Source organism: Flavimobilis sp. BM9 (genome assembly GCF_058313055.1).
In genome coordinates this window covers 797125-854012 of the sequence record NZ_JBZEMO010000001.1, presented here as the reverse complement: position 1 = coordinate 854012, position 56888 = coordinate 797125, and the positions used below count along the sequence as shown (strand labels likewise).

Sequence of the window (56888 nt, the reverse complement as noted above, 5' to 3'; positions counted from 1 at the left end):
GCCGTCGACCTGACAGACGGCCGCGCGCGCGGGCCCCCCGTCAGCATTCCCGGCGGCGAGGTTGCGCGCCTTGACGCTCGTGACGTTCGTCGTGATGCGCAGCACCCCGGCGCCGTCGTCCCACGTGAAGCCGACGGGGACGACGTGCGGGAAACCGTCCGCGCGGAGGGTCGACAAGGTCGCGAGGTGCCGCTCCGTGACGAAGACGTGCTGCTCGGGGGTCAGGTGGATCACGTGTCGCTCCGGTCTCGGGAAGGGAAGCAGGCGCAGGTCAGCTGGCGAGGCAGGTCGGGCCCAGGAGTGCCTTGAGGTCGCCGAACAGCGCGGGCGACCGCTCGACGCGCAGCCTGTCCTCGACCTTCATGAGCGTCGCGCGGCCGGGCTCGGTGAGCTTGAGGTGCACCTCGGTCGCACCGGGGTGCGTGCGCAGGATGTCGCGCAGCCGCTCGACGACGGGCTGCGTGCACCGCGACACCGGCACCGTCACGAGCACGGGCGAGTCCGGGCCTGCGCTCGTGTCCGGGAGAGAGAGCTCCATCGCCTGCAGCGACATCGTCTCGTCGCGCCGCCGGACACGTCCCTTGAGCGTGACGATCTGGTCCTCCGCGAGGATCGTCGAGTACGCGAGGTACGTCTCGCCGAAGAACATGACCTCGATCGACCCTTCGAGGTCTTCGATCGTCACGGCGGCCCACGGGTTGCCGTTCTTCGACATCTTGCGCTGGAGCGACGTGATCAGGCCGGCGATCGTCACGACCGAACCGTCAGAACGCCCCTCGTCGGTGATGAGCGCGGCGATCGACGTCTCCGCGGCCCGGGACAGCACGTGCTCGAGGCCCGAGAGGGGGTGGTCGGAGACGTAGAGGCCGAGCATCTCGCGCTCGAACGTCAGCAGCTGCTTCTTGTCCCAGTCCGGCAGGTCCGGGACGTCGACGCTGAACCCGATCGACTCGTCCTCGTCGGTCGCACCGAAGTCCGCGAAGAGGTCGAACTGCCCCTCGGCCTCCTTGCGCTTGACCCCGATCACCGAGTCCACCGCCTGCTCGTGGACCATGACGAGCGAGCGCCGCGTGTGCCCGAGCGAGTCGAACGCGCCGCCCTTGATGAGCGACTCGATCGTGCGCTTGTTGCAGACGACGGCCGGCACCTTGTCGAGGAAGTCGGTGAACGACGTGAAGTCGCCCTTCTCCTCGCGCACCGCGACGATCGACTCGACGACGTTCGCGCCGACGTTGCGGATGGCGGTCAGGCCGAAGCGGATGTCGGCGCCGACGGCGGTGAAGTTCGCCGAGGACGAGTTGACGTCCGGCGGGAGCACGGTGATGCCCATGTGGCGGCACTCGTTGAGGTAGAGCGCCGACTTGTCCTTGTCGTCCTTGACGCTCGTCAGGAGCGCGGCCATGTACTCGACCGGGTAGTTCGCCTTGAGATAAGCCGTCCAGTACGAGACGACGCCGTACGCGGCGGAGTGCGCCTTGTTGAACGCATAGTCGGAGAACGGCAGCAGGATGTTCCAGAGCGTCTGGACCGCGTCCATCGAGAAGCCGCGCGACATCATGCCCGCGGAGAAGCCCTCGAACTGCTTGTCCAGCTCGGACTTCTTCTTCTTGCCCATTGCGCGGCGGAGGATGTCTGCCTGTCCGAGCGTGTACCCGGCCAGCTTCTGCGCGATCGCCATGACCTGCTCCTGGTACACGATCAGGCCGTACGTGTTGCCCAGGACGTCCTCGAGCGCCTCTGCGAGCTCCGGGTGGATCGGGGTGACCTCCTGGAGCCCGTTCTTGCGCAGCGCGTAGTTCGTGTGCGAGTTCGCGCCCATCGGGCCCGGTCGGTAGAGCGCACCGACGGCGGAGATGTCCTCGAAGTTGTCCGGACGCATGAGCTTGAGCAGCGAGCGCATGCCCCCGCCGTCGAGCTGGAACACGCCGAGCGTGTCGCCGCGCGCGAGCAGCTCGTACGCCTTCGGGTCGTCGAGCGTGAGGTCCTCGAGGACGACCGGCTCCTTGCCGTTCGCGACGATGTTGTCGAGCGCGTCGTCGAGGATCGTGAGGTTGCGCAGCCCCAGGAAGTCCATCTTGATGAGGCCGAGCTCTTCGCACTTCGGGTAGTCGAACTGCGTGATGACCGCGCCGTCCTGGGGGCGGCGCATGATCGGGATGATGTCGATCAGCGGGTCGCTCGACATGATGACGCCGGCGGCGTGCACGCCCCACTGCCGCTTCAGGCCCTCGATGCCCTTCGCGAGCTCGACGACGCGCTGCGCGTCCGGGTCGGCGGCGTGGACCTGCCGGAACTCCTCCGCCTCGGCGTACCGCTTGTCGTTCGGGTCGAAGATGCCGGACAGCGAGATGTCCTTGCCCATGATCGCGGGCGGCATCGCCTTGGTGAGCTTCTCACCCATCGCGAACGGGAAGTCGAGGAGGCGTGTCGAGTCCTTGAGCGCCTGCTTCGCCTTGATCGTGCCGTACGTGACGATCTGCGCGACGCGGTCCTCGCCGTACTTCTCCGTGACGTACCTGATGACCTCCCCGCGCCGACGCTCGTCGAAGTCGACGTCGAAGTCGGGCATCGAGACGCGGTCCGGGTTGAGGAAGCGCTCGAAGATCAGGCCGTGCTGGAGCGGGTCGAGGTCCGTGATGCGCATCGCGTACGCGGCCATGGAGCCCGCACCCGAACCACGGCCAGGCCCGACCCGGATCCCGTTGTCCTTCGACCAGTTGATGAAGTCCGCGACGACGAGGAAGTAGCCGGGGAAGCCCATCTGCGTGATGACCTGGCACTCGTAGTCCGCCTGCTTGCGGACCTCGGGGGTGATCCCGTCGGGGTACCGCACGGCGAGCCCCCGCTCGACCTCCTTGATGAACCAGGACGTCTCGTCCTCGCCGGGCGGGCACGGGTAGTTCGGCATGTAGTTGGCGCTCGTGTTGAACGAGACCTCGCACTGCTCCGCGAGCAGCACGGTGTTGTCGCACGCCTCGGGCAGCTCGGCCCACGTCCGTCGCATCTCCTCGGCCGACTTGACGTAGTAGCCGTCACCGTCGAACTTGAAGCGGCCCGGGTCGGCCAGCTTGGAGCCTGAGTTGATGCACAGCAGGGCGTCGTGGGAGTGCGAGTCCTCACGCTTGACGTAGTGCAGGTCGTTCGTCGCGAGGAGAGGTGCGCCGATCGTCTTCGCGAGGCGCAGGAGGTCCTTCTGGACGCGGGTCTCGATGTCGATCCCGTGGTCCATGAGCTCGACGTAGAAGAACTCCTTGCCGTAGATCTCCTGGAGCTCGCCGGCGACGCGCACCGCGTCGTCCCACTGCCCGAGGCGCAGCCTGGTCTGGATCTCGCCGGAGGGGCACCCGGTCGACGCGATCATGCCGCCCGAGTACCGCTCGATGAGGTCGCGGTCCATGCGCGGCCACTTGCCCATCTGTCCCTCGAGGGACGCGTACGAGCTCGCGCGGAAGAGGTTGTGCAGGCCCTCGTTGTTGCGGGCCCACATCGTCATGTGCGTGTAGGCGCCGCGAGCCGAGACGTCGTCCGCCTCCTGGCCGGCCTCGCCGAAGCGCACGCGCGTCTGGTCGAAGCGGCTCGTGCCCGGCGTGACATACGCCTCGACGCCGATGATCGGCTTCACACCGGCCGCCGTGGCCTGCTTCCAGAAGTCGTACGCGCCGAACAGGTACCCGTGGTCGGTCGTCGCGATCGCCGTCTGCCCGAGCCTGTTGACCTCGGTGAACAGGTCCCCGAGGCGCGCTGCGCCATCGAGCATCGAGTACTCCGTGTGGGCATGGAGGTGGACGAAGTCCGATCCGGCTGAGGGCATGCCCCGATCCTATGACGGACGTCGGACGCTCCGACGCCCCGGCGGGAGTGGCCCTCGTCGCGCCCGGCGACGGTGCACGTCAGGCGCGCCGGAGCTCGATCCAGGCGTCCTTGTGCTCGATCCCTGCGTCGAGGTAGAAGTCGCCCACGACGGTGTATCCGAGGCGCTCGTAGAAGCCGAAGGCCTGCCGCTGGGCGCTCAGCTCGCAACGGACGACGCCGTCGACCGCGCACGTCTCGAGCGCCAGCCCGTGGAGCGCCTCCATGAGCGCGACGCCGACGTGCGTGCCACGCGCGACCGCACGCACGGCTACACGCCCGACGTGCACGACACCCGGGTGCTCCGCAGCGGTCAGCAACCGGGCCGTGCCGACGGCACGGCCCGCCGCGTCTCGGGCGAGCACGTGCGTCGTGGTCTCAGCGACGTCGAGCGCGTCCAGCTCCTCGTCCGCCGGGACCTTCTGCTCCTCCACGAACACCTCGAAGCGGACCGCGTAGCACTCCTCGAGCTGGGCCTGCGTCGTGACGACCTCGATCATCACGCCGTCGTGCGCACCTTCAGCGGAAACCATCCGACACCACCTCGAGGGCGTGCGCGAGGTCGGCCGGGTACTCGGACGTGCACAGCACCGGCTGCCCCGTCACCGGGTGGTCGAACCCGAGGCGCATCGCGTGGAGCCACTGCCGCGTCAGTCCGGTGCGCTCGGCGAGGCGCGGGTCCGCGCCGTACATGAGGTCGCCGACGCACGGGTGCCGCAGCGCCGAGAAGTGGACCCGGATCTGGTGCGTCCGCCCGGTCTCGAGGTGCACCTCGACGAGGCTCGCCGCGGGGAACATCTCCAGGACCTCGTAGTGCGTCACCGAGTGCTTGCCGTCGGCGACGACCGCGAACTTCCAGTCGGACGACGGGTGCCGCCCGATCGGGGCGTCGATCGTGCCCGTCGTCGGCTCGGGGTGGCCCTGGACCAGCGCGTGATAGACCTTCTCGACCGTGCGCTCCTTGAAGGCGCGCTTGAGAGCCGTGTAGGCGAGCTCGCTCTTCGCGACGACCATGAGCCCGCTCGTGCCCGCATCGAGGCGGTGCACGATCCCCTGGCGCTCAGCCGCGCCTGACGTCGAGATCCGGTAGCCGGCCGCAGCGAGGGCGCCGACGACGGTCGGCCCCGTCCAGCCCGGCGACGGGTGCGCTGCGACTCCTACCGGCTTGTCGACGACGACGACGTCGTCGTCCTCGTAGCGCACGATCATCCCCGGGACGGGCTCCGGCTCCGGCTCGACCGCCGCAGCCGGGTCGGGCAGCTCTACCTCGAGCCAGGACCCCGCGACGAGGCGGTCCGACTTGCCGACAGTCCGGCCGTCGACGCTCACGGCGCCGTCGCCCGCGAGCTCTGCGGCACGGGTGCGGGACAAGCCGAGCAGACGCGCGAGTGCGGCGTCCACGCGCTCGCCCTCGAGGCCGTCGGGAACGGGGAGGGAGCGCGAGGTCATCGCTGCTCCGGCTCGCCGCTCGCGGTGTCGGCCTCGTGCGCCACAGGGGCGACCGTCGCGCCGGCCTCCTCCTGCGCCTCGGCCGCGCTCTCGCCGGAGTCATCCGGGCCACCGGTCATCGGGGTGCCCCGGAACGACAGCACGATGAGCAGGCCGGCAGCGGCGACGATGGCGATGTCGGCGACGTTCCCGACGAAGAAGCCCGCGTAGTTGATGAAGTCCACGACGTGCCCCTCGGGGAACCCGGGGGCGCGGAAGAGCCGGTCGATCAGGTTGCCGACGGCTCCGCCGAGGACGAGCGCGAGCGCGACGGCCCATGCCCGCGACGTGATGCGCCGGGCGCGTGTCGCGATCACGACGACGACCGCGACCGTGAGCAGCGTGAGGACCCAGGTGATGCCGGTCCCCATCGAGAGCGCCGCCCCCGGGTTGAGGAGGAGCTTCCACCCGAGAAGCTCGCCGAGGAACCACGTCGTGGAGGCGCCGAGCTCGAGGCTGCTCAGCGCGAGCTGCTTGGTGAGCTGGTCGACGACAGCGACCCCAGCCGCGAGGCCGAACATGAGCACCGCGAGCCGCTTGCTGCGAGGGGCGGCCGGCGCGACGACGTCTGCAGGGGCAGGAGCGGGCGCGTCACCGTCGTGGACGTCGTCCTGGCGGGCGCCGTGCGACGTGACGTCGCCCGCTTCCTCGGTCAGCGTCGTTCCTCGCGCTGCTTGCAGGTCACGCACAGCGTGGCGCGTGGGAACGCCTGCAGACGGGCCTTGCCCACGGGGCCGCCGCACGACTCGCACGTCCCGTACGTCCCCGCGGCGATCCGCTGGATCGCGTGCGTGTTCTGCGCGAGGAGGTCACGCGTGTTGTTGACGAACGTGAGCTCCTGCTCGCGCTCGAGCGCGCTCGACCCCGAGTCGGCCTGGTCGTCGCCAGCGCCGTCCCCCGAGTTGCGCAGCAGCTCCGAGAGCTCCGCGTCCGCGTTCGCCAGCTCGACCTCGAGGCGCTCGACCTCGGCGACGAGCTCTGTCGCGACCGCCTTGGCCTCCTTGAGCGTCCACGGCTCTTCGCCGTCGCGGACCTGGAAGGTCTTGACGTCCTTGGCGAGGCGCGGGAACCGCTCCGTGAGACTAGGGGTTCGTTCTTCGTCCTGGATCGACATCAGGTCGCCTCTCTGTTCAGAACTGCCGAGGATAGACGGCAACGACCGGCCCAGACAACACGCGCGGTGGCGGTGCCTGTGGCCGGCCGTGGCCGGTGGTTCAGTCGGGACGGCGTCCCGTCGGCTCAGAGGCCGGGGTTGACCTTGTTCGACGGCGGGATCGAGGAACCCCGCGTGTTGAGGTCGCCGAGCAGCGTCTCGAGGTAGCTCTGGAGGCGGGTGCGGTAGTCACGCTCGAACTGGCGCAGCTCGTCGATCTTGCGCTCCAGGAGCGAGCGCTCCTGCTCGAGCTGCCCGAGCGTACGCGCCGAGGTCTCCTGCGCCTCGCGGACGATGCGCTCGCCCTCGGTGCGTGCCTCGTTGACGAGGCGCTCGCCCTCCTCCTGGCCGGAGCGGACGTAGTCGTCGTGCAGCTTCTGCGCGAGCTGCAGCATCCCGGTGGCCGACTCGGGCTCGCTCGCCCGCGACACCTGGGGCGCCGCGGCAGGCGCAGGGACGGGGGCCGGCGTGGGCTCCGGGACGGGCACGACCTCGCGGACGGGCTCGGGAGCGGAGGCGGGCGACGGGGCGGAGGCTGCCTGCACCGCTGCCGCGTTCTCGCGGGTCAGCTCGGCGACGCGACGCTCGGCCGCGGCAAGCTTGGACTTGAGGTCGTCGTTCTCGCCCTGGAGGGCTCGCAACGTGTTGAGCACCTCGTCGAGGAAGTCGTCGACCTCGACGACGTCGTAGCCCTCGCGGAACTTCGTCGCCGTGAACTTCTTGTTGAGGATGTCCTCTGCGGTCAGCAGTGCCATCGTGTCACCTCGTTGAGTTACTCGGGTTATGGAGCCGGGACGTCGATGACGACCACGGACTCACGCTAGCGGATATTGGGCGCGCTGCGCGCCCAGGTTCGTATTCGGTCCAGGCAGTCAGCTCGCGAGGCTCCCGAAGATGTTCACCAGGACGGAGGTGGTGAGCATCAGCACCAGGAAAGCCAGGTCGAGCTGGACGCGCCCGAGGCGCAACGGCGGGATCAGACGCCGCAGGAGGCGCAGCGGCGGGTCGGTCACGAGGTAGACACCTTCGATCACGACGAGGCCGACCCCGTGCGGACGCCAGTCACGCGCGACCACGCGCACGAGGTCGACGACGATGCGCCCCAGGAGCACGATGAAGTACACGAAGCACAGCGTGGCCAGGACGCCGAACAGCTGCTGCACGCGCGTCTGCTCAGCTCTGGTTGAAGAAGCCCGCGTGGGAACGGGTGTCGCCCGCTGCCACCTGCTCCTCGCCCGTGATCTCGACGTTCTCCGGCGAGAGCAGGAACACCTTGTTCGTGACCCGCTCGATCGCGCCGCGGAGGCCGAAGATCAGCCCGGCCGAGAAGTCGACGAGACGCTTCGCGTCGGCGTCGTCCATGTCGGTGAGGTTGATGATGACAGGGGTGCCCGAGCGGAAGGCCTCACCGATCACGCGCGCATCGTTGTACGAGCGCGGGTGCACGGTCGTGATGCGGCGCAGGTCGGCGGCAGCGGGCGCTTGGGGGCGCTGCGCGGCGGCGCGGTTGATCGGCGTCACCTGGGCAGGGAAGTCGTGGGACATCGCGGGAGCCTCCTCGTGCTCGACGTACTCCTCGGCGTACTCGTCCTCGTATGCGTCGGCATACTCCTGGTCCCCACGGTCGTCCGCGAGGCCCAGATACAGCATCGTCTTGCGAAGCGCTCCGGCCATGACCTATCTCCGTCCATCGTCACACTGGTGGAATCACGCTAACCGTCGGTGTTCGCCCCGCTCGGCACCGACACGCCCGGCGCGCGAGGTTCCGCTCAGGGGCGTGCCGGGTCGATCCGGACGACGCCGGCGAAGCGTCCCGTGGTCGGGTCGCCCGTCCGTCCGGCGCGACGGTAGGAGAAGAGGTCGGCGTCCTCGATCGTGCAGCGGTCCGCACGGGCGACGTAGGCGACGCCCGCGTCGCGCAGCTGCTGCTCGACACCGGCGGCGAGGTCGAGAGCAGGCGTCCCCCACGACGTCGTCGACCAGGTGGCGGGGACACGTGCGGCGACGGCCGCGCGCATGTCCTCGGGAACCTCGTAGCAGGCCCCGCACGCGCACGGCCCGACGGCGGTGCGCACCCGCGCACGGTCGGCGCCTCGCGCGACCATCGTGCCGAGCGCGCGGAGCACGACCTCACGCTCGACGCCGCGACGTCCGGCGTGGGCGACGGCCACGACGCCGGCGTCCGGGTCGGCGAGGAGGACGGGCACGCAGTCGGCGACGAGGACGCCGAGCGCGACGTCGGTCGCTCGGGTCACGAGGGCGTCGGCCTCCCCGACGGTTCCCGACAGGCCGCCGAGCCCGTCGACACCCGAGACCTCGAGGACGTCCGCCCCGTGCACCTGCGTGGCGAAGGCGACGGGCGCACCCACCGCCACGCCCAGGCGTCGCCGGTTCTCGGCGACGGCCGCTGGCGCGTCACCGCACGCAGTCCCCAGGTTGAGGCTCGCCCACGGCGGGGCGGAGACGCCGCCGTGGACGGTCGTGAAGACGGCACAGACCCCGGGACCGAGGTCGACCTCGATCGTCCGGGGCCCGTGCTGCGGGTCGGTCACCGAGCTACTTGAGGAAGTCCGGGATGTCGAGGTCGTCCGCGCGACGGCGCGGGGGCTCCTCGTCGAAGATCCTCGGAACCTCGAGCTGGCCCGTCGCGGGAGTCGGCTGCACCGGCTGGTAGACGTTCGGCTCGGCCGTCTCCTGCGCGGACGACGCGTACGGGTCGCTCGCCGGGACGACGGGCTGGTAGCGCTCGCTCTCCTCGACGGGGACCATCGGGCGCGCCTGGGAGTGCATGCCGGTCGTGGTGGCCGGCTCCTGGCGACGGGTCGCCGGGCGCTCGATCGCGGGAGCGGCGCTCTCGACCTGGCCGAGCCCGCGGCCGTCCTTGCGGACCTGCGGCGCACCGCCGTCGAAACCGGCGGCGATGACGGTCACGCGGACCTCGTCGCCGAGCGCGTCGTCGATGACCGCACCGAAGATGATGTTCGCCTCGGGGTGCGCGGCCTCGTGGACGAGACGTGCAGCCTCGTTGATCTCGAAGAGGCCGAGGTCCGAGCCGCCCTGGATCGAGAGCAGCACGCCGTGGGCGCCGTCGATGCTCGCCTCGAGCAGCGGCGAGGAGATCGCGAGCTCGGCGGCCTGGACCGCACGGTCGTCGCCGCGGGCCGAGCCGATGCCCATGAGTGCCGAGCCGGCGCCCTGCATGACCGACTTCACGTCGGCGAAGTCGAGGTTGATCAGGCCGGGCGTGGTGATGAGGTCGGTGATGCCCTGGACACCCGAGAGGAGCACCTGGTCGGCCTGGTGGAACGCGTCGAGCGCCGAGACGTTGCGGTCGGACATCGACAGCAGGCGGTCGTTCGGGATGACGATGAGGGTGTCGACCTCGTTGCGCAGCGCGTCGATGCCGGCGTCGGCCTGGTTGGAGCGGCGGCGGCCCTCGAAGGTGAACGGTCGCGTGACGACGCCGACCGTGAGTGCGCCGAGAGAGCGCGCGATGCGTGCGACGACGGGCGCGCCACCGGTTCCGGTGCCACCCCCCTCGCCCGCGGTGACGAAGACCATGTCGGCGCCCCGCAGGACGTCCTCGATCTCCTCGGTGTGGTCCTCGGCGGCCTTCTTGCCGACCTCCGGGTCGGCGCCAGCGCCGAGCCCGCGCGTGAGCTCACGACCGACGTCGAGCTTGACGTCGGCGTCAGACATCAGGAGCGCCTGGGCATCGGTGTTGATCGCGATGAACTCGACTCCCTTGAGCCCCACCTCGATCATGCGGTTGACGGCGTTCACGCCACCGCCGCCGATGCCCACCACCTTGATGACGGCCAGGTAGTTCTGCGGTGTTGCCACGGGGGTACCTCTCGATCGGTGCTGGCAACCTTCACCCTCAGGTAGAGGGTTAGAGTTATGTCACGTTCTGCTAGTTGGACGCTATGCGCCGCGACGACCCGGAGCAACGACCGAGGGCGCGTGTCGCCCCACGATGTCCCGCCGCCCCGACGAGCCTTGCCGATCAGCGCGTGATGGGTGCGTTCGGTGCTGAGACGTCGAACACCTTCGAGCCCTTCGACGCCTTCGCGCTGCGCAGCACCTCGAGCACGCGCACCTTGAGCGCGGCCTCGGCAGAGCTCCCCCACACGACCGTCGCACCACCGCGCAGCTCCATCTGGACGTCGTCCGGGCTCGTCGCCGAGATCGTCCGCACGTCCTGCGCGATCTTCGCCGGCAGGGCGTTGAGCAGGATGAGCGCGCTCGCGAGGGTCCGGCGACTGTCCTGGTCGAGCGGGAACGTGATCTCCGGAAGACCGTCCGGAACCTTGGTGGACCGACCGACCTGCACGCCCTCGTCGTCGAGCAGCACGAAGCCACCGCCCTCGGGCACCGCCGCGACCGGCTCGCGCGACACGAGATCGACCGTCAACCCTCGAGGCCAGTCCCGCACGATCGTCGCGTCCCGCACGCCCGGAACCTCGAGGATCCGCGCACGCAGCCGCACGGTGTCCAGGCGCGTCAACGGCGTGCCCGCCTGCACGGCGACCACCTTCTCGACAGCACCCGGCGCGATCACCGTCCCGAGACCGTCCACGACCACCTGGTCCTCGTCGAGCGCGAACGCGGGCGAGAAGAACACGCCCCACACGCCCGCACCCACGACGAGCAGGCCCGCGACGACCCACAGCGCGCGTCGCAGCAGCACGTGCCGACGCGCAGCCGCCTTCTCGGCGAGCCGCGCCGCGAACCCCGTCGACACGGTCGGGACGCGCGTCGACGGGCCAGGGAGCGGCACGACAGGGACAGACCCGGTCGGCACGCTCCTCGTCGCCGGACGGCGCGCCCCCTCCGCCACCCGCACAGGGTCCGACGGTGCGGCCGGCGCAGGAGCAGGCGCGGCGGGCGCAGGGCCAGGCGCAGGCGGAGAAGCAGGCGCAGGGGCGGGCGCTCCGGCCGACGGCTCCTTGCGAGGACGCGGCGTCGGTGGTGCAGCCCGACGCTGCGCCGGACGCTCGCCAGGCCGAGGCGCGCCCGGCCGCGGACGTGCCGGGGGTTTCACTCCGACGCCCTCAGCTCGTCGAGGACGACCGGCGCCAGCTCGGTCACGTCGCCCGCGCCGATCGTCAGCACGAGGTCCCCCGGCCGAGCGAGCCGAGCGACCACCCGCGCAGCCTCGACCTTGTCCGGGACGTACCGGGCGCCACGCGTGCTGCGCGACGTGATGAGCTCACCCGTCACAGCCGGGTCGTCGTCCTCCCGCGCGGCATACACACCCGTCACGACCGCCACGTCAGCAAGGTCGAGCGCGGCCGCGAACTCGGCGGCGAACGCCTTGGTCCGGGAGAACAGGTGCGGCTGGAACAGGGCGAGGACGCGCCCCTCCCCTGCCGCAGGCCGCGCACCCGTCACGAGCGCGGCGACCTCGGTCGGGTGGTGGGCGTAGTCGTCGACGACGCGCACCCCGCCCGCCGTGCCACGGTCCTCGAACCGGCGCCCCGTACCGACGAACGCGCCGACGGCCGCCACGGCGGTGTCGAGCGGGACGCCCAGCAGCAGCGCAGCCGCGACCGCACCAGCGGCGTCGAGCATGTTGTGCTCACCCGGGACGCGCAGCGCGACAGGAGCGCTGCCCACCGATCCCCCGACGCCAGCGACGACCAGCGTCGCCGTCGAACCGTCACCCGACGGCGCATAGTGCTCGACCCGGACGTCCGCGTCCGCGGCCGTGCCGTACGTCACGACCTGCCCGCCCGCCGCACGGTGGACGTCGACGAGACGCCGCGCGCCGTCGTCGTCGAGGCACGCCACGAGATGCCCGCCAGGGCGCACCCGGGCCGCGAACTCGACGAACGCCCGCTCGAACGCCTCCGTCGTGCCGTAGTTGTCGAGGTGGTCCGGCTCGACGTTCGTGACCACAGCGATCGTCGGACGGTAGTTGAGGAACGAGCCGTCAGACTCGTCCGCCTCCGCGACGAGCACGTCACCCGAACCGAGGTGACCGCCCGCCAGCGCGCCGTCGGCCGTGCGCACCGACCCTCCGATCGCGAAGGACGGCGCGAGGCCCGCACCCTCGAGGAGCACAGCGATCATCGCGGACGTCGTCGTCTTGCCGTGCGCGCCCGCGACCGCGACCGCGCGACTGCCCTCCATGAGGGCCGCGAGCGCCTGCGAGCGGTGCAGCACGCGCAGCCCCGCTGCGCGTGCCGCCGCGAGCTCCGGGTTCGACTCGCGCACCGCGCTCGACACGACGAGCGTGCTCGCGCCCGCGACGTGCGCGGCGTCGTGACCGACCCACACGCGCACGCCGTCGGCCTCGAGCGCGTCCAGGACCGCTCCGCCCCGCGCGTCCGAGCCCTGCACGTCGACCCCGCGCGAGCGCAGCAGGCGCGCGACGACCGACATGCCGGCACCACCGACACCCACGAGGTGCACGGTCCCGAGATCTGCGACGGCCGGGATCTCATCCACGAACCGCGACATCGGAGACTCACTCATCGCGCTCCCCCGCCGCCCGCTCGACCATGTCTGCGACGTCCGACGCCGCACCCACGCGGCCCACCCGCGCCGCGGCCTCCGCCATCTGCGTGACCCGGTCCTCGTCCACGAGCAGCGTGAGCAGCTGCGTGCGCACCCACTCGGGCGTCACCTCGGCGTCGTCCACGAGCAGACCGCCGCCCGCGTGCACCGCCGGCAGCGCGTTGAGCCGCTGCTCCCCGTTGCCGATCGGCAGCGGCACGTACACCGCCGGGAGCCCGAGCGCCGTGAGCTCGGCGACCGTGCCCGCACCCGAACGGCACAGGACGACGTCGCACGCCGCGAGCGCGAGGTGCATGTCTTCGAGGTACTCGCGCACGTGGTAGCGGTTCGCGAGCTCGGGACGCTGGGCGAGCGCGCTCTCGAGCGCGCCGGACTTGCCGTTCCCCGTCAGGTGGAGCACCTGGGCGTCGGACGCGGCGACGTCGTCGAGCGCCCCCGTCATGGCGTCGTTGAGGCTCTGCGCACCGAGCGAGCCGCCCGTCACGAGGAGCGTCCTGCGCCCCGGGTCGAGCCCGAGCGTGGCCGCAGCCTCACGGCGCACCCGCGCAGCGTCCACCTCGCGGTCGCGGACGAGGTCCGCGATCTCGTGCCGCAGGGGCAGTCCCGTGATGATGCCGCCGCGCAGCGGCGTGCCCGGGAACGTCACCGCGACAGACCGGGCCCACCGGGCACCGAGCTTGTTCGCGAGCCCCGGACGGGCGTTCTGCTCGTGGATGACCACAGGGACACCCAACCGGCGGGCCGCGAGGTACGCGGGCGTCGACACGTATCCACCGAACCCGACGACGACCTGCGCCTCGTTCTCCGTGATCGCGCGCGAGGCCGCGGCGACCGCCGCTCGCAGGCGCCGCGGCACCGAGAAGAGGTCCGCGCCCGGACGGCGCGGCAGCGGGACCCGCGGCACGACCGCCATCGGGTAGCCGCGGGCCGGCACGAGCTGCGACTCGAGGCCCTCCTGCGTCCCGAGGACGGTCAGCCGAGCTGCCGGGTGCCGCGCTCGCAGCTCGTCCGCGACCGCGAGCATCGGGTTGACGTGCCCCGCGGTCCCACCTCCAGCAAGCAACACCGACTCAACCACGTCTCACGCGTCCTTCCGACGACGACGAACTGACCCGCCGACGACCGCGAGCGACCGTCGTACGGTCCCGGACCGAGCAGCGAGCGCCTCGCGCGCCCCCGGCTCGTCCCGGGCAAAGCTGATCACGACCCCGAGTGCCGCCATCGTCATGATGAGCGCGGAGCCGCCCGCCGACACGAGCGGGAGGGGAACTCCGATGACGGGCAGCGCACCGATCACGACGCCGATGTTGACGAGCGCCTGCCCGACGATCCAGCAGCAGATCGCGCCCGTCGTCACCTTGACGGCCGGGTCCGGGTGCCGCACCACGACACGCGACATCGCATAGCCGAGCGCACCGAACAGCACGAGCATGAGCACCGTGCCCTGCAGGCCCAGCTCCTCGCCGATCACGGCGAAGATGAAGTCGTTGTGCGCCTCAGGCAGGTACAGCCACTTCTCGCTGCCCGCCCCGAGGCCGACACCGGACAGGCCGCCCGATGCGAGCGCCCACTTGCCGTGGATGAACTGGTAGCACGTCGCCACGTCCGGGTTGCACGACGCGTTGAGCCACGAGTCGATGCGCCCGAGCCGGTTGCTGTTGCCCTGGAACGCCACGAGCGCCCAGACGGAGACCGCCATGACCGCGCCTCCCGCGAGGAACATGCGCCCCGGGACCCCCGCGACCCAGAGGGCGCCGGCCACGACCATGAGCAGGATGATCGCCGTACCGAGGTCGTGCCCGGCGAGGACCAGCCCGACGACGATGCCGACGACCGGCACCGCCGGCATGAGCACATGACCCCACTGGTGGAGCAGCCGCGCCTTGCGAGCGAGCACGGTACCGAGCCAGATCGCGAGCGCCAGCTTCGCGATCTCGGCGGGCTGCACGGTGAACCCGCCGAGGTAGATCCAGCCCGTGTTCCCGCCCTTCGACCGGGCGAGCGGCGTGAAGATCAGCAGCTGCATCCCGATCGCGGCGAACAGGAAGGGCCACGAGACCCGCTTGTAGAAGGCGGGCCGCATGAGGCTCGCCGCAACGAGGGCGATCGTCCCGAACACCGCGTACTGCGCCTGCCCCAGGAAGATCTCGTACGCCGAGTCGCCACGCTGGAGGGACTTGACGGACGACGCCGAGAGGACCATCCCGAGGCCGATCAGCACGAGCAGGGACGTGAGACCGACGAGGAGGTAGTAGCTCGCGACGGGGCTGTCCAAGAATCCGAGAAGGCGCCGGCGGGGCGCACGCGCCTGCCCGGCCGGGTTGCCGTCGTCGGTCGAGGAGCCAGCGCGGTCGGTCGCCATCCGCGTCGTCACCTCCTCACTCACCGTCATGGCTGTGCTCGCGCGCGGCCGCAGCGAACTTCTCGCCGCGCTCCGCGTACGAGCGGAACTGGTCCATGGAGGCGCTCGCCGGCGCCAGCAGGACCGTGTCGCCCGGCTCCGCCAGGCCGGCGGCCGCGGCGACGGCGCGCGCCATCACGGTCCCAGTCTCGCCAGGATCGACACGCACGACCGGGAGATCGGGCGCGTGTCGGTCGATGGCTTCCGCGAGCGGGCCCGCGTCGACTCCGATGAGGACGACGGCGCGGAGCCGGTCGCGACGCTCGATCACGAGGTCGTCGAACGTGGCGCCCTTCGCGAGGCCTCCCGCGACCCAGACGACCGACCCCGGGGCGAAGGCCGCGAGCGACGCGGACGCCGCGTGCGCGTTCGTCGCCTTCGAGTCGTCGACGAAGCTCACGCTCCCACCGGGGACGGACGCTGTCGCGACCGTCTCGATGCGGTGCTGCCCGGGCCGGAACGCGCGGGCGCCGCGCCGCACGTCGTCCGCGGACAGGCCGTGGGCGCGGGCGAGCGCAGCAGCCGCGAGGACGTTCGCGACGACGTGCGGCGCCACCCGGCCGTCAGGACCTGCGAGGTGCCCGAGGTCCGCGAGGGTGAAGAGCTCCTCGGCGCTGCTGTGCCGCCCCGGGTCGCTCGCGTGCGTGTGGAACGCACGATCGACGGCGATGTCCTCGATCAGGCCGATCTCGGCACGTCCCGGCGAGCCGAGCGTGAAGCCGACCGCGCGGGCGCCGTCGGCGACGTCGGCGTCCTCGACGAGACGGCGCGTCGTCTCGTCCGCGACGTTGTAGACGCACGCGACCTGGGCCCGCTCGAAGATGCGGCCCTTGTCCACGGCGTACGCCTCGGCGGAGCCGTGCCAGTCGACGTGGTCCGTCGCGACGTTGAGGACCACCCCCGCCTCGACCGCCATGGTGTGCGTGAAGTGCAGCTGGAAGCTCGAGAGCTCGACGGCGAGCACGTCGACCGACGGGTCCACGGCAGCCTCGACCACCGGGCGCCCGACGTTCCCCACCTCCGCGACCTCGAGGCCCGCAGCGGCGAGCATCGACGTGAGCATGCCGACCGTCGTCGTCTTGCCGTTGGTCCCGGTGACAGCGAGCCACGGTGCGGGCCCGCCGCCCGCGGCGCGGTCCACCCGCAGCCGCCAGGCGAGCTCGACCTCGCTCCACACCGGGATCCCCGCCTCGGCGGACGCGACGAGGAGGGGGTGCGTCGGGGCCCAGCCGGGCGACGCGACGACGAGATCGACCGACGTGAGGTCGACGTCCGCGCTGTCCTGGAGGTCGGCACCAGGCGCGTTCGCGTCGAGCGTCGTGACCGCTGCCGCGCGATTCACGAGCGCCGCGACGACGGCACGCCCCGTCACACCCAGACCTGCGACGAGCACGCGCGCCGCAGCGAGGTCCGGTGCGAGCGGTGCGCCAGGGTGACCCGACGTCACCATCCGGCGACCCACTCGGTGTAGAACAGGCCGATCCCGAGCGCGGCGAAGAGGCCGGCGATGATCCAGAAGCGGATCACGATCGTCACCTCGCCCCAGCCCGACAGCTCGAAGTGGTGGTGCAGCGGCGCCATCTTGAAGACGCGCTTGCCCGTGAGCTTGAAACCACCGATCTGGATGACGTCGGACATGACGATCACGACGAACAGGCCGCCGATGATCGCCGCGAGGATCTCGGTCCGGGTGAGGATCGACAGGCCGGCGAGCGCACCACCGAGGGCCAGGGAGCCCGTGTCGCCCATGAAGATCTTCGCAGGCGACGCGTTCCACCACAGGAATCCGAACAGCGCGCCTGTGATCGCGGCCGCGACGACAGCGAGATCCCACGGGTCCCGCACCTCGTAGCAGCTGGGGCCCGCGGAGGTCAGCACCGCGCAACGCTGGTTCCACTGCCAGATGCCGACGAACGCGTAGGCGCCGAACACCATGAGCGACACGCCGGTCGCGAGGCCGTCGAGGCCGTCGGTGAGGTTGACCGCGTTCGACCACGCCGTGATGAGGAAGTTCGCCCACAGCACGAACAGGATCAAGCCGATCGTCGCCCCCGCGAACGCCAGGTCGATGCCCGAGTCCCGCACGAACGAGATCTTGGTCGACGCCGGCGTGCGGAAGCTCGCGTCGGGGAAGTTCAGCGCGAGCACCGCGAACGTGATCCCGACGAAGCCCTGGCCGATGATCTTGCCCCGCGCCGAGAGACCGAGGCTGCGCTGCCGCGAGATCTTGATGAAGTCGTCGAGGAACCCCACGAGGCCGAGGCCCGTCATGAGGAACAGCGCGAGGAAAGTCGAGATGCTCGGCAGCCTGCCCGCGACGATCGCGGACGCCGCGACACCGACGAGGACGGACCCGATGATGACGACGCCGCCCATCGTGGGCGTGCCACGCTTCGTGAAGTGCGCCGTCGGGCCGTCCTGACGGATGAACTGGCCGTACTGCTTGTGCACGAGGTACCGGATGAACAGCGGCGTGAGGAGCAACGACAGCACGAGAGCCGTGCCGCCCGCGACGAGGATGGCGATCATGCGGCGGCCCCTGCGCCCACGAGCCGGTCGGCGAGGCGCCACAGGCCCGTGCCGTTCGATGCCTTGACGAGGACGACGTCACCCTCCTCGAGGTACTCGGCGAGGAGCTTCTCCGCGGCTTCGAGGTCGTCGACCTGGACGACCTCGTCGCCCCACGACCCCTCCATCTGAGCGCCGTCGAAGATGGCCCAGGCACCCGGCCCGACGACGATCGTCAGGTTGATGTTGAGCCGCACCGCGAGCCGACCGACCTCGTCGTGACGTTCCCGGCTCTCCTCACCGAGCTCGAGCATCTCGCCGAGCACGGCGACCGAGCGCCGCTCGCGACCTGCGACGACAGCGAGCGCCTTGAGAGCGGCCCGCATCGAGTCGGGGTTCGCGTTGTAGGAGTCGTCGATCACGGTGACGCCGTCAGGACGGTCGACGACGTGCATCCGGTGCGGGCTGAGCGCCGTCGCCCCGCTGAGGCGCTCGGCGACCGTCGCCACGTCGAGCCCGAGCTGGAGCCCGACGGCGGCGCACGCCAGCGCGTTCGACAGGTGGTGCTCGCCGACGAGCTGCAGGCTCACGGGCGCGCTCGCCCCGTCCGCGCGCAGCTCGAACGACACGCGGCCTGCGCGGTCGATCCGGACGTCGTCGGCTGCGACCTGCGCACCCGAGACCGTCCCGAACGTCACGACGTCGCCCGCAGCGAGCGGCGCCATCGCGGCGACGCGGTGGTCGTCCGCGTTGAGGACGGCGACGCCGCCCTCGGCCGCGCCCGTGACGAGCTCGCTCTTCGCGCGGGCGATCGCCTCCACGCCGCCGAACTCGCCGAGGTGCGCCGTACCGACCGCGAGGACGACAGCGACGTCGGGCGGGGCGATGCCCGTGAGGTACGTGATGTTGCCCTCGTGGTCGGCGCCCATCTCGAGGACGAGGAACCGGGTGGTCTCGGTGACCTGGAGGACCGTGAGCGGCAGCCCGATCTCGTTGTTGAAGGAGCCGCGCGGCACGACCGTCTCCCCCGACGGGGACACGACCTGCCCGACGAGGTCCTTCGTCGTCGTCTTGCCGACGGAGCCCGTCACCGCGACGACCTTGAGCTCTCCGCGCGAGCGCACGCGCGCGAGGACCTCGCGGGCGACCTGCCCGAGCGCCGCCTGCACGTCGTCGACCACGACGACCGACGGAGCGTCCACCTCGCGCGCCGCGAGCACGACGACCGCACCCGCCTCGGTCGCCCGCGCCACGTAGTCGTGCCCGTCGACGTGCTCGCCCGCGAACGCGACGAACATCCCGCCCGGCTCGACGAGCCTCGAGTCCACGACGACCGGTCCCGTGACGACTGCGTCGCCGTCACCGACGAGCCTGCCGCCGGTGAGGCGCGCGATCTCGTCGGCCTTGAGAGCGATCATGCGTGCGTATCTCCTTCGTCGTGCGGCGTGGCCGGCGTGCGCTCGCGCCCTGCGGTGCGGGCGGCCAGCGCGGCCCGCGCCTCCACCCGATCATCCAACGGGAGGTCGACACCGTCGACCTCCTGAACCGTCTCGTGCCCGCGCCCCGCGAGCAGGACCGTGTCCGAGTCACCGGCCTCGAGGACCGTCTGGCGGATCGCTTCCGCGCGGGGCGCGACCTCGAGTATCTCAGGTCCGGGACCTTCACGTCCGGTCGCGGCCCGCGCGCCCGCGAGCACCTCGGCGCGGATCGGGGCCGGCGGCTCTCCGTGCGGGTCGTCGTCCGTGACGACGACGACGTCCGCCCAGCGAGCGGCCACTGCGCCCATGTGCGGGCGCTTGCCACGGTCGCGCTCCCCCGTCGCGCCGAACACGACGACGAGGCGCCCCGGCGTCGTCGTGCGCAGCGAGCGCAGCGCGAGCTCGAGCGCGTCGGCGTTGTGCGCGAAGTCGACGACGACGCGCGGCGCGTCCGAGAGCACCTCCATGCGTCCGGGGACGCGCGCGTCGAAGCCTTCCGGCCCGAGGGCCGCGACGAGCTCGTCCGCGTCGACGCCGGACTCGAGCAGCATGACGCACGCGAGGGCCGCGTTCGCGACGTTGAACCCGCCCGGGAGCGCGACTCGCGTGGGGACGCGACGACCGTCGCGGTGCACGAGCGTCAGACGCGTCCCACCAGCCTCGGTCTCGGCGTCGCGCACGGTCCAGTCGGCGTCCGCACCGGCCGTCGCGACGGTCGTCACGGGCACGCGGGCCTCGCGCGCCATGCGCGCACCCCACTCGTCGTCCACGACGACGACCGCGCGACGCGCCCGCTCAGGCCCGAACAGCTCGGCCTTCGTCGCGAAGTACTCCTCGAGCGTGCCGTGGAAGTCGAGATGGTCCTGGCTGAGGTTTGTGAAGCCGACGACGTCGAAGTCGATCCCGTCGACGCGATGCATCGCGATCGAGTGCGACGACACCTCCATCGCGAGCGTGTCGACGTCGTCCGCGACCATCGCCGCGAGCCAGCCCTGCAGCTCGGGGGCCTCAGGGGTCGTCAGCGTGCTCGGGACGACGGTCTCCCCGAAGCGCGTCTCGACGGTCCCGACGAGCCCCGTGCGGCGGCCGAGCACACGTAGCGCGTGGTCCAGGAGGAACGTCGTCGTCGTCTTGCCGTTGGTGCCCGTCACGCCGAACGTCGTCATCGCCGCCGCGGGATCGCCGTGCACGTGCGCCGCGGACGCGCCGAGCACCGCCCTGACCTCCTCGACGACGAGGACCGGGACCGCGCACCCCGCGTCCCGCACGATCTGGGCCCCGACCGCGTCCGTGAGCACGGCCGTCGCGCCCCGGCGCACCGCATCGTCCGCGAACGCCGCGCCGTGCGTGCGCGCACCGGGGACCGCGGCGAAGAGGTCCCCCGGGACGGTCCGACGGTTGTCGAGCACGACAGACGCGACCCTCGCCGAGGGATCTCCGTCGAGCCTGGCGCCGACGTGCGCGGCCAGGTCGGCCACCAAGACCTGTCGACGGGCAGGCGGGAGGATGCGCGGAGAGCTCACGGAGCAGAACCTATCTGGTGCGTGGCGTCCCGGCCCTCGGACGGGCCGCGACACCACGTGTGAGGAGTGTGCAGGGTCACCACTCGAGCGGGAACGTCTTCGGCTTCGAGTCGTTGGGCTCGACGCCGAGGTGCTGGAGCGCGAACGCCGTCACGTCCGAGAAGACGGGCGCGGCGACCACGCCGCCGTACTGGAGCTCCGGGTAGTAGAGGACGACAGAGACCGCGACGCGCGGGTCGTCAGCCGGCGCGACACCGTTGAACGACGCGACGAAGTGGTCGAGCTTCCCGGTGTGCGGGTTGGCAGCCTGCGCAGTTCCCGTCTTGCCCGCGACGCGATAGCCGGGGATCGCCGCGAGCGAGCCCGTACCTTCGGAGACGACGCTCTCCATCATCGCGAGGACCGTGTCGGCCGTCTTCTCCGAGACGACGCGCACCGGTTCGCCGACCTCGTACGGGGTCACCGTCCCGTCAGGGCCGACGTACTCCTTCACGATGTGCGGCTGTGAGCGGAGCCCACCGTTTGCGATCGTCGCGAACACCTCGTTCGCCTGGATCGCGTTGACGGACACACCCTGGCCGAACAGGACGTTCCACTGGGTGCGGCCGTCCCACTTGTCGACGGGGTGCAGGATCCCGGGCGACTCACCAGGCAGGCCCACGCCGGTGCGCTGACCGAACCCGAACTTCGACAGGAAGTCGTATCGCACCTGCTTCGGCAGCTTCTCGCCGATCTGGACCGTGCCCGTGTTGGAGGACTCCGCGAAGATCCCCGCGACCGTCATCTTCTGGACCGGGTGCTCGTGCGAGTCACGGATCGTCTGGTTGTTCGAGGTCACGTACGCGTCAGGGACCTCGAACTTGCTCGTGGGCGTCACGACCCCGGTCTCGAGCGCGGCCGCCATCGTGATGACCTTCGCGGTCGATCCCGGTTCGAAGACGTTGGACACGGCACGCGACCCCCACGTGGACGGGTCCGACGAGCTCAGGTCGCCCGGGTTCACCGTGTCGGTCTCACCGAGGGCCAGCACCGCGCCGGTCTTGACGTCCTGCACGATCGCGAAGCCGTAGGTCGCCCCGGTCTTGCGCTTGGCGTCCTGGATCGCGTCCTGCGCCTTCCACTGCAGGTCGCCGCTCAGCGTGAGCCGGACGTCCTGGCCGGGCTGGGCCTCGGTGCGCTCCTGCTCACCGGTCGGGATCTGGTGACCGCGCAGGCCGGTCTCGACCTCGTAGGAGCCGGGCGTGCCGCGCAGCGCCTCGTCGAACGTCTGCTCGACACCTGCCGAACCGACGCCCTCGGAGTTGACGAAGCCGATGATGTTGCCCGCCGTCGTGCCGTTGGGGTACTCCCGGACCGAGGTGCGCTCGGCGGCGATCCCGGTGATGTTGAAGGCCTTGATGGCCTGCCAGGTGTCCGGGAGGACGTTCTTGGCGATGTACTTGCCGCGGGCTGTTCCGACGAGGGTCGCGGCGAGCTCGGCGGGCTGCACGCCGAGGAGCGGTGCGAGCACCTCCGCCGCCGCCTCGATGCCCGTGCCCACGATCTCGCGGTCGACGACGTGCTTCCACGTCGGCACGAGAGTCAGGTCGGCCTTGATGTGGTAGCGCTCCCCCGACGTCGCGAGAACGTTGCCCTCCGCGTCGAAGATGTCGCCGCGGCCGGCCGGGATCGTGCCGCTGACGAGCCGCTGCTCGAGGGCGGCGGCAGCCAGCTCGGGGCCCTGGATGATCTGGATCGACACGAGCCGGCCCGTGAAGCCGACGAGGACGGCGAGCACGCACGCCATGAACCAGCGCTGCCGACGGCGAGGGTCGCCGACTCGCGCACGCGGGAACAGCGGGCCGCGGGGCGTGGGAGGTGCAGGCCGGCGGCCCGCAGCGGCACGGTTTCCAGGAGTCCGCTGCCCGGCCCGGGCGCCCGCCGGGACCTGGACGCGTGCGGGCGCGCCGGCGCGCTCCTGCGGGCGGCGGGCCTGCTGGGCGGCGGAGCGCGGCGCGCGAGCGGTCGCGCGCTGACCGCGCCCGTCGGTCGCGGAACGGGGCGCGGCATGCGTCCGCGAGGCCCCCTGGCTGCGGGCGACAGGCTGGGTGCGAGGGCTGGCTTCGCCGCGACGTGCAGCGACGGGGGTGCGACGCGGCTGCTCGCCAGCACGTGGCGGCACGCGACGCGGCTGCGCGGCACCGGACCTCTGCTCGTCCATCCCCACGTCCTAGTTCTTCGCCGGGGCTGGCGCCCCGATGATCTTCCCGGCCGCGAGATCGATGAACGCGGGCGTCGAGTCCTGGACCATGCCCAGCTCGCGGGCACGCGCGGCGAGGGCGCCGGGCGCCGACTTCGCGTCGAGGTCAGCGAGGAGAGCCTGCTCCTGCTCGGCGAGCCGGGCGATCGCCGACTGCAGGTCGCGCTCCTCGTACGCACCGTGCGCCATCGCCGTGTTCAGCAGGAGCACGGCGACGAGCGAGGCGACGAGCACCGCCATGCAGAGCAGGACGAACGGCACCCGGCTGCGGGGTCGCGCAGGAGCAGCGACGAGGTGGATGTCGGGGGCGGACTGCGCCGGGGCTGGAGCGGTGGCCCGCCTGACCGAGGGTGCGAAGGAAGGCACGCGTGCGGGCGCTGCGCTCGAGCTCATGGGTGCACCGCCGTACGGTCGAGAAGGTGGTCAGGGGTCGGACGGGTCCGGCGCGCGGCGCGCAGCCGGACGGAGGCTGATCGCGGGTTGGTCTCGAGCTCCTCACCACGTGCCTCCTCGGCGCCGCGTGTGAGCAGCTCCAGGTAGGGCTTGTGCGTCTCGGGCTCGACCGGGAGCCCGGGGGGCGCGCTCGACGTCGCCCCGCGGGCGAGGGTCCGCTTCACGATGCGGTCCTCGAGCGAGTGGTAGGACTCGACGACGATGCGGCCGTCGACCGCGAGGACCTCGACGGCGGCGGGCACGGCACGCGAGAGGACCTCGAGCTCGCCGTTCACCTCGATCCGCAGCGCCTGGAAGGTGCGCTTGGCGGGGTTGCCCCCGGTCTTGCGGGTCGCGGCCGGGATGCAGGCGCGCACGAGGTCGACGAGCTCGGCGCTGCGCGTCCAGGGACGCTCCTCGCGGCGTCGGACGACCGAGCGTGCGATCTTTCCCGCAAAACGCTCCTCGCCGTACTCGCGGAGGATGCGGGTGAGGTCTCGCTCGTCGTACGTGTTGAGCACGTCGGCGGCGGTGGGGCCGGTCGTCGCGTCCATGCGCATGTCGAGCGGGGCGTCCTGCGCGTATGCGAAGCCGCGGTCCGCCTCGTCGAGCTGGAGAGACGAGACGCCGAGGTCCATGAGGACACCCTGGACCTCGCGCAGCCCCTGGTCGGCGACGACGTCGGCGATCTCGTCGTAGACGGCGTGCACGGGCATGAACCGGTCGCCGAAGCGCTCGAGGCGCCGAGACGCGAGCTCGAGCGCCTGGGTGTCCCGGTCGATGCCGATGACCCGCGCCTCGGGGAGCTGCTCGAGGACGGCCTCCGTGTGACCGCCCATGCCGAGCGTGCAGTCGACGAGGACGGCCCCTGGGGCCGCGAGCGCTGGTGCCAGGAGGTCGACGCAGCGCTGGAGGAGCACGGGGACGTGACGGTCCGACGTGGGGCGCGGGTCGTTCGCCATGGGCTCTCCTCTCGTGTCTGGTCGAGGCCCGGCAAGGGCGGGAGTACGGGGTGGACGTGGCAGGTCGGGTGGTGGTCGATCAACCGCCCGACCAGGTCTCCCACCGCGACCCCGCTGGCACCGGGGAAGGTGTGCCAGATGGGGCGGGAGGAGGCCGAGACGTGCGGGTGCGTGGCTCCTAGAACGGGAAGGGCGGCAGCACCTCCTCGGCGGTGTCGGCGTATCCGGACTCCTGGCCGGCGAGGTACTGGTCCCAGGCGGCCGAGTCCCAGATCTCGACGCGCGTACCCATGCCGATGACGGCGACGTCACGGTCGAGGCTCGCGTACTCGCGCAGCGGTGCGGGGATGGAGATCCGGCCCTGCTTGTCGGGGATCTCGTCGCTCGCTCCCGAGAGGAAGACGCGGAGGTAGTCGCGCGACTGCTTGCTCGTGATCGGCGCGAGGCGGATCTGCTCGTACATCCGGCGGAACTCGTCCATGGGGAGCAGGTAGAGGCAGTGCTCCTGACCGCGGGTCATGACGAGACCGGAGGCGAGCTGCGACCGGAACTTGGCCGGGAGGATGAGCCGCCCCTTGTCGTCGAGCCGAGGGTTGTAGGTGCCCAGGAGGAGGCTCGGCGCGCCCGTGAACGACTCAGCGCCCATGTGGATGCACCTCCCCTCATCTCCCGATGGCCCCACAGTACTCCACAATCCTCCACCGTCAACGACGAGAAAGCCCTTCTTGGACCACGTCGCACGCAAATGTGCAGGTCACAGCGGTGGAGGGAAGTGGAGGGAAATCTGCATCCAGTCAGCCTGACGCTCTGCAGCCAGCCGAGGAGACCACCGAAAGGCCCCACGAGGCGCTCCAGCACGTCCTGATGAGGGCCCCCGTGGAGCACAGTGGGGGTCCACCGGGCACCGCCGGTGGAGGGAAGTGGGGGGACGTCCGGAGTGACGCGGGACCCGCACGAATGCCTCACGCCGGTCCGTTCCTCTAGGCTTCACCCAGCCGACGAGGAGGAACCGTGACGACGACGCAAGTTCCGAGCAGCCAGGAGCTCTGGGAGATCACCACCACGTGCGACCAGGTCCGGGAGCAGCTCTCCGGCGTGCTCTCCGGAAAGCCCGAGGTCGTGCTCACCACGATCGCCGTCATGCTCGCCGAGGGTCACATCCTCCTCGAGGACGTTCCCGGCGTCGGCAAGACGACCCTCGCCAAGGCGCTCGCACGTGCGATCGACGGACGCGTCGGACGCATCCAGTTCACCCCGGACCTGCTGCCGAGCGACCTCACCGGCGTGAGCATCTATCGCGCCCAGCAGCACGAGTTCGAGTTCCGGCCCGGTCCGATCTTCGCGAGCATCGTCATCGGCGACGAGATCAACCGCGCCTCCCCGAAGACGCAGTCCGCGCTCCTGCAGTGCATGGAGGAAGGCCAGGTCACCGTCGACGGCCGCACCTACTCGCTCCCCCGCCCCTTCCTCGTCGTCGCGACCCAGAACCCGGTCGAGATGGAGGGCACCTACCCGCTCCCCGAAGCGCAGCGCGACCGTTTCATGGCATGCCTGAGCGTCGGCTACCCCTCCCTCGACGCCGAGCTCGAGATGCTCGAGCGACGCGAGGGACGCGACCCCCTCGACGCCGTCCAGAAGGTCACGGACTCCGCGACCATCGAGCGGTTCGTCCAGACCGTGCACCGCATCCACGCCGCGACTGCCGTCAAGCGCTACATCCTCGACCTCGTCGCCGCGACGCGCGCGACGCCGGCGCTCCGGCTCGGCGCATCACCCCGCGCCTCGGTGCAGCTCCTGCGCGCCGCGAAGGCCGTCGCCGCGCTGTCCGGACGCGAGTACGTGATCCCCGACGACGTGCAGATGCTCGCGCACCCCGTGCTGTGCCACCGGCTGATCCTCAGCCCTCAAGCCCGCGCAGGCGGGCAGACCACCGCCTCCGTCGTCGACGACGTGCTCGCCTCCGTCCCGGTCCCGAGCCCGCACCACGTCTCGTGACGCTGCGCCCCGCAGGCCCGACGCCGACCCGCGTCCGGCTCACCGGCCGCGGGGTCGGCCTCGCCGGAGCAGGCACCGCGCTCGCCGTCGGCGGTCACCTCGTCGACCTGTCAGCGGTCGCCCTCGCCGGGTGCATCGTCCTCGCCGCTCCCCTCGTGTCCTGGCTCGCCCTGCGCGCGCGCCCGCTCGGCCCGCGGCTGCGTGTGCGCCGCTCCCTCCAGCCGACGCCCGCGCACGCAGGTCAGGACGTCTCCGTGACCACCGAGGTGGGACCCGCGCGCCCGACCCCGTGGTCCGTCGCCGCCTCGCGCGCGCTCAACCTCGGCGAGGCCGTGCCCGAAGCGTTGCGCGGCCACGCCGTCCTCCGCGCCGCCGTCCGTCCGACGCCGCGCGGCACCTCGCTGCACTACACCCTGCGTCCCAGGCAGCGCGGTCGCTGGCCCGTCGGGCCGCTCGCGACGCGCCGCTACGACGCGCTCGGGCTCGCGACCGCGACCGAGCAGGTCGGCGCGGCCGTACCGCTCACGGTCTGGCCGTCCCTGCTGACCGGGACGATCAGCGACACAGGGGCCCGCTCGGGCCTCACCCCGATGCGGGCCGGCGCGAACGACCCGAGCGACGAGGACACGTCGCTGCGCACCTACCAGGCTGGCGACGACCTGCGCCGGGTGCACTGGGCGAGCGCTGCGCGCCACGGCGAGCTCATGGTCCGCACGAGCGAGGGCGCCAGCCAGGCCCCCGTGTGCGTGATCCTCGACGTCGCCTCCCTCACCGGGAGCGGTGAGCCCGGCTCGCACAGGCACGTCGCTCTCGAGTGGACCGTGTCGGTCGCGGCCTCGGTCGCCGTCAGCCTCCTCGACTCCGGCCACCCCGTGCGCCTCGTCCTGTCCGACGGCGGCACCGCCCAGGCGGGCCTGCGCGGAGGCGACGGGCAGGCCGGCGCACGATGGGTGCGGTCGCGCGACGCGCAAGGACACGCGGTGCTCCTCGACCTGACCGTCGACGCAGGGCGCCGCGAGCCAGGAGCCACCATCGCCGGGACCCGGGACGACGTGCTGTCCGGTCTCGTCGGCGACAGCCAGCTCGGCGAGATCGTCATCGCGGTGACCGCCTCGACGAGCCGCGACGAGACGTCGCCTCTCGCCGTCGTCGGCGGGACAGCATCACGCCGCTACGCCATCGTCGTCCCGGTCGACAGGACGCAGGGCGCCGTGCCGACGCTCCTCGAGCACGGCTGGCGAGCCACACCCCTACCCGTGGGCGGGGACCTCCCCGCTGCCTGGGACCAGCTGACCGGAGGGACCCGATGACACGGCTGAGCGCACCGACGCCGTCGGGCATCCCGACCCCCGCCAAGGTGGTCGCTTCTGGGGCCGTCGTCCTCGCGATGACCATCGCGTGCGTGGCCGGTCTGGACGGGCTCATCCTGCCTGGCGCGTGGCGGTGGACCGTCGTCGCGATCCTCACGGCCGTCACCGGGGTCATCGTCGCCGCGCGCCTCGCCCTGCGCCGCTGGTCCGGACCCGACGTGAGCACGCTCGCGAGCCTGACCCCGTCCCTCGCCGGGCTCGTGACGGCCGTGCTGCTGCTGGCCGCGCGGTTCGGCCGCAGCGCGCCGCGCGGGACGAGCGGCGACCTCGACCTGTCCGTGTCACTCGAGAACTTCCGCGGTCTCGCGCGCCTCGCCCGCACGATCGAGGAGATCGCGGTCACGACGATCGCACCGATCACCCCGCTCGAGGCGATCGTGGCGCTCTTCACCGCTGGCGCGTGCCTCGTCCTCGTCCTGATGGACATGTTCGTCGCGGTCCGCGTCCCTGCGCTCGCCGGCCTCGCGACGTCGCTCCTCTGGCTCCCCGCCCTCATGATCGTGGGCGACGTCCCCGCATGGTCGGTCATCACGGTGACCGGGCTTCTGCTCGTCCTCCTCGCCGTCGACCGTCCCACCGGCGCGACGGCACAGACGGGTCGCCCGACAGCTCGTGAGACTGCGATACCGGTCGCCGGTGCTGGCCTGACGATCACCGCGGTCGTCGCGGTCGGGCTCGCCGTGTCGCTCGCGCTACCGTCCCTCCCCTGGCGCGGCGTCGTCGCCGCTCCCGACCTGAGGACGGGCGTCGCCAACCTGACCGACGACCTCGACCTGCGCCGCAGCCTGCAGGAACAGTCGACCCGCGAGGTCCTCACCTACACGGTCTCCGAGGGAGCTCCGCCGGTCGGCCCGCTGCGCACGACGTCGCTCGTGGACTTCGACGGACAGCAGTGGCAGCCGTCGGACAGCGCCGGCGAGCCGGCGCGCGCCGGGGACCTGCTGTGGCCGTCCCTCGCGGAGGGGAGCTCGGCGACGAGCTTCGCGCTCCGGATGCAGTTCGAAGGTCTGGCGTCGTCGACCGTCCCGGTCCCGCTCGAGCCTCGCATGATCACCTCGAACCGCCAGATGAGCTACGACCCGGAACGGGACGCGGTCGACGTGGCGAACCGCCTCTCGAGCGGCGACTCCCTCGAGATGACCGTCATGCCCCGCGATCTCGACCCGGCGCGCCTGCGGTCCCGCAACACGCTCGAGCTTCTCGACCAGTCCCTCTCAGGTCCTTTCGTCGACCCGGACCGGACGGTGCCCGAGACCTCGCACTCCGCCGACGTGGCGCAGCTGGCCCGGTCGGTCGTCGGCACTGCGGAGAACCGGTACGACGCCGCCGTCGCGCTCCAGGACTTCCTGCGGACGAGCCCGGACTTCAACTACTCGCTCAGCGTCCCCGCCCCGACGTCCGACGACGCCGTGTGGGACTTCCTCCAGGACGGCACCGGGTACTGCGTGCAGTTCGCGTCCGCGATGACGATCATGGCGCGCACGCTCGGCATCCCTGCGCGGATGAGCATCGGATACCTGCCGGGCACGGTCGGGTCGGACGGTGTCGCGGTCGTCCGCGGTCGCGACGCGCACGCGTGGCCGGAGATCTACTTCGACGACGTCGGCTGGGTGCGGTTCGAGCCCACGCCTGCGCTGCAGTCGGGTGCACTGCCCAGGTACGCCGCGACGGCGACGGCGACGCCCACCCCGACGGCGACGAAGACGCCCACCCCCACCACGACGTCGCAGCGCCCGACGCGCAGCGCGACGACGGGCGCGACCCGTACCACGGCGACAGCGACGGCGTCGTCCTCCACGAGCGGGCCCGGTGCTCTCGTCGCATCGCTCGTTCTCGTGCTCGTGGCAGCGGCGGGCGTGACCGTGATGTTGCTGCGTCGACGAGCGTCGCGTGTGCACGTGCGTGACGTCGAGGAGGCGTGGTCCACCATCGTCCGCGCCGCTCGCAAGGGCGGCCTCGAGGTGGATCGTGCCGCGACCGTGCGGTCCACGGCTGCGCGGATCGCTCCTGACGGCGAGGCTGTGGGCGAGGTCGGGCGTCGGGTGGAGGTCGCGCGGTATGCGCCTGCACCTCGCGCGGCCGACAGGGACGAGCTCGACGGGCTGGTTCGCGCGGCTCTCGCCGACGTCGCGGCGCGGTTGGCGGAGGTTGCCGGGTCCGAGGACGGGGGCGACGACGCCAGCGCGGCTGAGGAACAGCCCCGCGAGGCGGGTACGAGCGACCGTGGCGAACCTCGATGAGGTCGCGGGTCTCGTCGAGGTCCCGCGTCTCGTCGAGTGCGTAGGGACGGTCGCAGCCGTCGACGTGTGACCTAGCCGAGCGAGCGTCAGCCCTGGCGAGCGGCACGGGGCGCGGGCACGCGCAGTGAGCAAACGAAGGCCTGGGTCAGCTCACCGGACGTATCGGCCGCTCCACGGTCGGGCTGGTGCACCTCGTGAGGGGACGACGCCCGGGCGGGCGTGACGTCTGCGCGGCGGGCGTGGGTCAGAGGCCCTGGTCGCGGCGCCGGTCCCAGCGCTCTTCGAGGCGGGTCATGAAGTCACCAGATCCGCGGCGCTTGGTCGACTTGGCGGTCTTCGAGACCTTTCCGTCAGCGTCGACGGTGCCGAGGGGGCCCTTCTTCGCGGCGGGGCGCAGGAGCGCATAGGCGACGCCGCCGAACATGATGGCGAACCCGATGATCCCGACGGCCGGCACGTCGGTCATGACGCCGACGATGAGGAGAACGACGCCGACGACGACGCCTGCTCCCGCAAGCACGTAACGGACACCCGAGCGCCGCGCAGACGGTGACATCGCGCTCGCAAGCTTGGGGTCCTCGGAGTACAGCTGCTGCTCCATCTGCTCGAGCACCCTCTGCTCATACTCTGAGAGCGGCATGAGCACCTCCTCGTGTCGACGCGCCGGACCTGTTCCACCTCAAGGATAGGTCGAGATCTTGGGCGGCGGTAGTTGCGCGGCTCGAGCCTGTCGCAACCGCACGCTTCAGGAGGAGCGGCGCAGCCCTGCCGCTCCCATGCTGATCGCGGCACTGCCGAACTTGCCTCGGACGAGGTCGAGTGCGGCCTCTGCGTCGCGGCGCCCCTGGCTCGTCTCGAGGACGGCATCCTCGAGGGTCGGCTGGCTGATGCTCCCGGCGCGTTCTCGCAGGTCCTCGACGCGGATGCCGACCAGTCGCACGTCGAGCCCGCGCAGGTCCACCCCGGAGAACAGCTCACGCGCGACGAGGTAGACGTCGCGCGCCACGTCGGTCGGCGAGCCGAGGGTGCGAGACCGGGTGAGCGTGCGGAAGTCGCTCGTGCGCACCTTGAGAGATACGACACGCCCGACGACGCCCTGGCGCCTCAGCCGTGTCGCGCAGCGGTCTGCCAGCTCGAGCAGGCGAGCCTCGATCTGCGAGATCTCGGACGAGTCCTCACGGAAGGTCACCTCCGCGCCGATCGACCGTTCGACCTGTGTGGTCTCCACCGCGCGTGGGTCCTTGCCCCACGCGAGGTCGTGGAGCCGGGCCCCTGACGCCTTGCCCACGACACGCTGCAGCAACGACACGTCCGTGTCGGCGAGCTGGGCGACCGTCGTGATGCCGAACCGTTCGAGCGCCTCCTCGGTCTTGCCGCCCACGCCCCAGAGAGCTCCGACCGGGAGCGAACGCAGGAACGGCACGGTCGCCTCCGCCGGTATCACGAGAAGACCGTCCGGCTTGGCGTGCACCGAGGCGATCTTCGCGACGAACTTGGAGCTCGCCACCCCGATCGAGCACGGGAGCCCGAGCTCCGCGCTGACGCGGGAGCGGATGCTGGCAGCGATGTCAGCAGGCGGCCCCAGGCGGCGGCGGGCGCCACGGACGTCGAGAAATGCTTCGTCGACGCTCACCTGCTCCACGACGCTCGTGACGTCGCGCAGGATGCCCATGACAGCGACCGACGCCTCGCGGTACGCCGCCATGTCGGGTCTGATGACGATGGCCTGGGGGCAGGCACGCAACGCCCTCGACATCGGCATCGCTGACGACACCCCGAACGCTCTGGCCTCGTAGGTCGCGGCAAGCACGACGGACCGCTCGCCTCCTCCGACGATCACGGGCCGGCCGGCCAGCTGGGGCTGGCGCACGAGCTCGACCGAGGCGAAGAACGCGTCCATGTCCACGTGCAGGATGTGGCAGCCGTCGTCGGACGTACCCCACTGCCCCGGACGGACCGTTGCCCGCGGGCCCCGGCTCATGATGCCCTCACGACGGCAGGACGAGCCGCCCCGACTGCGTCCGCCAGCAGGACCGCGACGGCATCCCGGAAGTCCTCGGCCGCAGCTAGGGCCTGCTCCGCAACCGCAGCGTCCACGGACGACAGGTCGCCTGCCTCGATCGCCGCACGCACGCGAGCGGACCGCGCGAAGACCTGGACCCACTCGGCCAGCTCGGGGACGAACTCCCCCGCGAGCTGCCACACGTTGCGGCCCCGGCCACGCACCTTGGCACGACCGCGCGCCTCGAGGATCGCGCCTGCAGCGCGCAGCGCAGCGAAGTGGGCGTGCAGGAACGTGTCAGCCGGGTCGCTCGACAGCTGGGCGGCGAGGATCTCGGCGTCGCAACGCTCGAGGAGGCGGCCCGCAGCGCGGACGCCAGGCAGCTCGGCGGCGCTTCCGTCGGCGCGGACCGCAGCGCCGGACGCTGGGTACGCCAGGACGAGGCGCCCGGCAGGAGCAATGCCGTACCGCTCGTGAGTCGCCGTCGTCATGCTCTCCACCTCCCACATCCATGATCGAACACATGTTCGATACCGTCAAGCCCGCGGAGCCCCGGCACGTACCGTTGAGCCATGGCCCGCTCGTCACGTCGACAGAACCAGAACCCTCTGACATCGCGAGGCCCCGAGCTGCCGGTCGGGCCCGTCGACATCGCGTCGGGCACCGTCGAGCTCGTCGCCGACCGCGACGACCCGCGCGCGGTCACCGTGCACGTCAACGGCGTGCCGAGCTCCTACGTCCATCTCGACGACCCGACATTCCTCGCCTTCGAGTACATGCAGCAGATGGCATGCCTCATCGACGCGCTCCCCGCAGGCCCGCTCTCCGTCATCCACGTCGGCGCCGCAGGATGCTCCCTCGCCCGCTACGTCGCCGCCGCACGCCCCGGCAGCCGCCAGGTCGCCCTCGACCCTGACCCCACGCTCCTCGAGCTCGTCCGAGGATGGTTCGACCTTCCGCGCGCACCCGAGCTGCGGCTCCGGGCACAGGACGGCCGCGAGGGGCTCGCGAGCCTGCGCGGCTCGAGCGCCGACGTCATCATCCGCGACGCGTTCGCCCCCGACACCACGCCGCGCCACCTGACGACGGTCGAGTTCCTCACCGAGGTCGCGCGAGTGCTGCGTCCCGGCGGGCTCTACCTCGCGAACATCGCCGACCGCGCTCCCCTCACCCTGACCCGCAGCGAGGTCGCGACCGCGCTGCAAGCACGCGAGCACGTCGCTGGACGCACCGAGACACGATCACCGTGGGCCGACCTTGCGGTCGTCGCCGAGCCGGCCGTCCTCAAGGGCCGGCGCTACGGCAACCTCGTGCTCGTCGCGCTCCGCGCCGACGAGGACCTCGCGCCTCGCGACTCCTGGCTCCCCGACGTCGACCGGCCGCTCCGGGTGCTCCCCGTCCCCGCCACGCGCCTGGGTCGCGTCGACCTCGCTCAGCTCAGCGCAGGCGCGCAGGCGCTCCTCGACCCCGCTGGCGCAGAGACCGACTGAGCGCGAGGCTCAGCGGGGCTCGGCGCCGTCGCCCTCGCCGCCGTCGGGCGCCTGCTCCGCGAGGAAGCGCTCGAACTCCGCGCCGATCTCCTCCGCCGTCGGGATCGCCACGGGCTCCGCCAGCAGGCTGGTGCGCCCCACGCCCTCGACGTACGCGTCGTACTGCCGCTCGAGCGCATGGACCACGCTCTGGATCTCATCGGACTCTGCGGCCTGGCGGCCGATCTCCTCGAGCGACTCGGTCGCCGCGTCCTCGAGCGCCTCAGCGTCGAGGTCGAGCCCCGTGGCCACCTCGACGCGACGGAGAGCCGCGAGCGCCGCGGGCGCGAACTGCCCCTGCGCGAGGTAGTGCGGCACGTGCACGGCGAAGCTCATCGCGTCGGTGCCCGCCTCGCCCAGCCGCCGCTCGAGCAGCGCCCCGAACCCGGCGGGCACGGAGACCCGCCCGAAGATCCGCGGCTGCACGCCGGTCAGCTCAGGACGGGTCGCGCTCGTCGTCGCACCGACGGGCCGCGTGTGCGGAACCGCCATCGGGATGCCGTGGACCCCGACCGCGAGACTCACGCCGAACTGGTCGACGAGCCCCTGCACCGCCGCCGCCACACGCTCCCACTGCAGGTCAGGCTCACGACCGTGCATCAGGAGGAACCCCGTGCCCTCCGCGTCCTTCACCAGGTCGATCACGAGCCGCGGCTCGTCGTAGTCGGCCCAGTGGTCCTCGTCGAAGATCATCACCGGGCGCCGCGCACGGTAGCTCAGCAGCTGGTCGACGTCGAACGTCACGAGCCGGCGCGCCTCGAGCCGGTCGCGCAGGTGGTCCGACGTGAGCTCGCCGGTGCTCCCCGCGTCGACGAACCCGTCGAGCAGGTGGATGAGGACAGGCCCGTCTGCGCCGGGAGCGCTCGCCAGGCTGGCAGCGACGTCAGCGTCGAGGTGGTAGATGTCCTGCGGGTCGAGCACCGGCTCCTCCTGGGGTGTCGTCGGCTGGGCCCGCTCGTGCGGGCCGCACACGTTGCAACGACGCTCCGCCCCGGTTGATTCCCGAGGCCGTGCGTCCGCCATAATGGTTGGCCGTGGCCGACGAGGAGAGCACGAGGTGACCAGGTGACGGTCGACGACGGTCGGTCAGGAACGGCGGCTCGTCCGCCCGAGGTGCTCAAGGAGCAGGAGGTCGTCGACGGGCTGTACGCCCGGCTCGACGAGCTCCGTTCGCGCGCCCGCGCGCGGCTCGGTCAGGTGCGCCGCTCAGGACCGTCGGGCTCCCCGCAGAACAGGTCCGAGCGCGACGCGTTCGCGACGCTCTACGAGGACCGCCTCGCGCAGCTCGAGGCGGTCGAGGACCGCCTCGTCTTCGGCAGGCTCGACCTGGCGGACGGCGGCGACCGCTATGTCGGCCGCATCGGGCTGAGCGACGAGGCGCACGCCTCCCTGCTGACGGACTGGCGTGCTCCAGCAGCCCAGGCGTTCTACCGCGCGACGAGCGCCCAGCCCGACGGTGTGCTGCGCCGTCGGCACCTCGTCACCCGGGGCCGCGCGGTCCTCTCGGTCGAGGACGAGATCCTCGACCTCGACTCGATCGACGAGCAGGACACCACCCACCTGTCCGGCGAGGGTGCGCTCGTCGCCGCGATGGCAGCCGGGCGCACGGCGCGCATGTCGGACATCGTCGCGACGATCCAGGCCGAGCAGGACCGCATCATCCGCTCCGCGCTCGAGGGCGCGCTCGTGGTCCAGGGCGGCCCCGGCACCGGCAAGACCGCGGTCGCCCTGCACCGCGCCGCCTACCTCCTCTACGCGCACCGGCGGGTGCTCGAGCGCTCCGGGGTGCTCCTCGTGGGACCGAGCGAGGACTTCCTCGGGTACATCGACCAGGTCCTGCCCTCGCTCGGCGAGACGGGCGTCGTGTCGACGACGATCGGCTCGCTCCTCCCGGGCATCCGGGCGACCGCGGTCGAGGGCGACGTCGCGGCACGCCTCAAGGGAGACCTGGGCTTCGCGCGGTCGGTCGCGCGCGCCGTGCGCGCCCGGCAGCGCGTCCCGCAGGCGGACGTCCACCTGGAGCTCGACGGCGTCCCGCTCGTCATCCGTTGCGGCGACGTCGAGCAGGCGATCGACCGCGCGCGCCGCACGCGCAAGCCGCACAACCTCGCACGGCCGGTCTTCGTCAAGGACGTCCTCAAGCGGCTGGTCGCGCAGTACGCCGAGCACGTCGGGACGGATCTCGAGCCCGAGGAGCGGGCGATCGTCCTCGAGGACCTGCGCTCGCACCGCGACGTGCGCGTGACCCTCAACCTCGCGTGGTTCCCGATCACTCCGCAGCGCCTGATCGAAGACCTGTGGGTCAAGCCGCACCGCCTCGAGGAGGCGGCACCGCACCTGAGCGCGGAGCAGCGCGCGGCGCTGCGTCGCGAGCCCGGCGCACCGTGGACGGATGCGGACATCCCTCTGCTCGACGAGGCGGCCGAGCTGCTCGGGGAGGACGACGAGGCGGCACGCGTGCAGGCTCGCGCGGACGCGGAGCAGCGCAAGCGCGACGTCGAGTACGCCCAGCAGGTCCTGTCCCGGTCCGACGCAGGCGCGCTCGTCTCCGCCGAGATGCTCGCCGACCGCTTCTCGTCAGGCGGCACGACGCTCACGACGGCGGAGCGTGCGGCGTCCGACAGGTCGTGGACCTACGGTCACGTGATCGTCGACGAGGCGCAGGAGCTCTCGGCGATGGCATGGCGGATGCTCTTGCGGCGCTGCCCCACGCAGTCGATGACGATCGTCGGCGACGTCGCCCAGACGTCGAGCAGCGCGGGCACCCGCTCGTGGGCGTCGATGTTCTCGCAGGTGCTGCGTCCGGGCTGGCGGCTCGAGGAGCTCACGGTCAACTACCGGACGCCGTCGGCGATCGCAGAGGCGGCACAGCGCGCCGCGGTCGCGGCGCGCCTGCCCGTCTCGCAGGTGACGTCGGCCCGGGAGGTGCCCGAGGCGCTGCACGCGGTCGCGCTCGTCGACGGCGACCGTCAGCTGCGCGCGCTCGTGGCCGATGCCCTCGAGCGGCACGTCCGCGAGGACGGCACGGGGCGCGTCGCCGTCCTGGCGACGTCCGAGCGGGCGGACCGGCTGTGCTCGGTCCTGGCGGGGGCCGCCGACGGCGTGCTCACCACCGCGCAGGACGCGCTCGTCGTCCTCGACGTCCGCAGCGCCAAGGGCCTCGAGTTCGACGCGGTCGTGCTCGTCGAGCCCGACGAGCTCGCGCCGTCGGACCTCTACGTGGCGATGACGCGACCCACCCAGCGGCTCGTCCTGGTGCACTCGCGTGACCTTCCGGAGGGCACCATCCCCCAGGCGTGACGGGTCCAGCGGCTGGACGAGTTTGTGAGCCTCCTCGCACCCAGCCGATACTGGCCGGGTGCAACGAGCCCTTCTGCTGGAGAACCTCCACCCTCTCGCCACCTCGATCCTGCAGGCGCAGGGCATCGAGGTAGTCACACGCACTGGCGCTCTCGACGAGCCTGAGCTCATCGAGGCGCTCGACGGCGTGCACATCCTGGGCATCAGGTCCAAGACCACCGTCTCGCAGCGCGTGATCGAGTCCGCGCCCGACCTGATGGCGATCGGTGCGTTCTGCATCGGCACCAACCAGATCGACCTGGCCACCGCCGCGCGCCACGGCGTCGCGGCGTTCAACGCGCCCTTCTCGAACACCCGCTCGGTCGTCGAGATCGCGATCGCCGACATCATCGCGCTCACGCGGCGCCTGACGGTGTTCAACGACGAGATGCACGCTGGCACGTGGAACAAGTCGGCTGTCGGCGCGCACGAGATCCGCGGCCGCACGCTCGGCATCGTCGGCTACGGCAACATCGGCACCCAGCTGTCGGTCCTCGCCGAGAACCTCGGCATGTCCGTCGTCTTCTACGACACGGCGGAGAAGCTTGCGCTCGGGAACGCGCGCCGCATGGAGTCGCTCGACGAGCTGCTGGAGATCGCGGACATCGTCACGCTCCACGTCGACGGCCGCGCGGGCAACGCCGGCATGTTCGGTGCGGAGCAGGTCGCCAAGATGAGGCCGGGTGCGGTGTTCCTCAACCTGTCCCGCGGCTTCGTGGTGGACTACGGCGCGCTGCGCGACGCGATCTTGTCGGGTCACGTGGCGGGTGCTGCGGTCGACGTCTTCCCGACGGAACCCAAGCGCAAGGGGGACCCCTTCGCGTCGGAGCTCCAGGGTCTGCCGAACGTCATCCTCACGCCGCACACCGGCGGTTCGACCGAGGAGGCGCAGGAGGCGATCGGTCAGTTCGTCGCGACGAAGATCCGCGACTACCTGACGACGGGCTCGACGACGCTGAGCGTCAACCTGCCGAACCTGGCGCTCGAGCACGGGGACGGCGTCAACCGCCTCGCGTACCTCCACCGCAACGTCCCCGGTGTGCTCGCTCGGGTCAACCAGATCCTCGCGACTCACGACGTCAACATCGAGGGTCAGCTCCTCGCGACGCGCGGCGATCTCGGCTACGTGGTCACGGACGCCGAGGGCAGCATCCCCGCCGAGGTGCTCGACGAGCTCGGGGCGCTGGACGCGACGATCCGGCTCCTGCAGGTGGGCTGACCAGACGACCGACACGAGAGGGGCGCCCGGGACGATGTCCCAGGCGCCCCTCTCGTGTCGTCTGTGCGAAAGCGTCAGCCGGACTTGCGGCGGAAGGTGCGCTGCGTCGGCCCGCTCGTCTCGGAGCCGTGGACCGCGCCCGTGTTCTGCTCGTTGTCACCGCCGGGGTGCTTGCCGGCGCTCTTGCGCTCGAGTGCCTCGCGGAACTTGTCCTTCACGTCCTGCGGCACTGCCTGGCGCTTGTCGTCCGTCATGCCTCACCTCCGAGTGTGTCGACGGGCCGCCATCTGCGGCGCCTGCCCTCCAGCCTGCCCTGAACGCGGCGGAGGTGCCAGGACAAAACACGGACGGCGTGGCGAGAGGCCACGCACGACCGGCCGAGGCCCTACTCGGCGTCCTGGACCGAGTCGGTGTCGACGACCTCTCCGTCGAGCGCGTCGGCGTTCTCGCGGTCAGCCCGCAACGCGGTGATGGCCGACTCGAAGTCCTCGAGCGAGCTGAAGTCCTGATAGACGCTCGCGAACCGGAGGTAGGCGACCTCGTCGAGCTCGCGCAGCGGCCCGAGGATCGACAACCCGATCTCGTTCGCGTCGATCTCGGCACTGCCGGAACCGCGGATGGAGTCCTCGACGCGCTGCGCGAGGATGGCGAGGTCGTCGTCGCTCACAGGACGCCCCTGGCAGGCTTTGCGCACGCCGTTGGAGACCTTCTCGCGACTGAACGGCTCGGTCGCACCCGAACGCTTGACGACCGTCAGGCTCGACGTCTCGATCGTGGAGAAACGCTTCTGGCAGGCCGTGCACTGGCGCCTGCGTCGGATGGAGAGGCCGTCGTCCGAGGTGCGGGAATCGATCACTCGCGAATCCTGATTCCGGCAGAACGGGCAGTGCATCACAGTCCTTCGCGACGATCGGGGCGTACTCTCCCGCCGAATCTAGGTGGCGCACCCCGACGAAGCAAGGCAAACCGCCGCGCGCGCGGAAGCGACCTGATCAGGGCAGGACAGGCACGACGAGCTGCTGACCGACCGACAGCTGGCTGCCAGCGAGGTCGTTGAGCTCCATCAGGTCGTCCATGACGTCCCTGACGTCCTCACCCACCGGCGTCGCCGCAGACGCGATCTGCCACAGCGACTCCCCCGACGCGACCGTGTGGACGGTGACCTCCTGAGGTGCCGACGGGGCGTCCGCGTCGGCGACCGACGCGAACAGCACGGCCCCCAGCGCGACGACGAGGAGCGCGAGCAGGGAGAGCACGACCCGGCCACGCCGGGTCAGCCGCAGAGGCGCCTCGACCTGGGGTGCACGCGCGACGGAGACCCGCTGCACCCGCGGGCGCAGCTCGACGACGACACCGGTTCGTGCGCCCGGCCCTGCGACCACCATGCTGCTCATCTGAACTCCGCTCCCAGCGCCGCGAGACGCCTGCTCATCGACCCGAACACCTGTATGACGAACATGTGTTCTATTTCTAGCAGCGCGGGAGCCTCTTGTCGAGACACGATCGAACGGGTGTTTGAAACGAGTCCCTCGCTCCCCTACGCTGAAACAAGAGCATCACGAGCCTCTGACACTGCGGTGCGGCGGTCTGGATGCCCGCCTGACCACACGGGATGGCGACCGTCCGACGATCAGGGAGCCGAGCGTGAACGAGACCAGGACGCGAGAAGCCGACGTGAGCCCGGGTGGCGAGGTCGTCCTCGGCGAGACGTTGACACCGCGCCAGCGTGCGGTGCTCGAGTGCATCCGGCAGTCTCTCGAGGCCCGGGGCTACCCGCCCACGATGCGCGAGATCGGCGAGCGCGTCGGTCTCACGAGCCCGTCGAGCGTCAAGCACCAGCTCGAGTCGCTCGAGCGCAAAGGGTTCCTGCGGCGGGACCCGAACCGGCCCCGTGCGATGGAGATCGTGCAGGCGCACGACGCGCAGCTCGTCCCGCTCGACCGCGGCGCCACCGAGGCACCGGGCCGCCCCGCCCTGTCGCTCGTGTCGGAGGGCGCGGCCCCCGAGGACAGCAGGCCCACCCCGTCGTACGTCCCGCTCGTCGGCCGCATCGCTGCTGGCGGTCCCATCCTCGCCGACCAGGTCGTCGAGGACGTGTTCCCGCTCCCCCGTCAGCTCGTCGGCGACGGCGACCTCTTCCTCCTGACCGTCGTCGGCGACTCGATGATCGACGCCGCGATCTGCGATGGCGACCTCGTCGTCGTCCGCAGCCAGCCCGTCGCCGAGAACGGTGAGATCGTCGCCGCGATGATCGACGGCGAGGCGACCGTCAAGACGCTGCGCCGCGCGCACGACGGCGTCTGGCTCATGCCTGCCAACGCCGCCTACCAGCCCATCCCCGGGAACGACGCGACCATCCTCGGTCGGGTCGTGAGCGTGCTCCGCTCCCTCTGACCGGCGCCGGCACGCGAGCGAGCGGCCGGAGGCGCACCGCGGGCCCGGACCGACAAGGTCCGGGCCCGCGGCGCGTCCAGGTTCTGGGTGTCAGAAGCCGAACTGTCGCGCGACCGCGCGAAGCTGGTCGGCCGAGTTCTTCAGCCCGTCGTACTCAGCGTCGGAGAGCGGGATCTGCAGCGTGTCGTAGATGCCGCGGCGCCCGACGATCGACGGGACCGAGAGGCACACGTCCGTGATGCCGAAGTAGTCGTCGAGGAGCGACGACACGGGCAGGACCGAGTGCTCGTTGTTGAGGACGGCTTCGATGATCCGGGTGCCTGCGAGCCCCACGGCGTAGTTCGTCGCGCCCTTGCCCTCGATGATCCGGTAGGCGGAGTTCGCGACCTCGTGCGCGATCTGGGCGCGGACCTCGGCGGTCAACGGGCCGTGCTTGCCCGAGCGGTTCCACTCGAGCAGCGGGATCGCACCGATGGACGCGGAGTCCCACAGCGGGATCTCGGAGTCGCCGTGCTCGCCCGCGATGTACGCGTGCACGTTCTGCACCGCGACGCCGCAGTGCTCGGCGATCAGGTAGCGCAGGCGCGACGAGTCGAGCACCGTGCCCGAGCCGAACATCTGCTGCGGCGGCAGCCCCGAGATCTTGAGCGACGCATACGTCACGACGTCGACAGGGTTCGTCACCATGATGTAGACCGCGTCCGGTGCGACCTCGACGAGCGGCGGCAGGATCTTCTTCATCAGCTCGATCGTCGCCCCGGCGAGATCGATCCGGCTCTGGCCAGGCTTCTGCTTCGCCCCTGCGGTCACGACGACGACGTCCGCGTCGGCGCACACGGCGATGTCGTCCGAGCCGAGCACCTCGGCCTGAGGGACGAACTGGACGCCGTGCTGGAGGTCGAGCGCCTCGGCCTCGACCTTGGCGGCGTTGATGTCGTGCAGCGCGACGGTGCGTGCGGCACCGCGCATGAGGGCCGCATAGGCGAGCGTCGCTCCCACGGCACCCGCACCGACGACGGCGAGCTTGGTCGTGCGGCGTGCGGGCTCGAGCGACAGGTCAGGGGTGTGCGTTGACATCGGTCCTCCGGTCGTGACGTCGGCGCCGCGCGAGGGCACGCACGGCTGGTGCCAGCCTAGCCAGCCAGGCGACGCAGCGCCGCGACGACCGTGTCGTGGTCGGTCGTCGGCCACAACGGGGGCATCGACCTGGTCAGGAAGGTGCCGTAGCGCGCGGTGTGCAGGCGCGGGTCGAGTACGGCGACGACGCCACGGTCGCTCGTCGCACGCACGAGCCGTCCAGCGCCCTGCGCGAGCAGGAGCGCGGCGTGCGTCGCGGACACCTGCATGAAGCCGTTGCCCCCGGCAGCGGCGACGGCCTCGGTCCGCGCGGAGCGCACGGGGTCGTCAGGGCGCGGGAACGGGATGCGGTCGATCAGGACCAGGCTGCAGGCCGGGCCAGGGACGTCGACCCCCTGCCACAGCGAGAGCGTGCCGAAGAGGCACGCCTCCTCATCCTCGGCGAACTGCTTGACGAGCGTCGGGAGCTGGTCGTCGCCCTGGCAGAGGATCGGCACGTCGAGACGCTCCCGCATCGCCTCGGCAACGGCGTCGGCGGCCCTGCGCGACGAGAACAGCCCGAGCGTGCGCCCGCCCGCGGCCTCGATGAGCTCGGCGACGGCGTCGAGCTGTGCGTCGGTCGCGGGCTCGCGCCCGGGCGCGGGCAGGTGCTTCGCGATGTAGAGGATCCCCTGCTTGGCGTAGTCGAAGGGCGTACCGACGTCGATGCCGGACCAGCCCCGGACCGACGGTGCCGCGGAGGGCTCGACGCCGAGGGCACCCTCGCCGCGCGCGCTCGTCCCAGGCTCGGCGCCAGCAGGGCCGAGCAGCCCGAGCGACCGGGCCACCGGCTCGAACGTCCCGCCGAGGCTCAGGGTCGCGGACGTGAAGATCCCCGTGCGCTCGCTGAGCAGGTTCGTCCGCACGAGGCCGGAGACGTTGAGGGGCGCGCTGTGCAGCCGCGTGATGCCTGACGCGTCCCACCCGCCGTCGGCGGAGCTGCGCGCGCTCCACAGGACGTCGTGACCAGTCGGGTCGGCGGCCATACCTTCGGCGACCTCGAACAGGACGAGCATCGCGGCCTGGGCGATCTTGGCGCCGCCGTCGGTCGCGTCCTTCTCCCCTGCGGCTGGCTTGAGCGCGGTGACGAGCTCGCGGGCTGCGTCGCGCACGTGGGCGACGGCGGCGCGCACGCCGTCGGGCAGGCCGTGCGGGAACCGCCCCTCGGGCAGGTCCATGAGGGCGGCGCCGAGGTCGGCGGCGGCGCGGTCGAGGTCCGGGGTCGGGAGCCCTGCGTGCCGGCGCGCGAGCCGCGCGGCGGCCTCGATGGAAGCCGCGGACAGCTCGGCAGTGGACTGGCTGGTGATGCGGTCGGCGAGCTCGTGCGCCTCGTCGACGACGAGCACCGCGTGCTCGGGGAGCACGTGCGTGCTCCCCGACGCGGCGATGCCGAGCATGGCGTGGTTCGTCACGACGACGTCGGCCTCGCGCGTCTGCGCGCGCGCCCGCTCGGGGAAGCACTCCGAGAGGAGCGGGCACTTCTGCCCGAGGCACTCGAGCGAGGTGACCGACACCTGCCGCCAGGCGCGGTCCGAGACGCCGGGCACGAGGTCGTCGCGGTCGCCGGTGTCCGTCTCCTCGGCCCATGCCCGCAGCCGGAGCACCTCGGCGCCGAGCCGTCGCACGGGCGACGCGTCGGCGTCGGAGGTGTCGGTCTCGATGCTGCGCGGTTCGTCGCCCGGCAGGTCGAAGAGCGTGGCGCCGGGCTCGTCCGACGGGTACCCGCCCGCGAGCCGGTGCTTGCACAGGTAGTTGTGCCATCCCTTGAGGAGCGCGATCGCCGGCTTCCGCGGCAGGTTCGGGGCGAGCGCGTCGACGACGAGCGGCAGGTCGCGCGTGAGCACCTGGCGCTGGAGCGCGAGGGTCGCGGTCGAGACGATGACGCGCTCGTCCTTCTCGACGGCGTGCGCGACGACCGGGACGAGGTAGCCGAGCGACTTCCCGGTTCCTGTGCCCGCCTGGACAAGCAGGTGCTCGCCCGTCGCGATCGATGTCGCGACCGCGCGGGCCATGTCCTGCTGCCCGTGACGGACGCTGCCCCCGAGCGCCTCGACGGCGGCGCCCAGGAGCGTGATCGCGGTGGCCGCCGCCCGCTCGGCGGCTCCCGGGCCGGCGTGGTCGTCGGTCGCGGGGGTGTCGGTCACCGGCACATCCTACGTGGGCGGGACGGCCCCGGACGGGGTGTCCTCAGCCGAGCGACGCCGTCTTGAGCTCGGTAGCGAGGCCCTCCGCGGCGCGACCGCGCAGCAGCGTGCCCTGTGCCGTGTGCTCCTCGTGGTCGATCTCACCCTCGAGGTGCATGCGGTTGACGAGGTCGCCGCGCGTGTACGGGACGACGACCTCGACGCTGACGTCGGGGCGCGGCAACGCGTCAGCGATCAGCTCGAGGAGCGCGTCGATGCCCTCGCCTGTGTGCGCCGAGACGACGATCGTCGAGCGCTCCCGGCCGCGGATGCGGGTGATGACCTCGGGGTCAGCGACGTCGGCTTTGTTGAGAACGATCACCTCGGGGACGTTCTCGACTCCGGGGATCTCGGCGAGCACCTCGCGCACCGCGGAGATCTGCCCCTCGGGGTCGGGGTGGGACGCGTCGACGACGTGCAGGAGCAGGTCGGCCTCGCCGACCTCCTCGAGCGTCGACCGGAACGCCTCGATGAGCTGGTGCGGGAGCGCCCGGACGAAGCCGACCGTGTCGGCGAGCGTGTAGACGCGTCCGTCGGCGGTCTGCGCGCGGCGGACGGTCGGGTCGAGGGTCGCGAAGAGCGCGTTCTCGACGAGGACCCCCGCGCCCGTGAGCGCGTTGAGCAGGCTCGACTTGCCGGCGTTCGTGTAGCCGGCGATCGCGACGGCCGGGATCGCGTTGCGGCGTCGCGTCGCCCGCTTCGTCACGCGTGCGGGCGCCATCGCGGCGATCTCGCGGCGCAGCTTGGCCATGCGGTCGCGGATGCGACGACGGTCGAGCTCGATCTTCGTCTCACCGGGACCGCGCGAGCCCATTCCTGCGCCGGCGCCGCCGACCTGACCGCCGGCCTGCCGGGACATCGACTCGCCCCAGCCACGCAGGCGCGGCAGCAGGTACTCGAGCTGGGCGAGCTCGACCTGCGCCTTGCCCTCTCGGGACTTGGCGTGCTGCGCGAAGATGTCGAGGATCAGCGCGGTGCGGTCGACGACCTTGATCTTGATGATGTCCTCGAGCGCTCGACGCTGGGACGGCGCGAGGTCGCCGTCGACGATGACCGTGTCCGCGCCGACCGCCGCGACGATGCCCGCGAGCTCGGCAGCCTTGCCCGAACCGAGGTACGTCGAGGGGTCGGGCGTCTGCCTGCGCTGGAGGAGGCCGTCGAGGACCTGCGAGCCGGCGGTCTCGGCGAGGGCCGCGAGCTCGCGCAGCGACACCTCGGCGTCGGCCGTGCTGCCGCCCGAGTAGACGCCGACGAGCACGACCTTCTCGAGCCGCAGCTGGCGGTACTCGACCTCGGTGACGTCCTCGAGCTCGGTGGACAGGCCGACGACGCGCTTGAGGGCGCTGCGCTCGACCAGGTCGAGCTGGTCACCGTCCGCCGAGGTGTGGACCGTGCCTCCCGCGTCGAGCGCGGTGCCCGCCCGAGCCAGCACCCGCGCGACGACGTCGTCGGCGATGTCACGCTCCTCGCGGGGCGTGGGCTCCAGGGTGGGGTGCGTCATGTGGTGCCTTCCTTGCTGGGGGTTCCGGGCGCTGCGTCGTCGACGGCGCCGCCCCTCCAGGGTCCCACGGCCGTGAGGCACGAGCGAGGGATTTCACGCAGGGCGTGAGCGGCGCCCGCGGTCGGACACGGTCCTGGGCCGGTGCGGGTCGCCGTAGGCTACTGACGCTGGACAGCCGTCATCGACACGCAGGAGAGCTCGACGTGAGCAACGACCACTACTTCACGGCGCAGCCCGCGTCGAAGGACGAGCGCCGGCTCGTGAGCGTCCGCCTGGACGGCCGTGACGTCGAGATCGAGACCGCAGGCGGGATCTTCTCCCCCGGTCGCCTCGACCTCGGCACGCAGGTGCTGCTCCGCTCGGTGCCGGAGCCTCCGCAGCGCGGAAACCTGCTCGACGTCGGGTGCGGCTGGGGTCCCGTCGCCCTGACCCTCGCGCTCCAGGCACCCGAGGCGACCGTGTGGGCGGTCGACGTCAACGAGCGTGCGCTCGACCTCACGCGCCGCAACGCGGCACGCCTCGGTCTCGACAACGTCGTCGCGCGCCGGCCCGAGGACGTGCCCGCCGACGTCCGCTTCGCGACGCTGTGGTCGAACCCTCCGATCCGCGTGGGCAAGGACGTGCTGCACGGCCTCTTGCGGACGTGGCTCCCGCGGCTCGAGCCTGGCGCTGAGGGCTACCTGGTGGTCCAGCGGAACCTCGGCGCGGACTCGTTGCAGGCGTGGATCGACGCTGAGGTCGCCCCAGGGACGAACAAGACTGCCTCGGCCAAGGGCTTCCGCGTCCTGCGGGTGCCCGGACCTGCGTCCTGACGAATCGCCGACACCTCGGTGCGACACGTCGCCGGGCGACAGAAGTTCACCCCGCCGTCCCCGGACCTCGGCGCGCCAGCGTCAGGGGCCGTCGCTAGTGTGGGCGCGTCGCTCAGGCGAACGTCCGCACCGCACCCGCACGGGAGCACGACGAGGGAGATCAGATGGGGTTCTTCACCAAGCCAGCAGGAGCAGTCGCGACCGGGTCCAACACGCCCGTGACCCGCGAGCGCGTCGCCGCGATCCTCGAGGCCGCTGACTGGAACATCGGGGTGGACGGGGACGGCGACGTGTTCGGCACGTGGGACGGCCACCTCTTCTACTTCTTCCTCCTCGGCGAGCGCGACGAGATCCTCCAGGTCAGAGGGCGCTGGGCGGGTGACGCCCCGGCCGGCGCCCAGGCGGAGCTCCTGCCGTTCCTCGACGAGCACCACCGCGACCGCCTCTGGCCCAAGGCCTACACGCGGGAGGAGTCCGAGAGCACCGGTGTCTACGCCGAGATGTCGACCGACCTCGAGTTCGGGGTCGCGGACGACCAGCTCGAACAGCTCCTCAAGTGCGCGCTCTTCACGAGCCTGCAGCTCTTCGACCGGCTCGCCGAGGCGTTCCCGCAGTGGGCGCCGGCGGACGCGGAGTGACCGGCTCGGCGTCGGCGGGGGCCTCGAGCGAGACGGCTGCGTTCCAGGTCGACCTGCACGGCATGGTCGACCTCCTCGCCCGGCACCTGTACTCGAGCCCTCGCGTCTACCTGCGCGAGCTCCTCCAGAACGGTGTCGACGCGCTGACCGCGCGCACCATGCACGAGGGGGTGCCCGACCCGGCGGGAGCGATCGTCCTGACGCCGTGCGCTGACGGTTCCCTCGAGGTGCGCGACGACGGGATCGGGCTCACCCGTGCCGAGGCGGTCGAGCTGCTCGCCACGATCGGCCGGTCCTCCAAGCGTGACGCCGACCTCGGCGCTGCTCGGAGCGAGTACCTGGGGCAGTTCGGCATCGGTCTGCTCTCAGCGTTCATGGTCGCCGACGAGATCGAGCTCGTGTCACGCTCGGCTCGAGACCCGCACGCGCCGGCGATCCGCTGGCGCGGGTTCGCCGACGGGCGCTACGAGCTGACGGAGATCCGCTCCGACGACCCGGACGTCCCGGGCGGCGGCGGGAGCCTCGTGCGCCTGCGCCCTCGGCGGGACATGGAGCACTGGCTGTCCGTCGAGACCGTGACGGCCCTTGCGACCGACGTCGGCGGGCTGCTACCCGTGCCCGTCCTCGTCACGACGGAGCTCGAGGACGGATCGGGTACCGTCCGCCGGCGCGTGAGCGCAGCCCGGCTGCCGTGGTCCCGGCACAGCGGCACGGACCGCGAGCGCGACGCGGCGCTCGTCGACCATGCGGAGCGGACGCTCGGTTTCACGCCGCTCGCCCGGATCGACCTCGACCTCTCGCTCGCCGGGCTCACCGGTGTCGCATACGTGCTGCCGTCTGCCATCGCGCCGACGAGCACGCCCCAGCATCGCGTCTACCTGCGCCGCATGCTGCTGTCGGCATCGATCCCGGACCTGTTGCCGCCGTGGGCTTTCTTCGTGCGGTGCGTCGTCGACGTGGGCGCGCTGCGCCCGACCGCCTCCCGCGAGGGGCTCTACGACGACGAGGTTCTCCTTGCGACCCGGGAGGCCCTCGGGCGCCAGGTGCGTGCGTGGCTCCTCGAGACGCTCGCCGAGAGGTCGCCGCTCGCGACGGCCTTCCTGCGCACGCACCACCTCGCGGTGCGGGCGCTCGCGCTGCAGGACGACGAGATGCTCGACGTCGCTGCGCGCGTCCTGCCGTTCGAGTCCACACGCGGCCCGATGACGCTCGCGGCCGCTGCCGAGGCCCTCGACGGCGCGCCCCTGCTGTACACGACGGACCTCGAGGAGTTCCGCCGTCTCGCGCCGGTGGCGAGCGCGCAGGACGTGCTCATCGTCAACGGCGGCTACGTCTACGACGGACACCTCCTCGACCGCGTCGCACGCCGGTTCCCGGCGTGGCGCGCGGCGCGTGTCCGGGCGGAGGACGTCGCGCACGAGCTCGAGGAGGTCGCGCCGGTGCGTGAGCTCGAGGTCGCGGACGCCTTGCGGGACGCGTCGGCCGCGCTCCACGAGGCGGGGTGCGACGTCGTGCTGCGGCGCTTCGAGCCCGTCACGCTCCCTGCTGTCCTGCTGCGTGACGCCGAGGGCGACCACGCCCGTGAGGCGCAGCGGACGGCTGAGTCGGCTGACGACGTCTGGGGCGGGATCGTCGCGGGGCTCACGGCGCCCGCTCCACCGCGCCGGCTCGTCCTCAACGACGCCAACCCGACCGTCCGTGCCCTGCTCGCCGGGACGGCGGGACCGGTGCGCGACGCGGGTACCCACGCGCTCTACGTCACGAGCCTCCTGTCGTCGGGCCGCCCTCTCCACGACAGCGAGGCGCGCCTGCTCGACGGCGCTCTCACGACGCTTCTCGACAGTGCGCTGCACCCCGCACCCGACCAGACCACGCAGGACGACCGGGAGGACCACCCGTGACCAGGACGAGCCAGGAGGCCGAGGCAGCCCTCGGTCGCACGAACGCGCTGCCGTACGGCGTCGCAAGGACCGCCGCGACTCTGGCCGAGGTCGAGCGGATCGAGGCGGAAGGGCCCGACGAGGTCCGCGCCTACGCGTACACGTCCCTTGTCGACGCCTACGTGTGGGGAGGCGACGTCGCGAAGGCGTACGTCCCGTTCACGCGTGCGCTGCGCCTCTACGACGAGCGCCCCGACCTGTTCGACGCCTACGACTCGCACGCGCTGTTCTGGTCGTTCAAGTGGATGGTCGGGCACCTGTCCGACTTCCCCGAGATCTCGGTCGCCCAGATCACGTCGACGCTCGAGGACATGGCGCGCCGGTTCGCGGTAGCCGGCCACGGGATGAACGCCGTCGAGCTCAGCCGGTTCCAGTGGGCGCGAGCCCGCGGCGCCGCCCCTGAGGAGGTCGCGGCAGCCTACGAGACCTGGGTCGCCACGCCGCGCGACGACTACTCGCAGTGCGAGGCGTGCGAGCCGGGAGACCGGGCCGCCTACCTCTTCGAGGTGGGGCGCCGGGACGAGGGCATCCGCCTGCTCGAGACGGTGCTGACGGGGTCGCCCTCGTGCGCGACAGAGCCGGGCGACATGCTCTCGCACCTCCAGCTGGCCTACCTCGACGCGGGCGACGCGGACGCTGTCCTCCGCACGCACCGCCGCGGCCTGCGCCACCTCGACGGGGAGACGACTCTCGACGCGCCGACGGCGCGGCACGTCGAGCTGCTCGCCCGCACCGGCAACCACGTCCGCGCTCTCCGCATGCTCGAGAAGGCCGCGGGGGCGCTGCTCGAGGCGGACTCCCCGGGCGAGCGGCTGAGCGTCCTCACGCACGTCGGCGTCGGCGTCCGAGTCATCGCCACGGCCGAGCCGTCGACCCCGGTCTCGCTGCCCGGGGTCCCGGCGTCCACGGTCGACGAGCTCGCGGCGTGGATCGACGCCGAGGCTCGCGAGCTCGCTCGAGCCTTCGACGCGCGCAACGGCAACGACGCTGCCTCCGCCCGGCTCGCCCGCTCCCGTGACAGGGACGTGCGGACGCTCCGGGTGGACCTCGACGTCCTGCCGACCAGCGCCGCACCCGACGAGCACGGCCCGGTCCAGACCGGGTCAGCAGAGCCCGGCAGCGAGAGTGCCGGCAACCTGGACGACGCCCACACGCTCCTCGCGCAGGCCGAGTCGCTCGCGGCCGACGACCGCGTCGCTGCCGCGCGGGTCTACGCCCAGGCGTCCGCCCTCGCCGAGGCCGAGGGAGACCTCGAGACAGCAGGCCTCGCGCTGGCCGAGGCCGCTCAGCTCGCGGCGCTCGAGGACGACGCCGTCGGCGCGACCGGTGCGTTCCGACGCGCACTCGCGCTCCTGAGGGCAGGCGGCGCCGACCCGCGCACCGCGGGCCCCGTCGCGCGGGCCGCCGCGGCCGTCGCCCCGGAACGTGTGGACCAGGAAGCCGTGCTCCAGGTCGTCGACCGTGTCATCACCGAGATCGCGGGCCAGCAGCCCGACGAGCCGGCGCCGGGGCACGGCACGAGCCTCACCGCTCGTGACAGCGCACAGCTCGCGGTCGAGGCCGCCGAGCTGCGGGACACCAGGGCGCGGCTGCTCGCGACGCTCGGGAACCTCGATGAGGCGGCGGAGATCGCGGAGGACGTCGCCGCCGAGATGGCCGCGCTCGGTCGCACGGGTGACGCCGCCCACGCCTTCTGGCTCGCTGGCCGGTGCCGGGCGCAGAGCGACCCGGAGGCCGCGGTCGCCCTGCTCGAGTCAGCCGTGGAGGGTTTCACCCTGGTCCGTGGCGAACGGTCCAGCCGGGGCGCGGCGTCGGACGAGCTCGTCGAGCTCCTCACCGCCCTCGGTCGCGAGGACGACGCCGCCGCGGTGCTGAGCAGGCTGATGGCGACCTGACCGGCCCGCCGTCACGCGGGTTCGGAGGTCAGTCCCGCCCGCAGCTCGGCCAGGTCGACGTGCCCGTGCGCGACCAGCACCGCCGGTCCCGCGAGCTCGACGCGCTGGTCCGGCAGCATCCGGACCCGCACCGTCCCGCCAGGGACGTCGACGAACCACGTGCTCGGCGCACCCGTGCCGGCCCACGCCGCGACCGCGAGCGCAGCCGCGCACGCGCCGGTGCCGCACGACCGCGTCTCGCCCACGCCACGCTCGTGGACGCGCATGCGCACGTGCCCGACGGTCGTGCTGCCGTCGCCGTCGTGCGTCTCCGCGCGGGGCACCACGTACTCGACGTTCGTCCCCGCGGGCGGCACCGGCGCGACCTCGGGGATGCTGGTGAGGTCGAGCCCGTCCAGCTCGGCGTCCGTCGCGAGCGCGACGACCGTGTGCGGGTTGCCCATGTCGACGCTCAGCGCGACCCGTACGCCGTCGAGCCCCGTCGTGCGCACCTGCGCGTCGTAGCCGTCGGCGAGCGCCTGCGTCCCGCCCGTGAGGCGCCACTCCCCCATCTCGACCGCGTACTGGTCGCCCTCGCGCCGGACGCGACGCACTCCGGCGCGCGTGCCGATCGCGAGCGCGCGCCCGTCCGCGAGGTCGGCGAGGCCGAGGTGCTCGAGGAAACGCACGAAGACGCGCACGCCGTTGCCGCACATCTCGGCGATCGAACCGTCGGCGTTGCGGTAGTCCATGAACCACTGCGCGTCCGGGGCGTCCGCGAGCGCGGCGCGTCCCTCCGGGAGAGCGGAGCTCGGCACGACGCGGATGAGGCCGTCGCCCCCGATGCCGGCACGGCGGTCGGTCAGGGCGCGGACGTCGTCGGGCGTCAGCGCGAGCTGGTCGTCCGGATCGGCGACGAGGACGAAGTCGTTCTGCGTCCCGTGCCCCTTGGAGAAGGCCAGCTGCTGCGTCATGAGCCCAGGGTACGGCGCACCGGGACGGTCAGGTCGACAGGGTCCAGCGTCCCGGCGTCCGCTCTCTCGACCACGGCGAGCGCCTGCTCGACGACGTCCGGCGCCTGCGCGTCGAGCCACACGATCCGCGGGTCTCGCCCGAACCACCCCATCTGCTTGCGGGTGAGCCGTCGGGTCGCGACGATCGTGCGCTCCTGCGCCTCTGCCTCGTCGATCTCGCCGCCCAGCATCGCGAGGACCTCCGCGTAGCCGACGGCGCGGCTCGCGGTGCGGCCCATGCCGCGCTCGCGCAGGGCGCGGACCTCGTCGACGAGGCCGTCACGCCACATGCGCTCGACCCGGGCCGCGACGCGTGCGTCGAGCGCAGCACGGTCGTGGTCGAGCCCGATCTGCACGGTCGGCCGGACGTACTCCTGGACCGGGAGGTGCGCGCTGAACGGCTCGCCCGTGATCTCGATGACCTCGAGCGCGCGCACGATCCGCTTGGTGTTGCCGGCACCGATGGTCGCGGCGGCCTGGGGGTCGCGTCGGGCCAGCTCGTCGTGGAGGGGGCGCGTCCCCTCCACCTCGGCCCGGCGCTCGAGGGCAGCGCGCACGCCGGGGTCGGTCGGGGGGAACTCGATGTGGTCGAGCAGCGCCCGCACGTACAGGCCAGAGCCGCCAGCGACGACAGGCCGGCCCCCGCGTCCGAGGATGCGGGCGACGTCCGCGCGCGCCTCGCGCTGGAACGCCGCGACAGACGCCTCCTCGGACGGGTCGATCACGTCGAGCTGGTGGTGGACGACGCCGCGGCGCTGCTCGACGGGCACCTTCGCGGTACCGACGTCCATGCCGCGGTAGAGCTGGAACGCGTCCGCGTTGACCACCTCGCCCTGGACGCCGTCGCGCGGGGCGAGCCTCAGCGCGAGCTCGATCGCCAGGTCGGACTTACCGGTCGCCGTCGGCCCCACCACCGCGACGACGACGCGTCCCGCGGCGTCGCTCCCGGCTTCCCGCCCGTTCGTCCTCAACACCCCGACACGGTACCCGAGGGTAGGGTGGCGATCATGCCCTTCTGGACGCGCGACTCCCGCCGCGGGCCGTCCGAGGAGCCCGACAGCGCAGGTCAGGACGCCTCGGCCGGTCCCGCCCTGTCTCCGCTCGACCTTCCGGACGAGCACCCGACCACGACCGATCCCACCGTCTTCCCGCGACCGCTCACGATCGAACGCGTCGCAGCCGACCTGCGCCGACGGGGTGCCGGGTTCTCGGTCGCTGAACGGACCGGCGAGCTGACCACCCTGTGGGGGACGCGCTCGTTCGTCCTGTCCACGCTCGGTGAGCCGCCCACGATCCTCCAGGTGCGCGGCCAGTGGAACCGTGAGGCGTCGATCGACCACCTCGACGAGATCCTGACGTTCTGCAACGAGTGGAACATGCAGCGCTTCTGGCCCAAGTGCTACGCCCAGGTCCGGGACGACGGCGCTGTCATGGTCCGTGCGGAGAACGCCCAGGACCTGCACGAGGGGGTCAACGACGCCCAGCTCGCGCAGCTCGTCAGCTCTGCCTTCGCCACGACCGCGACGTTCTTCGCTGGGCTCGACGCGCGGTTCCCCGACCCGCTCCTCGAGGCGGGGTCATGAGGGGGCTCCCGTTCCGGCGTCGGGCGGACGAGCCGCAGGCGTCGGGGCCCGTCCCGATCCCGCTCACGCGCGCACGCATCGCGGCGTACCTGGACAGCGAGGGCTACAAGCACGTCATGGACGACGACGGCGATCTCGCCGCGAGCTGGAACGGAAACCCGTTCTGGCTCATCGTCTCGGGCGAGCGGGAGGAGGTGCTCCAGGTACGCGGCCGCTGGGCGACGTCTCTCCCGCGCGAGGTGCGGACGTCGCTGCTGCACGTCATCAACGGGTGGAACCGGGACCGCTTCTGGCCCAAGGCCTATGTCCGCGACGAGGGCGGCCTGCTCGCGGTCTACGGCGAGTGGTCGATCGACCTTGCTCACGGCGTCACGGACGAGCAGCTCGGCAGGTCCGTCCTGACGGGGCTGGCGACCACGCTCCAGCTGTTCGAGCACGTCGCAGCGACTCTGCCGCCGTCCGACTCACCTGACGCGGACTGAGGCCGCGCGGCGCCTGAGCGCGACGACGTCAGGCGCGACGGATCGTCGGCAGCCCGAGCGTGACCGGTCCACCCGACGCGGGGGCCGAGCCGTGCGAGTGGTCGTCCCCGCCCAGCCCCAGACGGGCGCGCTCGCGCGCGACCCACGCGTCACCGGCGCGCGTCCTGCGCACCTCGTAGACGTCGTCGACCTCGCTGCGGTCCGCGACCAGGTGGTGCGGTGCCGTGCGGGTCACGCGAGCGACGACGAGGTCGCCCGGGCGCGGGAGGCGTGGGTCCACGGCCTCCGCGAGGCGCGCGTCCGCGCCGCCGGCCTCACCCACGACGCGAGCGACGCCGTCGGGCAGTGCGACGTGCACGAGCCGGTTGTCGCGGGCACGGCCCGTGACGCGGTGCGACGCGTCGTCCTTGCGGCCGGCACCCTCTCCGACGAGCACCTCGACGACGCGGCCGAGCTGGCGCGCCGACTCCTCCTCGCTGATCCGGTCCTGGAGCGCCACGAGCCGTTCGAAACGCTCCTGGACGACCTCCTTCGGAAGCTGGTCCGGGAGCTCGGCTGCGGGCGTGCCGGGGCGCGGCGAGTACTGGAACGTGAACGCGTTCGTGAACCGTGCGGCCTCGACGACGCGGAGCGTCTCGAGGAAGTCCTCCTCCGTCTCCCCCGGGAAGCCGACGATGATGTCGGTGCTCACGGCGGCGTCGGGAAGCTGCGCGCGCACCTTGTCGAGGATCGCGAGGAACTTCTCCGAGCGGTACGAACGGCGCATCGCACGGAGGACCCGGTCGGAGCCCGACTGCAGCGGGAAGTGCAGCTGCGGCATGACGTTGTGCGTCTGCGCCATCGCGTCGATCACGTCGTCCGTGAACGCGGCGGGGTGCGGGCTCGTGAAGCGCACGCGCTCGAGCCCCTCGATCTGTCCGCACGCACGCAGCAGCTTCGCGAAGGCACCGCGGTCGCCGAACTCGACACCGTACGAGTTGACGTTCTGGCCGAGGAGCGTGACCTCGATCGCGCCCTGCGCGACGAGCGCCTCGACCTCCGCAAGGACCTGCCCCGGGCGACGGTCGCGCTCCTTGCCGCGCAGGTGCGGCACGATGCAGAAGGTGCACGTGTTGTTGCAGCCGACACTGATCGACACCCAGCCCGCATACACGGACTCGCGGCGCGTCGGGAGCGTCGACGGGAACACCTGGAGCGATTCGGCGATCTCGACCTGAGCCTTCTCGTTGTGCCGGGCCCGCTCGAGCAGGACCGGCAGCGCGTCGAGGTTGTGCGTCCCGAAGACGACGTCGACCCACGGCGCCCGGTCCACGATGCCCGCGCGGTCCTTCTGCGCGAGACAACCACCCACGGCGATCTGCATGCCCGGGCGCTCGCGCTTCATCTCGGCGAGCTGGCCGAGGTTGCCGTACAGCTTGCTCGCTGCGTTCTCGCGGACGGCGCACGTGTTGATGACGACGACGTCAGCGCGGCTGGCAGCCTCGTCGGCCGCGGAGGCCCGGACATAGCCTGCCTGCTCGAGCATCCCGGCCATGTGCTCGGAGTCGTGCACGTTCATCTGGCAGCCGAGGGTGCGCACCGCATAGGTGCGTGCGGCGGCAGCGGACGCGTCGACGTCGGGCAGGGCGGGGGTCTGGGTACGTGTGGACATCCCTCCCAGTTTACGGCGCCCACGAGCCGCTCCCGGCACCCTCGCGCAGCGGCCGTCCGACGCATGAGACCTGCGTCCATGACCCGATCGATACCTCTTCGTGACCTGTCTGGGTGGCGCGCCCGACCGTCAGTACCTACGGTCGGGAAATGGTGGACAACGGCACAACACCGGCAAGTCGGCATGCACCCGGCACTGACGGGCAGTCCCCGCGCGAGTCGACCGGGCCGCTCGTCGAGCTGATCGGCGTCAACAAGCACTTCGGCGACCTCCACGTCCTGCAGGACATCAACCTCGAGGTCCGGCGCGGCGAGGTCGTCGTCATCATCGGCCCCTCAGGCTCGGGCAAGTCGACCCTGTGCCGCACGATCAACCGCCTCGAGACGATCGACGCGGGCACCATCCGCGTCGACGGCAAGGTCCTCCCGGAAGAGGGGAAGGAGCTCGCCCGCCTGCGCGCCGACGTCGGCATGGTCTTCCAGTCCTTCAACCTCTTCGCCCACCGGTCAGTCCTCGACAACGTGACCCTCGGCCCCATCAAGGCCCGTGGCGTGTCGAAGAGCGACGCCCAGACGCAGGCGCTCGCTCTCCTCGAGCGCGTGGGCGTGCAGAACCAGGCGCAGAAGCTCCCCGCAGCGCTGTCCGGCGGCCAGCAGCAGCGCGTCGCTATCGCCCGCTCCCTGGCCATGAGCCCCAAGGTCATGCTGTTCGACGAGCCGACCTCCGCGCTCGACCCCGAGATGATCAACGAGGTCCTCGACGTCATGGTCGCTCTCGCGAAGGACGGCATGACGATGATCGTCGTCACCCACGAGATGGGCTTCGCCCGCCGCGCCGCCGACCGCGTCGTCTTCATGGCGGACGGCCAGATCGCCGAAGAGGCAGACCCCGAGACGTTCTTCACGGCGCCCCGCACGGACCGCGCCCGCGACTTCCTGTCCAAGATCCTCACCCACTGACCCCCGCCGCACCGCGGCGGGAGACGAGACCCTGGAGGAACACCATGCGCACGAAGCTCATCGCGGCCGGCACGGCCGCTGCAGCCATGGCCGCACTGCTCACCGGCTGCGGATCGTCCGACGACGACAAGCTCACGATCGGCATCAAGTTCGACCAGCCCGGGCTCGGCCTCCGCAGCGGCTCGGACTACTCGGGCTTCGACGTCGACGTCGCCCGGTACGTCGCCAAGGAGCTCGGCTACGAGGCGGACCAGATCGAGTTCAAGGAGACCCCCTCCCCGCAGCGGGAGAACATGCTCCAGTCCGGTCAGGTGGACATGATCTTCGCGACGTACTCGATCACCGACGCGCGCAAGGAGAAGGTCGCCTTCGCCGGCCCCTACTTCATCGCCGGACAGGACCTCCTCGTCGCAGCCGACAACACCGACATCACCGGCCCGGACGCTCTCGACGGTAAGAAGCTCTGCTCCGTGCAGGGCTCGACGTCAGCACA

General features: G+C 71.8%; 51 protein-coding genes (2 of these 51 only partly in view). 15 read left to right on the top strand and 36 right to left on the bottom strand.

Going from position 1 to position 56888, the window contains the following annotated elements:
* From AC4F3Q_RS03830 to mraZ, 23 genes are all read right to left on the bottom strand, one after another.
* Nucleotides 1-234, bottom strand: the 5' portion of a protein-coding gene (locus AC4F3Q_RS03830; protein WP_491038793.1) for a pyridoxamine 5'-phosphate oxidase family protein. It extends 174 nt beyond the left edge of the window; only the first 234 of its 408 coding nucleotides appear in the window; the start codon lies at nucleotides 232-234; its stop codon lies beyond the left edge, outside the window.
* Between the two features lie 37 nt (nucleotides 235-271).
* Nucleotides 272-3811, bottom strand: coding sequence for a DNA polymerase III subunit alpha (gene dnaE, locus AC4F3Q_RS03825; protein ID WP_491038792.1), 3540 nt, complete (start codon nucleotides 3809-3811; stop codon nucleotides 272-274).
* A 79-nt stretch (nucleotides 3812-3890) separates the two neighbouring features.
* On the bottom strand, nucleotides 3891-4382 hold the full coding sequence (locus AC4F3Q_RS03820) for a GNAT family N-acetyltransferase (protein ID WP_491038791.1): 492 nt from the start codon (nucleotides 4380-4382) through the stop codon (nucleotides 3891-3893).
* Nucleotides 4369-5298 (bottom strand): RluA family pseudouridine synthase, encoded by a 930-nt coding sequence (locus AC4F3Q_RS03815; protein WP_168445844.1) that lies wholly within the window; start codon nucleotides 5296-5298, stop codon nucleotides 4369-4371. Before AC4F3Q_RS03815 ends, AC4F3Q_RS03820 begins: the two co-directional genes overlap by 14 nt.
* A complete protein-coding gene (gene lspA / locus AC4F3Q_RS03810) occupies nucleotides 5295-6026 on the bottom strand; it encodes a signal peptidase II (RefSeq protein ID WP_491038790.1) in 732 nt (243 codons plus the stop codon). Before lspA ends, AC4F3Q_RS03815 begins: the two co-directional genes overlap by 4 nt.
* The gene (locus tag AC4F3Q_RS03805; protein ID WP_168445845.1) at nucleotides 5990-6451 is read right to left on the bottom strand and encodes a TraR/DksA family transcriptional regulator; all 462 of its coding nucleotides are present in this window, start codon (nucleotides 6449-6451) and stop codon (nucleotides 5990-5992) included. The genes lspA and AC4F3Q_RS03805 overlap by 37 nt, the downstream gene beginning before the upstream one ends.
* 125 nt (nucleotides 6452-6576) lie before the next feature.
* Nucleotides 6577-7245 (bottom strand): DivIVA domain-containing protein, encoded by a 669-nt coding sequence (locus tag AC4F3Q_RS03800; RefSeq protein ID WP_491038789.1) that lies wholly within the window; start codon nucleotides 7243-7245, stop codon nucleotides 6577-6579.
* A gap of 117 nt (nucleotides 7246-7362) precedes the next feature.
* Nucleotides 7363-7653, bottom strand: a complete 291-nt coding sequence (locus AC4F3Q_RS03795; protein ID WP_491038788.1) for a YggT family protein — start codon at nucleotides 7651-7653, stop codon at nucleotides 7363-7365.
* Between the two features lie 10 nt (nucleotides 7654-7663).
* Entirely contained in the window at nucleotides 7664-8164 is a 501-nt protein-coding gene (locus tag AC4F3Q_RS03790) for a cell division protein SepF (RefSeq protein WP_168445848.1), read from the bottom strand.
* 95 nt (nucleotides 8165-8259) lie between these two features.
* Nucleotides 8260-9042, bottom strand: coding sequence for a peptidoglycan editing factor PgeF (gene pgeF / locus AC4F3Q_RS03785; protein ID WP_491038787.1), 783 nt, complete (start codon nucleotides 9040-9042; stop codon nucleotides 8260-8262).
* A gap of 4 nt (nucleotides 9043-9046) precedes the next feature.
* Complete coding sequence (gene ftsZ, locus AC4F3Q_RS03780; protein ID WP_168445850.1) at nucleotides 9047-10333, bottom strand: cell division protein FtsZ; 1287 nt, start codon at nucleotides 10331-10333, stop codon at nucleotides 9047-9049.
* A gap of 163 nt (nucleotides 10334-10496) precedes the next feature.
* Nucleotides 10497-11294 carry a cell division protein FtsQ/DivIB gene (locus AC4F3Q_RS03775; protein WP_491038786.1) on the bottom strand — a complete coding sequence of 266 codons (798 nt, stop codon included), beginning with the start codon at nucleotides 11292-11294 and terminating at the stop codon, nucleotides 10497-10499.
* Nucleotides 11295-11530: 236 nt separating this feature from the next.
* Nucleotides 11531-12970: a UDP-N-acetylmuramate--L-alanine ligase gene (gene murC, locus AC4F3Q_RS03770; RefSeq protein WP_491038785.1), complete on the bottom strand. Its 1440-nt coding sequence runs from the start codon at nucleotides 12968-12970 to the stop codon at nucleotides 11531-11533.
* Nucleotides 12963-14078: an undecaprenyldiphospho-muramoylpentapeptide beta-N-acetylglucosaminyltransferase gene (gene murG, locus AC4F3Q_RS03765; protein WP_491038784.1), complete on the bottom strand. Its 1116-nt coding sequence runs from the start codon at nucleotides 14076-14078 to the stop codon at nucleotides 12963-12965. Before murG ends, murC begins: the two co-directional genes overlap by 8 nt.
* Nucleotides 14079-14093: 15 nt before the next feature.
* Entirely contained in the window at nucleotides 14094-15404 is a 1311-nt protein-coding gene (locus AC4F3Q_RS03760) for an FtsW/RodA/SpoVE family cell cycle protein (RefSeq protein WP_491038783.1), read from the bottom strand.
* Nucleotides 15391-16863 carry a UDP-N-acetylmuramoyl-L-alanine--D-glutamate ligase gene (gene murD, locus AC4F3Q_RS03755; RefSeq protein ID WP_491038782.1) on the bottom strand — a complete coding sequence of 491 codons (1473 nt, stop codon included), beginning with the start codon at nucleotides 16861-16863 and terminating at the stop codon, nucleotides 15391-15393. The genes AC4F3Q_RS03760 and murD overlap by 14 nt, the downstream gene beginning before the upstream one ends.
* The gene (mraY, locus tag AC4F3Q_RS03750) at nucleotides 16857-17942 is read right to left on the bottom strand and encodes a phospho-N-acetylmuramoyl-pentapeptide-transferase (protein ID WP_491038781.1); all 1086 of its coding nucleotides are present in this window, start codon (nucleotides 17940-17942) and stop codon (nucleotides 16857-16859) included. Before mraY ends, murD begins: the two co-directional genes overlap by 7 nt.
* Nucleotides 17939-19339, bottom strand: a complete 1401-nt coding sequence (locus AC4F3Q_RS03745; protein WP_491038780.1) for a UDP-N-acetylmuramoyl-tripeptide--D-alanyl-D-alanine ligase — start codon at nucleotides 19337-19339, stop codon at nucleotides 17939-17941. Before AC4F3Q_RS03745 ends, mraY begins: the two co-directional genes overlap by 4 nt.
* A complete protein-coding gene (locus AC4F3Q_RS03740) occupies nucleotides 19336-20922 on the bottom strand; it encodes a UDP-N-acetylmuramoyl-L-alanyl-D-glutamate--2,6-diaminopimelate ligase (protein ID WP_491038779.1) in 1587 nt (528 codons plus the stop codon). The genes AC4F3Q_RS03745 and AC4F3Q_RS03740 overlap by 4 nt, the downstream gene beginning before the upstream one ends.
* A gap of 76 nt (nucleotides 20923-20998) precedes the next feature.
* A complete protein-coding gene (locus AC4F3Q_RS03735) occupies nucleotides 20999-23122 on the bottom strand; it encodes a peptidoglycan D,D-transpeptidase FtsI family protein (RefSeq protein WP_491038778.1) in 2124 nt (707 codons plus the stop codon).
* Between the two features lie 9 nt (nucleotides 23123-23131).
* Nucleotides 23132-23554, bottom strand: coding sequence for a cell division protein FtsL (gene ftsL / locus AC4F3Q_RS03730; protein ID WP_168445859.1), 423 nt, complete (start codon nucleotides 23552-23554; stop codon nucleotides 23132-23134).
* A complete protein-coding gene (gene rsmH, locus AC4F3Q_RS03725) occupies nucleotides 23551-24555 on the bottom strand; it encodes a 16S rRNA (cytosine(1402)-N(4))-methyltransferase RsmH (RefSeq protein ID WP_491038777.1) in 1005 nt (334 codons plus the stop codon). Before rsmH ends, ftsL begins: the two co-directional genes overlap by 4 nt.
* Nucleotides 24556-24733: 178 nt before the next feature.
* Nucleotides 24734-25201 carry a division/cell wall cluster transcriptional repressor MraZ gene (mraZ, locus tag AC4F3Q_RS03720; protein ID WP_491038776.1) on the bottom strand — a complete coding sequence of 156 codons (468 nt, stop codon included), beginning with the start codon at nucleotides 25199-25201 and terminating at the stop codon, nucleotides 24734-24736.
* 365 nt (nucleotides 25202-25566) lie between these two features.
* On the opposite strand from mraZ, the gene AC4F3Q_RS03715 reads away from it, so the two are divergent.
* From AC4F3Q_RS03715 to AC4F3Q_RS03705, 3 genes are read left to right on the top strand one after another with little or no spacing between them, the layout of a single operon-like run.
* Nucleotides 25567-26550 carry an AAA family ATPase gene (locus tag AC4F3Q_RS03715; RefSeq protein ID WP_491038775.1) on the top strand — a complete coding sequence of 328 codons (984 nt, stop codon included), beginning with the start codon at nucleotides 25567-25569 and terminating at the stop codon, nucleotides 26548-26550.
* Complete coding sequence (locus AC4F3Q_RS03710) at nucleotides 26547-27860, top strand: DUF58 domain-containing protein (RefSeq protein ID WP_491038774.1); 1314 nt, start codon at nucleotides 26547-26549, stop codon at nucleotides 27858-27860. The genes AC4F3Q_RS03715 and AC4F3Q_RS03710 overlap by 4 nt, the downstream gene beginning before the upstream one ends.
* Nucleotides 27857-30160: a transglutaminase TgpA family protein gene (locus tag AC4F3Q_RS03705; RefSeq protein ID WP_491038773.1), complete on the top strand. Its 2304-nt coding sequence runs from the start codon at nucleotides 27857-27859 to the stop codon at nucleotides 30158-30160. The genes AC4F3Q_RS03710 and AC4F3Q_RS03705 overlap by 4 nt, the downstream gene beginning before the upstream one ends.
* A gap of 244 nt (nucleotides 30161-30404) precedes the next feature.
* Here AC4F3Q_RS03705 and AC4F3Q_RS03700 read toward each other — a convergent pair whose 3' ends face one another.
* From AC4F3Q_RS03700 to AC4F3Q_RS03690, 3 genes are all read right to left on the bottom strand, one after another.
* Nucleotides 30405-30800 (bottom strand): SCO2097 family morphological protein, encoded by a 396-nt coding sequence (locus AC4F3Q_RS03700; RefSeq protein ID WP_491038772.1) that lies wholly within the window; start codon nucleotides 30798-30800, stop codon nucleotides 30405-30407.
* A 105-nt stretch (nucleotides 30801-30905) separates the two neighbouring features.
* On the bottom strand, nucleotides 30906-32141 hold the full coding sequence (gene dinB / locus AC4F3Q_RS03695; RefSeq protein WP_168445866.1) for a DNA polymerase IV: 1236 nt from the start codon (nucleotides 32139-32141) through the stop codon (nucleotides 30906-30908).
* Nucleotides 32138-32653, bottom strand: coding sequence for an SAV_6107 family HEPN domain-containing protein (locus AC4F3Q_RS03690; protein WP_491038771.1), 516 nt, complete (start codon nucleotides 32651-32653; stop codon nucleotides 32138-32140). Before AC4F3Q_RS03690 ends, dinB begins: the two co-directional genes overlap by 4 nt.
* 81 nt (nucleotides 32654-32734) lie before the next feature.
* On the opposite strand from AC4F3Q_RS03690, the gene AC4F3Q_RS03685 reads away from it, so the two are divergent.
* On the top strand, nucleotides 32735-33652 hold the full coding sequence (locus AC4F3Q_RS03685) for a spermidine synthase (RefSeq protein ID WP_491038770.1): 918 nt from the start codon (nucleotides 32735-32737) through the stop codon (nucleotides 33650-33652).
* Between the two features lie 9 nt (nucleotides 33653-33661).
* On the opposite strand, the gene AC4F3Q_RS03680 is transcribed toward AC4F3Q_RS03685, so the two are convergent.
* On the bottom strand, nucleotides 33662-34612 hold the full coding sequence (locus AC4F3Q_RS03680) for a PAC2 family protein (protein ID WP_491038769.1): 951 nt from the start codon (nucleotides 34610-34612) through the stop codon (nucleotides 33662-33664).
* A 144-nt stretch (nucleotides 34613-34756) separates the two neighbouring features.
* Between AC4F3Q_RS03680 and AC4F3Q_RS03675 the strand changes: the two genes are divergently transcribed.
* Both AC4F3Q_RS03675 and serA read left to right on the top strand, forming a co-directional pair.
* Nucleotides 34757-36991 (top strand): HelD family protein, encoded by a 2235-nt coding sequence (locus AC4F3Q_RS03675; protein ID WP_491038768.1) that lies wholly within the window; start codon nucleotides 34757-34759, stop codon nucleotides 36989-36991.
* A gap of 58 nt (nucleotides 36992-37049) precedes the next feature.
* On the top strand, nucleotides 37050-38249 hold the full coding sequence (serA, locus tag AC4F3Q_RS03670; protein ID WP_168445870.1) for a phosphoglycerate dehydrogenase: 1200 nt from the start codon (nucleotides 37050-37052) through the stop codon (nucleotides 38247-38249).
* Nucleotides 38250-38323: 74 nt separating this feature from the next.
* Here the strand turns inward: serA and AC4F3Q_RS03665 are convergent, their stop codons facing one another.
* The 3 genes from AC4F3Q_RS03665 to AC4F3Q_RS03655 form a co-directional block, all read right to left on the bottom strand.
* The gene (locus AC4F3Q_RS03665; RefSeq protein WP_168445871.1) at nucleotides 38324-38503 is read right to left on the bottom strand and encodes a DUF5302 domain-containing protein; all 180 of its coding nucleotides are present in this window, start codon (nucleotides 38501-38503) and stop codon (nucleotides 38324-38326) included.
* A gap of 131 nt (nucleotides 38504-38634) precedes the next feature.
* The gene (gene nrdR / locus AC4F3Q_RS03660) at nucleotides 38635-39141 is read right to left on the bottom strand and encodes a transcriptional regulator NrdR (protein ID WP_491038767.1); all 507 of its coding nucleotides are present in this window, start codon (nucleotides 39139-39141) and stop codon (nucleotides 38635-38637) included.
* 100 nt (nucleotides 39142-39241) lie between these two features.
* Nucleotides 39242-39643 carry a LysM peptidoglycan-binding domain-containing protein gene (locus AC4F3Q_RS03655; RefSeq protein WP_491038766.1) on the bottom strand — a complete coding sequence of 134 codons (402 nt, stop codon included), beginning with the start codon at nucleotides 39641-39643 and terminating at the stop codon, nucleotides 39242-39244.
* A 280-nt stretch (nucleotides 39644-39923) separates the two neighbouring features.
* Between AC4F3Q_RS03655 and lexA the strand changes: the two genes are divergently transcribed.
* Nucleotides 39924-40643, top strand: a complete 720-nt coding sequence (gene lexA / locus AC4F3Q_RS03650) for a transcriptional repressor LexA (protein WP_491038841.1) — start codon at nucleotides 39924-39926, stop codon at nucleotides 40641-40643.
* Between the two features lie 90 nt (nucleotides 40644-40733).
* Here the strand turns inward: lexA and AC4F3Q_RS03645 are convergent, their stop codons facing one another.
* Genes AC4F3Q_RS03645 through hflX form a run of 3 tightly spaced genes read right to left on the bottom strand, consistent with a single transcriptional unit; the run spans nucleotide 40734 to nucleotide 45443 of the window.
* Nucleotides 40734-41720 (bottom strand): L-lactate dehydrogenase, encoded by a 987-nt coding sequence (locus tag AC4F3Q_RS03645; RefSeq protein ID WP_168445875.1) that lies wholly within the window; start codon nucleotides 41718-41720, stop codon nucleotides 40734-40736.
* A gap of 56 nt (nucleotides 41721-41776) precedes the next feature.
* Entirely contained in the window at nucleotides 41777-43903 is a 2127-nt protein-coding gene (locus AC4F3Q_RS03640) for an ATP-dependent DNA helicase (RefSeq protein WP_491038765.1), read from the bottom strand.
* Nucleotides 43904-43946: 43 nt separating this feature from the next.
* On the bottom strand, nucleotides 43947-45443 hold the full coding sequence (gene hflX, locus AC4F3Q_RS03635; RefSeq protein WP_491038764.1) for a GTPase HflX: 1497 nt from the start codon (nucleotides 45441-45443) through the stop codon (nucleotides 43947-43949).
* 203 nt (nucleotides 45444-45646) lie between these two features.
* Here hflX and AC4F3Q_RS03630 point away from each other — a divergent pair, with 203 nt between their 5' ends.
* From AC4F3Q_RS03630 to AC4F3Q_RS03615, 4 genes are all read left to right on the top strand, one after another.
* A complete protein-coding gene (locus AC4F3Q_RS03630) occupies nucleotides 45647-46255 on the top strand; it encodes a class I SAM-dependent methyltransferase (RefSeq protein ID WP_491038763.1) in 609 nt (202 codons plus the stop codon).
* A 164-nt stretch (nucleotides 46256-46419) separates the two neighbouring features.
* Nucleotides 46420-46893 carry a type III secretion system chaperone family protein gene (locus tag AC4F3Q_RS03625; RefSeq protein ID WP_491038762.1) on the top strand — a complete coding sequence of 158 codons (474 nt, stop codon included), beginning with the start codon at nucleotides 46420-46422 and terminating at the stop codon, nucleotides 46891-46893.
* The gene (locus AC4F3Q_RS03620) at nucleotides 46890-48794 is read left to right on the top strand and encodes an HSP90 family protein (protein ID WP_491038761.1); all 1905 of its coding nucleotides are present in this window, start codon (nucleotides 46890-46892) and stop codon (nucleotides 48792-48794) included. The genes AC4F3Q_RS03625 and AC4F3Q_RS03620 overlap by 4 nt, the downstream gene beginning before the upstream one ends.
* Complete coding sequence (locus AC4F3Q_RS03615; RefSeq protein WP_491038760.1) at nucleotides 48791-50728, top strand: hypothetical protein; 1938 nt, start codon at nucleotides 48791-48793, stop codon at nucleotides 50726-50728. Before AC4F3Q_RS03620 ends, AC4F3Q_RS03615 begins: the two co-directional genes overlap by 4 nt.
* 11 nt (nucleotides 50729-50739) lie before the next feature.
* Here AC4F3Q_RS03615 and dapF read toward each other — a convergent pair whose 3' ends face one another.
* Together dapF and miaA are read right to left on the bottom strand one after the other, a co-directional pair.
* Nucleotides 50740-51681, bottom strand: coding sequence for a diaminopimelate epimerase (gene dapF, locus AC4F3Q_RS03610; RefSeq protein WP_491038759.1), 942 nt, complete (start codon nucleotides 51679-51681; stop codon nucleotides 50740-50742).
* Nucleotides 51678-52694 (bottom strand): tRNA (adenosine(37)-N6)-dimethylallyltransferase MiaA, encoded by a 1017-nt coding sequence (miaA, locus tag AC4F3Q_RS03605; protein WP_491038758.1) that lies wholly within the window; start codon nucleotides 52692-52694, stop codon nucleotides 51678-51680. The genes dapF and miaA overlap by 4 nt, the downstream gene beginning before the upstream one ends.
* 33 nt (nucleotides 52695-52727) lie before the next feature.
* On the opposite strand from miaA, the gene AC4F3Q_RS03600 reads away from it, so the two are divergent.
* Together AC4F3Q_RS03600 and AC4F3Q_RS03595 are read left to right on the top strand one after the other, a co-directional pair.
* On the top strand, nucleotides 52728-53303 hold the full coding sequence (locus AC4F3Q_RS03600; protein WP_491038757.1) for a type III secretion system chaperone family protein: 576 nt from the start codon (nucleotides 52728-52730) through the stop codon (nucleotides 53301-53303).
* Nucleotides 53300-53785: a YbjN domain-containing protein gene (locus AC4F3Q_RS03595; protein ID WP_491038756.1), complete on the top strand. Its 486-nt coding sequence runs from the start codon at nucleotides 53300-53302 to the stop codon at nucleotides 53783-53785. Before AC4F3Q_RS03600 ends, AC4F3Q_RS03595 begins: the two co-directional genes overlap by 4 nt.
* A 28-nt stretch (nucleotides 53786-53813) precedes the next feature.
* Here the strand turns inward: AC4F3Q_RS03595 and miaB are convergent, their stop codons facing one another.
* On the bottom strand, nucleotides 53814-55436 hold the full coding sequence (miaB, locus tag AC4F3Q_RS03590; RefSeq protein ID WP_491038755.1) for a tRNA (N6-isopentenyl adenosine(37)-C2)-methylthiotransferase MiaB: 1623 nt from the start codon (nucleotides 55434-55436) through the stop codon (nucleotides 53814-53816).
* A 149-nt stretch (nucleotides 55437-55585) separates the two neighbouring features.
* On the opposite strand from miaB, the gene AC4F3Q_RS03585 reads away from it, so the two are divergent.
* Complete coding sequence (locus AC4F3Q_RS03585) at nucleotides 55586-56395, top strand: amino acid ABC transporter ATP-binding protein (RefSeq protein ID WP_491038754.1); 810 nt, start codon at nucleotides 55586-55588, stop codon at nucleotides 56393-56395.
* A 44-nt stretch (nucleotides 56396-56439) separates the two neighbouring features.
* Nucleotides 56440-56888, top strand: the 5' portion of a protein-coding gene (locus AC4F3Q_RS03580; RefSeq protein ID WP_491038753.1) for a glutamate ABC transporter substrate-binding protein. Its footprint extends 358 nt past the window's final position; 449 of the gene's 807 nt are visible here — the first part of the coding sequence; it begins with the start codon at nucleotides 56440-56442; its stop codon lies beyond the right edge, outside the window.

What these genes read in the sequence shown, in the direction of transcription:
- dnaE (WP_491038792.1), bottom strand. Translation starts at nt 3,811, where the DNA reads ATGCCCTCAGCCGGATCGGACTTCGTCCACCTCCATGCCCACACGGAG.
- AC4F3Q_RS03820 (WP_491038791.1), bottom strand. Translation starts at nt 4,382, where the DNA reads ATGGTTTCCGCTGAAGGTGCGCACGACGGCGTGATGATCGAGGTCGTC.
- AC4F3Q_RS03815 (WP_168445844.1), bottom strand. Translation starts at nt 5,298, where the DNA reads ATGACCTCGCGCTCCCTCCCCGTTCCCGACGGCCTCGAGGGCGAGCGC.
- AC4F3Q_RS03805 (WP_168445845.1), bottom strand. Translation starts at nt 6,451, where the DNA reads ATGTCGATCCAGGACGAAGAACGAACCCCTAGTCTCACGGAGCGGTTC.
- AC4F3Q_RS03800 (WP_491038789.1), bottom strand. Translation starts at nt 7,245, where the DNA reads ATGGCACTGCTGACCGCAGAGGACATCCTCAACAAGAAGTTCACGGCG.
- AC4F3Q_RS03790 (WP_168445848.1), bottom strand. Translation starts at nt 8,164, where the DNA reads ATGGCCGGAGCGCTTCGCAAGACGATGCTGTATCTGGGCCTCGCGGAC.
- murC (WP_491038785.1), bottom strand. Translation starts at nt 12,970, where the DNA reads ATGAGTGAGTCTCCGATGTCGCGGTTCGTGGATGAGATCCCGGCCGTC.
- AC4F3Q_RS03760 (WP_491038783.1), bottom strand. Translation starts at nt 15,404, where the DNA reads ATGACGGTGAGTGAGGAGGTGACGACGCGGATGGCGACCGACCGCGCT.
- murD (WP_491038782.1), bottom strand. Translation starts at nt 16,863, where the DNA reads ATGGTGACGTCGGGTCACCCTGGCGCACCGCTCGCACCGGACCTCGCT.
- mraY (WP_491038781.1), bottom strand. Translation starts at nt 17,942, where the DNA reads ATGATCGCCATCCTCGTCGCGGGCGGCACGGCTCTCGTGCTGTCGTTG.
- AC4F3Q_RS03745 (WP_491038780.1), bottom strand. Translation starts at nt 19,339, where the DNA reads ATGATCGCTCTCAAGGCCGACGAGATCGCGCGCCTCACCGGCGGCAGG.
- AC4F3Q_RS03735 (WP_491038778.1), bottom strand. Translation starts at nt 23,122, where the DNA reads ATGGACGAGCAGAGGTCCGGTGCCGCGCAGCCGCGTCGCGTGCCGCCA.
- ftsL (WP_168445859.1), bottom strand. Translation starts at nt 23,554, where the DNA reads ATGAGCTCGAGCGCAGCGCCCGCACGCGTGCCTTCCTTCGCACCCTCG.
- rsmH (WP_491038777.1), bottom strand. Translation starts at nt 24,555, where the DNA reads ATGGCGAACGACCCGCGCCCCACGTCGGACCGTCACGTCCCCGTGCTC.
- mraZ (WP_491038776.1), bottom strand. Translation starts at nt 25,201, where the DNA reads ATGGGCGCTGAGTCGTTCACGGGCGCGCCGAGCCTCCTCCTGGGCACC.
- AC4F3Q_RS03705 (WP_491038773.1), top strand. Translation starts at nt 27,857, where the DNA reads ATGACACGGCTGAGCGCACCGACGCCGTCGGGCATCCCGACCCCCGCC.
- AC4F3Q_RS03700 (WP_491038772.1), bottom strand. Translation starts at nt 30,800, where the DNA reads ATGCCGCTCTCAGAGTATGAGCAGAGGGTGCTCGAGCAGATGGAGCAG.
- dinB (WP_168445866.1), bottom strand. Translation starts at nt 32,141, where the DNA reads ATGAGCCGGGGCCCGCGGGCAACGGTCCGTCCGGGGCAGTGGGGTACG.
- AC4F3Q_RS03690 (WP_491038771.1), bottom strand. Translation starts at nt 32,653, where the DNA reads ATGACGACGGCGACTCACGAGCGGTACGGCATTGCTCCTGCCGGGCGC.
- AC4F3Q_RS03685 (WP_491038770.1), top strand. Translation starts at nt 32,735, where the DNA reads ATGGCCCGCTCGTCACGTCGACAGAACCAGAACCCTCTGACATCGCGA.
- AC4F3Q_RS03665 (WP_168445871.1), bottom strand. Translation starts at nt 38,503, where the DNA reads ATGACGGACGACAAGCGCCAGGCAGTGCCGCAGGACGTGAAGGACAAG.
- nrdR (WP_491038767.1), bottom strand. Translation starts at nt 39,141, where the DNA reads ATGCACTGCCCGTTCTGCCGGAATCAGGATTCGCGAGTGATCGATTCC.
- AC4F3Q_RS03655 (WP_491038766.1), bottom strand. Translation starts at nt 39,643, where the DNA reads ATGAGCAGCATGGTGGTCGCAGGGCCGGGCGCACGAACCGGTGTCGTC.
- AC4F3Q_RS03645 (WP_168445875.1), bottom strand. Translation starts at nt 41,720, where the DNA reads ATGTCAACGCACACCCCTGACCTGTCGCTCGAGCCCGCACGCCGCACG.
- hflX (WP_491038764.1), bottom strand. Translation starts at nt 45,443, where the DNA reads ATGACGCACCCCACCCTGGAGCCCACGCCCCGCGAGGAGCGTGACATC.
- AC4F3Q_RS03625 (WP_491038762.1), top strand. Translation starts at nt 46,420, where the DNA reads ATGGGGTTCTTCACCAAGCCAGCAGGAGCAGTCGCGACCGGGTCCAAC.
- dapF (WP_491038759.1), bottom strand. Translation starts at nt 51,681, where the DNA reads ATGACGCAGCAGCTGGCCTTCTCCAAGGGGCACGGGACGCAGAACGAC.
- AC4F3Q_RS03600 (WP_491038757.1), top strand. Translation starts at nt 52,728, where the DNA reads ATGCCCTTCTGGACGCGCGACTCCCGCCGCGGGCCGTCCGAGGAGCCC.
- AC4F3Q_RS03595 (WP_491038756.1), top strand. Translation starts at nt 53,300, where the DNA reads ATGAGGGGGCTCCCGTTCCGGCGTCGGGCGGACGAGCCGCAGGCGTCG.
- miaB (WP_491038755.1), bottom strand. Translation starts at nt 55,436, where the DNA reads ATGTCCACACGTACCCAGACCCCCGCCCTGCCCGACGTCGACGCGTCC.
- AC4F3Q_RS03585 (WP_491038754.1), top strand. Translation starts at nt 55,586, where the DNA reads ATGGTGGACAACGGCACAACACCGGCAAGTCGGCATGCACCCGGCACT.